Consider the following 55,969-nt stretch of genomic DNA (forward strand, 5'->3'; position numbering starts at 1 on the left):
GGCCATCAATGTCTTCGACGCCCCCAATGTTACGAATGCGCGCCTCGAAGCGGAACCGTTCCGCGCCGCCAAACAGGTTGCGGTGGATCCAGTTTGCACTGAGGTCCATGCCATTGCGCGAAGAAAGCTCGGCGCCAAAAGTCAGGCGACGCTTGGGCAAATCCTCGAATGTGGCGTCAAAATCAAGCGATCCATCAGGGTTGGGTGTGTCATGTTCAGTCAAAGAAACAGAGTTAAACGCATTGGTACGACGCAAGCGTGTCCCAACCTTTTGAACCTGCGCAGGTGAATACACTTCACCCGTTGGAAAACCCGCAATCTTGTCGATCGAAGTTGGGGTGACGTCACTTTCACCTTGAATGTGCATTTTTCCAAAGGTGAGTTTCGGGCCGGGTGCAACGGCTATTGCTGCATTCAGGCGCGCATTTGCGTGCTGCGCTCTGATATTTTGTGACCCGATATCTGCCTTTGGGTGCCCGGCATCGTGCCACGCATCAACAGCTGCGCTCGCGGCATCCCGGATCGCCCCGGTTTTGGCCGTTTGGCCAACCGCATAGGTATCAGGAATGACTGTTTCCGGGGTTACAGGAGATATGTCTGCCTGACCAAAGCGAAAAATGGGTCCGGTTTTGACCGTGATGTCGATAGCGTTGACCGAAGAAGGCGTATTTAGGGGGTCAATATTGGCGGCTTCTTTTCCATCAAGCCGAATGTTGACTACAGGGCTGAAATACCCTTCGTCGTATAAGATTTGTACAAGGGTGCGATAATCCGAAAGCGCTGCAGAAAGCAATTCCAGAGGGGTTTCCAAACTGCGCGATTTTGCTGCAAACGCCGACGACCCGTTCTCAAGCCGTTGGCGCAATTCATCCGGTGCCCCTGGGGCTTTTAGACTGGTCTCTAGCGCCATGGCGTAGCCCGGCGCCAAGATCAGGCACGCTGCGACAATACTGTTGCGCGTTGCTTTCCAACGGCTGCTCGATGCCATCGCTTGGACTCCAGACTGTTACACTCGTACGGACGAATTTCTCGCTGAAGAACCCGCCATTCGAACGGATGCTAACACACTACATGCTGAGTTTGGAAAGGGTAATTGGCGTCGCAACCCCAACTTATTGTGGTTTGTGATGCCTGTTGGACACCATAGAAGTTGTTCGAACTGGAATGTTCTATTCGTCAGTGCTGAGCGGCGCGATACCAACGCACAATGGCTCGTCGATCTTCCGGTTCCATGAACGTAACATTGGCGGGTGGCATGGCATGGGTTAAGCCAGCCTGAACATAGATCGCACCAGCATTGCGCGCGATATCTGCTTCGGTTTCAAGCAGCACACCTTTGGGGGCCCAGAGCACCCCTTCCCAGACCGGCTCGCGGGCGTGGCACATGGAACAGCGCCCCATCACGATCTCATGCGCATCTTCAAACCCATCAGCCGCGGCGAACTTTTGTTCAAATGCTGTCAGGGGCTGTGCTTCGGCTTCTTCAACCGGAGCAAACATTGGCGCGGTGGACAGCCACATGATCAAAATGAACAGCGTCGCAGTAATGGCCCAAGTCCAGTTTGGCTGACCTTTGCGGGCGTGCATGGTGTTAAAGTAGTGGCGAATGCTAACCCCCATCAAGAAAACCAGCGCCGCAATGATCCAATTGTATTCGGTGGCAAAGGCCAATGGGTAGTGGTTCGACAGCATCAAGAAGATCACTGGCAGTGTAAGGTAGTTGTTGTGCGTCGAACGAAGCTTGGCAATCTTGCCATACTTCGGATCAGGAGTTCGACCCGCTTGCAGATCAGCCACGACCACACGCTGGTTTGGCATGATGATAAAGAACACATTGGCGGTCATGATCGTTGCGGTAAACGCGCCCAGATGCAGCATCATCGCGCGGCCCGTGAAGATCTGGTTGTATCCCCAACCCATGACGACCAGCAATACGAACAGTAATCCCATCAATAGGGTCGGCCGCGATGCCAATTCAGATTTGCACAGCGCGTTATACACCAGCCAGCCAATGGTCAGGGAGGCTGCTGAAATAAGGATCCCTTGCCAGACCGCCAGATCCGCCTTCTGAGCGTCGATCAGATATAATTCAGCCCCGGCCCAATACACGACCATCAACAAAGCGGCACCGCTGAGCCAGGTCGTATAGCTTTCCCATTTGAACCACGTCAGGTGGTCCGGCATCTCAGCCGGAGCGACGAGATACTTGCGAATGTGATAGAAGCCACCACCGTGAACCTGCCATTCTTCGCCATGGGCCCCGGTGGGGAGGTCCGGAGCCTGACGCAATCCAAGGTCCAGCGCAATGAAATAGAACGAGGAACCGATCCATGCCATTGCCGTGATAACGTGAAGCCAACGTACAGCAAATCCGATCCATTCCCAGATCACGGCCATATCATACATGAGGGGTACTCCGGTCTTTTGTCCCAGACTAGGCAAAGAGTGGTTTATTCGGTATTCCCAGATATTATCAAGCTGTATCAAAAAAACTGAGAAAATGTCTTACCTCGACAATATCCGAACCTTTGTCCGCGTTTATGAACTGGGCAGCATGTCTGCCGCGGGACGTGACCTGCGGGTTTCTCCGGCCGTCACCTCTGCGCGCATCTCTCAGCTCGAGGATCATCTGAACGTCCGCCTGTTTCAACGCACCACGCGAAACCTGTCTCCGACGGAGCAGGGGAAAGCGTTTTATTCTGGGGCTGTGACAGTTTTGGATTCTGTTGATCAGGCCGAAGCAAATGTGATGAATCTGACGGACACACCGCGCGGATCACTCTTTGTTGCCGCCCCCTTGGGAATGGGCCGTCGCCTTTTGGCGCCAAATGTACCGGATTTTCTGGCCGAATATTCAGAAGTCGGTATTCGGCTGCGATTGAGCGATCGCACCGTAGACCTTACGACCGAAGGGCTGGATCTGGCATTTTTTTTAGGACAACCAGAAGACAGCAACCTTCGGATCAGGAAGATAACTGATTGTCGCCGCGTGCTTTGCGCTGCCCCGGATTATGTCCGACGGTGTGGGACGCCCGCAACTGGGGATGAACTGGTGGCGGGCGGGCACGAATGTTTGAATTTGCGTTTTCCCGGCGCGACTGAGTTTCAATGGATGTTGCAGACCCAGAATGGCCCCAAACGATTTGCAGTTTCAGGACGGTATGAATGTGATGATGGGGACATTCTGACCGACTGGGCCTTGTCCGGGGAGGGGATCGCAATGAAGCCTGTGTTCGAGGTTGCGGATCATCTCCTAGCTGGGCGCCTCGTCCCTGTTGCGCAGGAAACACCACCCGTGCCGATACAGATGGCTGTTTTGTACACACATCGCCGCCATCAGGACCCCAAGTCCCGTTTGTTTATGGACTTTATGACGGACCGGATTGGCCGTGCGGTGAAAGAGGCCGAGGCAAGCTTGCCCTAAGCGAGGAACTCCCGCCCCTGCTTGTCTCTTGCAGAGGCAGCGCAGCGTTGGGCCGGGCGCCGGACTGCGGTCCGGCGCGGGTATGTATGGCCACTGAAGGTTTTTCGCTCGATAGGCTTAACTGCCGCGGTAGGTGGAATATCCGAATGGGGAAAGCAATAAAGGCACATGATAATGCTTGGCTTCGCTTAACCCGAACCTGATCGGTATTTGATCTAAAAACCGCGGAGCATCACTGGGCGCTGCGTGTGCGTCCAGATAGGCCCCAGCGTGAAACACCAGTTCATAAACGCCAGTCTCGAAACGGTCTTTAGCTAAGATGTGTACGTCTGTCCGCCCATCTGAATTGGTGGTGAGGGTGTTTAAGTGCACACGCGAGTCCCCTGAGATTTTGTACAGGTCTATGCGCAAACCTTGTGCAGGGCTTCCTAGCGCGGTGTCCAATACGTGCGTGGTCAGATATCCAGACATCAGCCATCCTCCTTTTGCCTATCTGAGGTTTCTCAGGTTTTTTGCGCATTGCAAACACTCTCTGCCCGACAGACTTTCGCATATTTCTTGAAGATCCCTAGCTGTTTACGCTGCCCGCGCGCCGTTAGGCGTGCTTGGCCCAATGGGCGGGTGTGCATCTTTGATGCACGCGCAACGGGCGGGAGCATCTTCATTGCTTTGGTTTTCAGTAAAGCCAAAAGGATGTGTCAAAATTGATTTGAAAATTAGATGGGAAAAAATGCGATACTTCTATTCTAAACTAAACCCCAGCCCGGAACGTTAAGATGGAAAACGCACGATACCCTCGCAATTTGATTGGATACGGAGCCAATCCGCCCCAAGCCAATTGGCCGGGGAACGCCAAGATCGCGATTCAAATCGTATTGAACTACGAAGAAGGTGGGGAGAACAACGTTCTGCACGGAGATCAAGCGTCTGAGGCGTTCTTGTCTGAGATCGTGGGGGCAGCGCAATGGCCCGGGCAACGACATTGGAATATGGAGTCCATTTACGAATATGGCGCGCGTGCCGGGTTTTGGCGATTGCACCGCCTGTTAAGGGACGTGCCGATTACCGTATACGGGGTTGCCTCAGCGCTTGCACGATCACCGGATCAAGTGGGGGCCATGAAGTCTGCCGGTTGGGAAATCGCGAGTCACGGCCTCAAATGGATAGAATACAAAGATGCCACACCCGAAGCTGAGCGCGCAGATATGCGAGAGGCTATTCGGCTCCATACCGAAGTCGTCGGGGAAAGCCCTAAGGGCTGGTACACAGGGCGGTGTTCTGAAAACACGGTCCGGCTTGCCGCCGAAGAGGGGTGCTTTGAGTATGTGGCCGACACCTATGCGGATGACCTGCCGTATTGGGTTCAAGAGGGAAATCGGGACCAGTTGATCGTCCCATATACGCTTGACTGCAACGACATGCGGTTTGCGACACCGCAGGGGTTCAATTCCGGGGATCAGTTTTTCACCTATCTCAAAGATAGCTTCGACGCACTTTATGCCGAAGGCGAAGATGGGTCCCCCAAGATGCTGTCGATCGGCCTGCATTGTCGTTTGATCGGCCGTCCGGGCCGTGTCATGGCGCTGAAACGGTTCTTGGACTACGCGCAGGCGCAAGAGGGCGTCTGGTTTGCCACCCGCCTGCAAATCGCGCAGCACTGGGCCGCAACGCACCCGCCCATGTCACACCCTCGCCCGTCCGTCATGAAACGGGATGAATTCATTGCGACCTATGGTGGGATTTTTGAACACTCTGCTTGGATCGCTGAGCGCGCGTTTGATCTGGAACTTGGGCCAGCCCACGACACAGCTGGCGGATTGCACAACGCTTTGGCGCGGATGTTCCGTTCTGCATCAGAGACTGAAAAACTGGGGGTTCTGACTGCACACCCCGATCTGGCAGGCAAGCTGGCGCAAGCCAAACGATTGACCGCTGAAAGTAGCGCGGAGCAAGCCGGGGCAGGTTTGGACGCACTGACCGATGATGAGAAAGAAACATTCACGATGCTAAACCAAGCATACGTGGATAAGTTTAACTTTCCCTTTATCATCGCGGTCCGCGACCACGACAAAGCCTCCATTCTGGCTGCGTTCCGGCGGCGTATCGAAAATGGTCGAAACGCAGAGTTCGCTGAAGCCTGTTCTCAGGTCGAACGGATTGCCGAGTTCCGTTTGCGCGATCTGTTACCCTCATGACCCGCCAAATCTGCATAGAAGCAATCTCGGCTGAGCGTTTTGCACCCTTTGGGGACTTGATTGATATCACCGGGGAGGTCGATAAAATCATCAACCAAGGTCAGTGCGGTCGGTTTCATGATCGGGCAACATTGGATTTCGCCGACGGCCGTGCGGGGCTGAGCCTCTTCAATGCCAACCCGCGTGCATTGCCTTATCAGTTAGATTTGGTGGAACGTCACCCCGAGGGAAGTCAGGCGTTCATTCCTATGACACACCAACCGTTCCTTGTGATTGTAGCACCTGACGAAGCTGGCAAGCCGGGACGTCCGCGCGCGTTCATGACTCAGGCCGGGCAGGCGGTGAACTATTATCGCGGAACGTGGCACGGAGTGCTGACGCCATTGCACGGACCCGGATTGTTCGCCGTTGTTGACCGGATCGGGGCCGGAGAAAATTTGCAAGAACACTGGTTCGACGATCCATATGTGGTTGTCGATGACTAAGTGAATCCGCCGATAAAGAAGCGGAAAGACCCCCATGTGATCCATTAGGGAGGACCGAGAGATCATGGCCGATACTTCTATAGGAACGCCGCAAGAATTGCGCGATCCAAATTTTACCCCCGCCTTACACAAGGCGATTCCCCTTGGCATTCAGCATGTTTTGGCGATGTTCGTGTCAAACGTGACACCCGCGATCATTGTTGCCGGCGCTGCAGGCTTTGGATTTGGATCCAACTCCCCTGATTTTCCGGAACTGCTGTATCTTATACAGATGTCGATGCTGTTTGCGGGCATTGCCACGTTGCTGCAAACGATAACGATTGGTCCCGTAGGGGCGGCACTGCCGATTGTGCAGGGCACAAGTTTCGCCTTTTTGCCTATCATGATTCCGCTGGTTGCTGGCAAAGGCGTTGATGCGCTGGCTGCCTTGTTTGGCGGTGTTATCATTGGCGGGGTGTTTCACGCGCTTTTGGGAACTGTGATTGGCCGTGTTCGATTTGCCTTGCCGCCCCTGGTGACGGGGTTGGTTGTTACGATGATTGGTCTGGCTTTGGTCAAAGTCGGGATTCAGTACGCTGCAGGTGGCGTTCCAGCGATTGGGAAGCCCGAATACGGGTCCCTGTTGAATTGGTCCGCAGCGCTGGTGGTGATCTTTTCTACGCTTGGATTGAAGTTCTTTACCCGCGGCATGCTGTCGGTTTCCGCCGTGTTGTTGGGTCTGATCGTGGGCTACGTTTATGCCCTGATGATGGGAATGATCACCGTTGAGGCCATCGGGACAAGCTGGGACCGCGCTGCAACCTTTGCGCTGCCGGTGCCGTTTAAATACGGTTTTGAGTTTTCAACCGCCGCTGTCATCGGCTTTTGTCTGATGGCCTTTGTGTCTGCAGTTGAAACTGTAGGCGACGTGTCTGGTATCACCAAAGGTGGGGCAGGGCGCGAAGCGACAGACACTGAAATTGCCGGGGCAACATATGCCGATGGTTTTGGCTCTGCAATTGCGGGCCTGTTTGGCGGCTTTCCAAATACCTCGTTCAGTCAGAATGTTGGCCTGATCGCCATGACCGGTGTCATGAGCCGTCATGTGGTGACATTTGGCGCCATCTTCCTAATCATTTGTGGCCTGATCCCCAAAGTCGGTGCGATTATCCGGACGGTCCCGATCGAAGTGCTGGGCGGTGGTGTGATTGTGATGTTTGGGATGGTTGTTGCAGCGGGTATTTCGATGTTGTCCGATGTCGTGTGGAATCGCCGTAACATGGTCATCTTTGCAATCGCCTTGTCCATTGGACTGGGTCTGCAGTTGGAACCGGGTGCAGTGCAGTACCTGCCGGACACGCTGCGGATTTTGATGACCTCGGGATTGCTACCGGCGGCTCTGATCGCGATCGTGTTGAACCTGATTTTGCCAGAAGAGTTGGCGGATGAGGCAACCGAAGAAGTGTCTGGCGGTATGTCTGGTCACGGATCAGGAAGCCTGTCGGGCGACTGACCCAAAAAGGCGTGGGGCTCCCGCCCGGCGTCTACGCCTGTCGGCGCATGGATAAATCCATGCGCCGCTTCATCGTGTTACGGTTAGATTTGTTTCGGGGTCAGATGGTTTCAGCCATCAGTTTGGCCACGTCTAGCATGCGTGCGGAAAATCCCCATTCGTTGTCGTACCATCCGAAAACGCGGACCTGATTTTCGCCCACCATTCGGGTTTCAGGGCCTGCAATGACCAGCGATTCCGGCCGTGCGCGCAAATCTGAAGACACCAGTGGCATGTCCGTCCAGCCAAGCACAGCTGAGGTTTGCACAGCTTTTTGCAGGGCAGATAGGAATTCTGCTTCACCCATTCCGGTTTCGAGTTGCACAACCAAATCCACAGCCGAAACACTGGCCGTAGGAACCCGCACGGCAGCGCCACTGATGCGCCCGGCGAGGTGGGGCAGAACCGTATCGATCAGATGCGTTGCACTGGAAGTGGTTGGAACCATTGACAGCGCCCCGGCCCGGGAGCGGGCCAGATCACCGCGGGGGGCGTCTACCATCGGTTGGCTGTTGGTGTAGCAGTGAATGGTTGTCATGTGACCTGAAGCAATGCCACCGATCTGATCCACAACTTTGACCAGTGGCGCAAGCCCATTGGTGGTGCAGGATGCGTTGGAGACAATCCGGGCATTGCCCAATTGCGCCTCATTCACGCCCAACACAATGGTCTCTTCGGCTGCCGGGGAAGGGCCCGAAATCAGAACCTTCTTCGCGCCGGCACTCAGACCCCGTCCGGCAACATCTGACGTCCGAGCGATGCCAGTACAGTCGAGGACCACATCAATGCCAGTCAGATCCAATCGGGTTAAATCAGGCGTATGAGTCATTGGGATGGAATGGCCATCCACAATGAGCGCCTCGTCTCCGGCCAGAACCGCGCCCGGATACGGTCCAAAGGTGCTATCGTATTTGAATAGGTACGCACAGGTTTCCAGCGAGGCGATGTCGTTGATCTGTACCAGTTCGACATTGGATTCAGACGGCAGGGCCAACACCTGCCGCAGAATCGTGCGGCCAATACGGCCGAATCCGTTGATTGCGAGTCTCATGTCAAAGCTATGGCAGGAGCCGGAGCCGACCTCAATCCTCGTTCCGCCTCAGATCACTTGCAGGCAACCTGCGTATAGAACTGACCCGAGATGTTTTGATACATACTGGACCTGATCACATTACATCCCGTCGCTTGCTGGACCGCTGCAATCGCTTGCGTGGTCCGCATTCTGGCAGGGGGGCCAAAAGGGTTCAGGTTGTTTGTGTCGCGCGTGGCCCGATAGATCACAGGGGCCTCTGACACTTGGGTCACAGCCCATGTTCTGCTCAGAACGTTTACGGATTTACTGGGCTGTTCGTTGATAGTCGGCACCATCTCACACGCGCTGAGTGCAAGCGTCGCCGCCAGCCCCATCAAAACACTACGCAGCTTCATTTGCGGTTCTCCCAGATACGTCACATTTGGGGAAGTTGACCAAATTGCGGGCCGGGTGTGAAGCCCCAGCCTGTGTTTTTGACAATTTGCCCCGGATTAACGTTGCAAAAGGGTCAGCGGCATGTGGCGATTGACGTCTTTGTACAACAAATACCGGAACGGACCGGGGCCACCAGCATAACAGGCCTGTGGGCAAAACGCGCGCAGCCACATGAAATCACCGGCTTCAACCTCAACCCAGTCTTGGTTCAAACGATAGACGGCTTTGCCCTCAAGTACATAGAGGCCGTGCTCCATGACATGGGTTTCGGCAAAGGGGATAACGCCGCCGGGTTGGAACGTGACGATGTTCACATGCATATCGTGGCGCAGATCATCAGGTTCAACAAAGCGAGTGGTGGCCCATCGCCCTTCGGTTCCGGGCATTGGATTGGGGGCAACGTCTTGTTCGTTAGTCACAAAAGGCTCGGGTCGATCTAAACCATCAACAGCTTCATACGCCTTGCGTACCCAGTGGAAACGGGCAATCGGCCCTGCATGGTTGTGAACGGTCCATTTGGACCCGGCAGGCAGATAGGCATAGCCACCCGGTTCCATCACATGGGTTTCACCTTCTATCGTCAGAGAAATTGCGCCTTCGACGACAAACAGAACGCCTTGGGCCTTTGGATCTGTCTCGGGGCGATCACTGCCGCCGCCGGGCTGCAGCTCCATGATGTATTGCGAGAACGTTTCGGCAAAGCCGCTGAGCGGACGTGCCAAGACCCAGACGCGGGTCTTTGTCCAGAAGGGCAGGTTCGAAGTCACGATATCACGCATCGTGCCTTTTGGGATCACGGCATAGGCGTCGGTGAACATGGCGCGGTCGGTCAGCAGCTGTTCCTGTCCGGGGTGGCCACCTGTCGGAGCATAATATTTGGGATGTGTCATGGTCGACCTCGCTTTCGTGTTGCGCCCACTATGAGAGCAAAGAACAGGCGGCTCCTAGCCGGGAACCACGGATAGCTTTATTCGGGAAAATTTGAAGATTTTACCGTTGTCGCCGCGTCTGCTTTGGACAAGCCCGGGTGGGCCGTGTAACCATAGTGAAAAGGTGCCCGCTGAATTGGCTTGCAGGGGCTCAACCATTCGAGGGTCTTATGAAGTATTTGATTTCGGCAATTTTTCTAGCAACCGTAGGAATCGTCAATGGGCAGCAGGCAGACGCGAAATCGCTGTCTCAGATGATTGCGGACACCGGTCTCAGCCCCGAAGACTTTAGCCTGATGAATGCAGCAACAGATGCCCTGCTTGCTAAGGGGACACCTCAGACCGGGCAGCAGCAATCCTGGTCCAACGCCGACACGAAATCAAAGGGCGTTGTCCGGGTGCAGGGTCTTCGGAATAACTGCGTTTACTTACAGCACCAAACTTATCCCAAGGGGCGTGCCAAACCGTTTGAGATGCGCAACCGTCTGTGCAAAGACAAAAGCGGAAACTGGGTCGCGGTTCCCTGATTTACAGCTTATATTTTGAGTTTGTTCAATTATGGTTCAGCCTAAAACAGTCCAACAAAAGAAGAGGGAAGACGAAGACATGAAGTATACCGAAGAACATGAGTGGCTGTTGCCCGAAGGGGATCTGATCGTGGTTGGCATCACTGCTCATGCGGCGGAACAACTCGGGGATGTTGTTTTCCTTGAATTGCCCGAAGTTGGCACCGAAGTGGTCAAAGACGATGAAATCGTCGTGATTGAATCGGTCAAAGCTGCCTCGGATATTTTGGCCCCGCTGGATGGTGAAATTGTCGAGGTGAACGAAGCTTTGACTGACAACCCCGGTAAGGTGAATGACGACCCAACAGGTGATGCTTGGTTCTTCAAGATGAAGCCAGCGGACCTGTCGCCCATGGACGAATACATGGACGAAGCCGCATACAACAGTTTCATCGGATAAATTCGGATTATGGTCTTGGCTCAGCGCCTCGGGATATCCTGAGGCGCTGACGTGAAGCTTTAGTACCCGCGCGCACGATCAACTTCGTGCAACAGTGTTTCGCCGGTGCTGAGACGGCGAAAATTCTCTGCGACATCCTTTAGGGCCTCGCCCAAATGCCACCCGGACACATGGGGGGTTATGGTTACTTTGGGGTGCGCCCAAAGCGGGTTATCGGCGGGCAAAGGTTCCTGGCTCACAACGTCGAGGATCGCATGCTCCAGTGGGCCATTGTCCAATGCCACCATCAGCGCGGCTTCATCAATGAGATCCCCTCGACCTGCGTTCAGCAAGTGGCTGCCAGGCTTCATTTTCGATAGCAATGCGCGATCAAAAAGCCCGCGCGTGTCTTCGGTGGATGGCAGGATGGCGCACACAAAATCACATTCCCCCAACATGGCTGGCAGGGCGTCATACCCATGCAGGCAGTCAACGCCTTCGATGGTTTTGGGGGATCGGCTCCATCCTTTGACCTTGAAGCCGATGTCGCGCAACATTCCGGCTGAGCGACTGCCAATATGGCCAAGCCCAAGCACGCCCACCACCGTATCAGGGGTATATCGGGGTTCTATGGGTTCCCACGCGGCATTGGATTGCGATGCGGCGTGTTCGGACAGGTGGCGTTGTGCCCTTAAAACGTAGGCCAGAAACCATTCGGCAATTTCACGCGCAGGCGCATCGGGTTTTAACCGGGTGACCCGAACATGATCGGCAAGGGCGGGATGATTGACGATGGTTTCCACCCCAGCCCCCAGTTTTTGAACCAGTTGCAGGTTCGGCAGCTGCGCTGTGCGATCCGAGTTCAGACTGACAACCGCTGCCATTGTGATGTCTTCAGGGTTGCCCATATCCGTGCTGATGCGCACATCGGCGTCGGGCATACTGGCCAACACCTGCGCCGCCAGATCGCTTTCTTCCATCCATCCCGTTATCCCGATATCGATCAGCAGCGCCATGTTTCTTTCCTTTGTAGACAAACCATTCGATTACGTGCCGTCACACGTCTAGACTCTCATCCGGCAGCTAAGTCATCCTCTTTGTCAAAGGTAAAGCGTTGTTTTACCGGATCGAAGAGGATGGAATTTATGAACATGATGTTTGGAATGCGGGAAGAGAACCGCAAGTTGCTGGATCGGGTCGCGACGATGATCCGCGAAGACATCATGCCGATGGAAGAAGAATACCAAGCCGAGATCGCAAAAGAAGATCGCTGGCAGTATACCGCCCGTCAAACTGAGATCCTCGAAGGGCTAAAGGCCAAAGCCAAAGCCGCTGGATTGTGGAACTTTTGGCTGACTGACAGTGACAAAGGCTTTGGCCTCAGCACTGTTGAATATGCATATTTCGCCGAAGAAATGGGTAAAACCCCGCTGGGCGCCGAGGTGTTCAACTGCGCCGCGCCTGACACCGGCAACATGGAAGTGTTCGAGCGCTACGGCACCGAAGTGATGAAGCAAGAGTGGCTGGCCCCCTTGCTTGAGGGTAAGATCCGCTCGGCCTATCTGATGACGGAACCTGATGTGGCCAGCTCAGACGCGACAAACGTGCGTATGTCCTGTGTGCGGGACGGCGATGACTATGTTCTGAACGGTGAAAAGTGGTGGTCGTCAGGCGCCGGTGATCCACGGTGCAAGGTTTACATCGTCATGGTGAAGACCGCTGGCGAAGAGATGCCCAAGCACCAGCGACAGTCGATGATCGTGGTGCCGGCAGATGCCGAAGGGATCGAAATCCTGCGTCCGATGCAGGTCTATGGCCATGACGATGCGCCCCACGGTCACATGCACATTCGGTTCACCAACGTGCGCGTGCCCGCTGACAGCATCCTGCTGGGCGAAGGGCGCGGGTTCGAAATTTCACAAGGACGGCTTGGCCCCGGACGTATCCACCACTGTATGCGCGCCATCGGTCAGGCGGAATCCGCATTGGAACAGATGTGCAAACGCTCGTTGCAACGCGAAGCGTTTGGCAAGAAGCTGGCCAATCTGGGCGCCAACTTTGACATCATTGCGGAATGCCGGATGGATATCGAAATGGCCCGACTGCTGTGCCTCAAGGCGGCTTGGTATATGGATCAGGGCGACCCACGCGCCGCGGCACCTTGGATCAGTCAGATCAAAGTGGTTGCGCCGCGTGTCGCGCTCAAGGTGATTGACGAGGCGGTTCAGATGTTTGGCGGGGCTGGCGTGAGCCAAGATACACCGCTGGCGATTGCTTGGACACATGTGCGGACCCTGCGTTTGGCAGACGGACCAGATGCGGTTCACCGTCGTCAGGTGGCGCGTGTTGAACTAAAGAAGTACACCCAAGAAAAAATCTGAAGGTGACAAGATGAAAGACACTCTCTTTGGTGGCGCGACCTATTTCACGCAAACTCCTGAGGGGGTGTTCTTGGGCAATGACCCCGCACGGGGACCTTGGTCCCCGGATCATTGTCATGCCGGCCCTGTGACCGGATTGGTGGCCCGGGCCGCTGAAACCGCTGTTGGTCCCGACAAAATGCTGACCCGTCTCACGCTGGATGTGTTGCGTCCGCTGCCCGTCGCCGGGTTGGTTATTGAAACGGAATTGACCAGAAACACGCGCACCTTGGCGACCACGCGGGTTGAGGTGCACGGGCTGGATGGAACGTTGTGCATGACGGCCACGTCGATGCATTTGACCCGGAAAACCATGGCGGACGTGCCAACCGCACAGGTCCAGCCGTTGAATTTTGAGGATGCGATCCCTGCTGACCCGCTCTTGGTCGGGGCTCTGCACGACAAGCCATCGTTTGGCCAATATACGGAAACCGCTTTTCCTCCGGGTGTGACACGCGAACCAGGGCCCAAGACGGTTTGGATGCGCACGCCTGCGTTGTTAAAAGGCGAAGATCCATCGCCGATCCAATCCATGTGCGCGCTAGCGGATTGTGGCAACGGGATTTCGTGGAACGCCCCGCCGGTTAAACTGGGTTTTATGAACACAGACCTGACGCTGCAGATCCATCGCGAGCCGGTGTCAAACTGGCTCGCGTCCGAAGCGATTTCGCATTGGCATGACAACGGTGTAGGGATGTCGCATTCCATCCTGCACGACACCCAAGGGCCTGTAGGCGTTGCGCTACAAACCTTGGTTCTTCATCCGATCAAAGCCTGATCAGGCAAACGGATCTTGTGAATACACAACACCTGCAAGGTACAACCCTTGTGGGGGGCAAACCGGGCCGCAGGCTGCGCGCTCTTTCGCCTCAAGTGCCTCGCGCACATCTTCGGGTGTCCACGACCCTGCACCGACGCGTTCCAGCGTGCCAACAAAGCTGCGGACTTGATTGTGCAAGAACGAACGTGCGCGCACGTGGAAATGCACCTCGGTCCCTGCAAACCCATCAACCTGTTCAACGCGTAATTCATCTAATGTTTTGATGGGGCTGAGTGCCTGACAGATGGTTGACCGAAACGTGGTGAAATCGTGCTTACCTAGCAACATGTCGGCCGCGCGCTGCATCTCTTGCACATTCAGTGGGTTACTCACCTGCCAAACCTGCCCCTTGTCATGCGTCGCAGGGGCGCGGCGGGTTAGGATGCGGAACAAATATTGGCGCTCCAACGCAGAAAAGCGTGCGTGCCAATCGTCATCAACCCGAGAACAGGCGACAATCGCAATTGGGTTTGGCTTCAAGTGGTAATTCAGCGCCTCGGACAATCGAAAGGGGTCCCAATCCCGCGTCATGTCACAATGTGCAACCTGTCCCAGCCCATGCACCCCGGCATCGGTACGCCCGGCTGCTGCGACGGTATGGGGGCCTGGTTCCAGCTTGGCCAGGGCCGATTCAATCGTGCCTTGAACTGAAACGTGTTCCTTTTGCCTTTGCCATCCGACAAAGGGTGCTCCGTGGTATTCGACTTTTAACGCAAAACGTGGCATGGGCGCGCTGGTAACGTGATGATGGATACAAGTCTAGGCATGGCGTGTTGGTCTTCCTATCTTGAAGCAAAGCAATAGGGGCAGCGGTTTGGTATTTTCTTCTCTCGCCGACAATTTGATACGCGGCGTTGAATCTGTAGGCGACTCAATTTCCGAGGCGTTTTTTGAACCGGTGCTCCGAGTGGGTGTCACAGGGCTGGCGCGATCAGGCAAGACAGTGTTCATTAGCTCTTTGGTTGCGAACTTGCTGGACCGGGGACGGATGCCGGGGCTAGTGGCGGCTCAAGAGGGGCGGATCGAAGCCGCTTATTTGCAACCCCAACCGGATGATACGGTTCCGCGTTTTGATTACGAGGCACATCTTGGTGCACTGACTGGCCCCACGCCACATTGGCCCGAAAGCACACGTGCCACATCAGAGCTGCGCTTGTCGCTGCGTGTGCGCCCCTCGGGGTTGCTGAGCGGTCTGCAAGGTCCGCGTACGGTGCATTTGGATATTGTGGATTATCCCGGCGAATGGCTGTTGGATCTGGCCTTACTGGACAAAAGTTATGAGGACTGGTCGCGCGAAACATTGGATCGGCTGCAAAGCCGCGCTTGTGCAAGTGATTTTCTGGCACTGGCCGCCAAAACGGAGCCCGCAGCAGCCCATGCAGAGCCAGAGGCCCAAAGCCTTGCGCGCGCTTTTGCCGACTATCTATCTGACGCGCAGATCGAAGGGTTTTATGACTGCACTCCGGGGCGGTTTTTGCTGCCGGGTGATTTGGCGGGCTCGCCTGTTTTGACTTTTGCCCCTCTTGCTGTCCAAGGTGTCGGCCCCCGGCGCAGCCTGCATCGGGAAATGCAGCGGCGGTACGAGGCATATAAATCACAGGTCGTGAAGCCGTTCTTTCGGGATCATTTCGCCAAGATCGACCGGCAGGTGGTATTGGTTGACGCTTTGGGTGCCATCCACAAAGGGCCCCAAGCAGTCGAGGACATGCGCCGGGCTATGGCGGATATTCTAGGGGCATTTCGCCCGGGGCGGAATGCGTGGCTGACCCGATTACTGTTGGGCAAGCGAATTGACCGGATCCTGTTTGCGGCGACCAAAGCGGATCACCTGCATCACACGCAACACGCGCGCCTGACAGCGATTATCGAGGCCCTGACCCGTGAAGCCCGTGACCGGGCACAGTTTGCAGGTGCCGATACCTCGGCCTTGTCGCTGGCGGCCTTGCGCGCCACAACCGAAGAAATTCGCAGCCACAATGGGCGTGACTTGCCCTGCGTTCGCGGGATTTTGCAGGAAACCGGAAAACCCGCCGCGTTTTATCCAGGTGAATTGCCACAAGATCCCGGCCATCTGTTGGGCCCGGCCAGAGACGGTGCAGATACATGGTTGGATGCAGATTTTCAGGCGATGTCATTTGCGCCATCGCCCCTGACATTGGTGCCCGGCGACGGCCCTCCGCATATCCGGCTAGATCGGGCGGCGCAGTTTTTGATTGGTGATCGGCTATGACACCTGTTCTGCGGCCAGCGCGTTCGACCGAAACGGGGAGTTTAGGGGCGATTTTGTACGATTCAGTGAATACGGCAGAGGGTACGGCAGGTCTGTATTCGCTGGCAGAAACCATCGCCTTTTGCGGAGTGATGATCGACCGGAGTTGGGTCACAGTCGCAGAGCAGGACGGAAGGGCCGTCGGCTTCATGGCGTTGGACGGGGATGAGATCTGTAGCCTCTATGTAGCGGCTGATGCACAGGGGCAGGGGATTGGGCAGCAGTTGTTGGCTTTTGCTCGACAGCAGGTATCCCGTCTGACAGTGCGCGCCGTTCAGGCCAATATAGGGGCACAGCGGTTTTATCTGCGCCACGGCTTTACCGAACAAGTTCGTGGAAACGGCCGCGATAACGAAGAAAACCTGCCGAACATTACCTATGTTTGGCAACGCGAGGGGCGTGCAGCATGACCAAAGGTCCGGTTTTGATTGATCTTGACGACGAAACGCAAGAGGGCCCCCAAGTTGCTGATGCACCACCGGTGCCGGAACTTGTGGCGCCAACCGGGCAGGCCATGCAGATGGCCGCGCGTGTTGCCGCGCGCAAGCCATCCCCCCTGTCGAAATGGTTCTGGGGGTTGGCGATGGCGGTGCTCGGGGCGATGGTCTCGGTCGCGGCGTGGGATTTCGCCAATTCGTTGATCCTGAGGATGCCGATCTTGGGTTGGGCCATGACCGGGTTGCTGGGCGCGTTTGTTGTGGTTCTGTTGCTGATTGCGATCCGCGAAATTGCTGCGATTGGTCGACTGAGCCGTATTGATGGCGTGCGGCAGGCCGCTGACACTGCCTTGGCCGATCAAAGTTTGGATCAGGCCCGCGCGGTGATGAAGCGTCTTGATGCGTTGTATTCCGGGCGAGAGGATACGCGCTGGGGGCGCGAGCGGCTGGCCGAACGTACATCGGATCAATTTGATGCGGTTGCGTTGATGGACCTTGCCGAGGCAGAGCTGTTGGCCCCGCTTGATGCAGCCGCCTTGCGCGAGGTCGAAGTCGCCGCCCGGCAAGTTGCAACAGTAACGGCCCTTGTGCCATTGGCCTTGGCGGATGTGGCCACGGCGCTGACGGCGTCGCTGCGCATGATCCGGCGCATTGCTGAAATATATGGGGGGCGGGCCGGGTTCTTGGGGAGCTGGCGCCTGACCCGTGCTGTTTTCACCCATTTGGTGGCCACGGGTGCCGTGGCGGTTGGGGATGATCTGCTCGAACCGATCCTTGGCGGATCTATCCTGAGCCGTTTGTCCCGTCGTTTCGGCGAGGGGTTGGTGAATGGCGCGCTGTCCGCGCGGGTTGGGATTGCCGCGATGGAAGTGTGCAGGCCCTTGCCATTTTCCCAGCGTCACCAACCCTCGGTACGCAAGGTGATTAAAAACGCCCTTGGCGGGTTGTTCTCGAAGGGGTCAGAATAATACGGGAGGTGCGTCTTTGGGCTGGCGCATCGACACGATTCCTGTGCGGAACCCTTCGCCAATCCGCTGCGCCAGAACGGCCCATTTGCGGCCGATATCATGGGGCAACTCTTCGGATAGCACTTGGTAAAACAGGTCGAGCCAATCGGGGAAATGTTCGGCCTTGATGTCGGGGCGAGACACATGAACCCGCATCGGGTTGCCGTTATAGCTACCCTCGCGCAGGATTGCATTGCGCCAGAACCCGGCGATCTTTTCCTCATGTTCGGGCCAGTCCGTGACATGGTTTGCAAATACCGGACCCAGCACCGCGTGGGTTCGAATGCGGCCATAGAACACCGCGACGACGCGGTTTATCTCTTCTGCCGATATGTCGAATTTGCGCAACGGGTTGGGCAGGGGCTGATCGGTCATGTCATGTCTCACCAGTTTATCATGCTCAGAGATAGAGAGCGCATCGCAGCTGGGAAACCCCCTTTGACCTGACGCAAAGCTGATATGCATTAAAGCTGACAAGATGATCTGACCCCTAGCCAGCCAATCGGAGCCAGCCATGCAGGACCACAGCCACGAGCCAGAGGATATCGCGCAGCGGATCGGAACGGCGAAGGGGCATGGCGTTCTGCGGGATGTGGTGTATGGGGCGATTGATGGGTCTGTGACAACGTTTGCGATTGTGGCTGGTGTTGCTGGGGCAGGTTTGTCGCCGTTTATTATTGTTGCTCTCGGGCTGGCGAATGTGTTGGCTGACGGCTTTTCCATGGCCGCAGGCAATTATTCAGGGACCAAGGCCGAGTTGGACAATATCCAACGCCTGCGCGCAATTGAGGAGCGTCACATTGCGCGATACCCCGATGGCGAACGCCAAGAAGTGCGCGAGATCCTGAGCCAAAAGGGCCTGAGTGGTCAGGTGCTGGAGGACGCGACACAGGAAATCACGTCAGATCGCAACAATTGGATCCAGCTTATGTTGGATGGGGAATACGGCCTTGGGGGTGTTGACCCGCACCCCTTGCGGGCTGCGATGGCGACGTTTTTCGCCTTTCTCGTCGCGGGTATGATCCCGTTGGTGCCCTTTTTGTTGGGGCTTGAGGATGCCTTTACATACTCGGCCTGGATGACCTTGGGGGTATTTTTTGCGATTGGCGCGTTGAAATCACACTGGTCCCTGGCGCCTTGGTGGCGGTCGGGGGCGGAAACACTGGCCATTGGGGGTGTCGCTGCGGGCATAGCCTATGGTGTTGGGACGCTATTCAATCAGTGAAGCACTGGGATCAGGGAAACCAACCTGCGGCAACCGGGCCCTCTGGACGGGGTCGCAAACCCGGCCTATAAGCCGACCCAAGATGTTTGGTATGTCGATCATTATTCGAATTATAAACCCGGCGCTCTGATAGACGAGACGCCGGGCAAAGGTGTTTGAGAACTCGCGCCGACCCAAACCGTTCCCCTGATACGCTGATCCAAAGGACGCCACACATGTGCGCCGACACTCCTGAAACGCCCGACTACAAATCCACGCTGAACCTGCCCAAGACCGATTTCCCAATGCGCGCTGGCTTGCCCAAGCGCGAGCCCGAATGGCTGGCCCGTTGGGAAAAGATCGGTGTCTATGACCGTTTGCGCGAAAAAGAGGGGCGGACGCCCTTTACCCTGCATGATGGCCCTCCTTATGCGAACGGTCACCTGCACATCGGCCACGCGCTGAACAAGACCATCAAAGACATGATCGTGCGCTCCCATCAGATGATGGGTCATGACGCGCGCTATGTGCCGGGTTGGGATTGCCACGGCCTGCCGATCGAGTGGAAGATCGAGGAACAGTATCGCAAAAAGGGCAAGAACAAGGACGACGTTGATGTCGTCGATTTCCGTCAGGAATGCCGCAAGTTCGCCGAAGGCTGGGTGGATATCCAGCGTGAGGAATTCAAGCGTTTGGGCATCACTGGCAATTGGGCTGATCCCTATTTGACCATGGCGTATCACGCCGAGGCAGTGATTGCGGGTGAATTCCAGAAATTCCTGATGAATGGCACGCTGTACCAGGGCTCTAAGCCTGTGATGTGGTCGCCGGTGGAAAAAACCGCGCTGGCCGAAGCCGAGATCGAGTATCACGATCACAAATCGCACACGATCTGGGTTCCGTTTGCGTTCCAGAATGCTGAGGGTGATCTGGCCGAGGCGCGTGTTGTGATCTGGACCACGACCCCGTGGACGATCCCGTCGAACAAGGCGGTCGCCTATAACAACAAGGTGGCTTATGGCCTGTATCGTGTAGACGCGACCGAGGAAGAAAGCTGGACCAACCCAGGTGAGCTATACCTTTTTGCAGATGCGTTGGCGGCGGATGCGTTGGGTAAATCACGTGTCACGGAATACACCAAGGTCCGTGACGTGCAGGCGGCTGAATTTCATGGCCTGATCTGTAAGCACCCGTTCAATGGGGCAGATGGGGCCGAAGGTTATTGGGACTATGAGGTTCCGATGATCGATGGCGATCACGTGACGGATGATGCGGGTACAGGATTTGTACACACCGCACCCAGCCACGGTGCCGATGACTATGAAGCCTTTGTCGCGCGCAACTGGATCGACCGGATGACCCACAACGTGGGCGAAGAATCCGAGTTCCTGCCGCATGTGCCGTTCTTTGCTGGTCTGCAAGTTTTTGACCGCAAGGGCAAAGAGGGCAAAGCCAACAACGCTGTGATCGCCAAGCTGGTTGAAGCCGGTGGCATCATCGCGCGCGGTCGTGTGACCCACAGTTATCCGCATTCGTGGCGCTCCAAGGCGCCTATCGTGTTCCGCAACACGCCACAGTGGTTTGCATCAGTGGACCGCGCGGTGGGCGACGGTCAGGATACCTATGGCAAAACCATCCGGGATCGGGCGTTGACCTCGATCGACGAGCTGGTGAAATGGACCCCGGCGAACGGTCGCAACCGTCTGCATTCGATGATCGAAGCACGACCTGACTGGGTTCTGTCCCGCCAGCGCGCCTGGGGTGTGCCACTGACCTGTTTCATCAAAAAGGGTGCCTTGCCCACTGACCCTGATTTCCTGCTGCGCGATGATGCGATCAATGCCCGTATCGTTGAGGCGTTCGAGGCCGAAGGCGCGGATGCATGGTATGTCGACGGGGCCAAGGAACGGTTCATCGGCGACGCCGCCAACCCGGATGACTATGAACAGGTGTTCGATGTTCTGGATGTCTGGTTCGACTCTGGGTCAACACACGCTTTTGTTCTGCGCGACCGCGAAGACGGCACCGAGGACGGCATCGCTGACGTCTATATGGAAGGCACCGATCAACACCGGGGCTGGTTCCACTCGTCGTTGTTGCAGGCCTGTGGCACCAAAGGTCGTGCGCCCTATCGCAATGTTGTGACGCATGGGTTTACGCTGGATGCCAAGGGCATGAAGATGTCCAAATCGCTGGGCAATACCATCGTGCCGGAAACGGTCGTCAAACAGTATGGCGCGGACATTCTGCGCCTGTGGGTGGCACAAACCGATTACACCAACGATCAGCGGATCGGGCCTGAGATCCTGAAAGGGACCGCGGACAGTTACCGTCGTTTGCGCAACACCATGCGTTTCATCTTGGGGTCATTGGCAGACTTTGACGAAGCGGACCGCGTTGAAAACATCGAGGACATGCTGCCATTGGAGCGCTGGGTGCTAAGCCGCTTGGCTGAATTGGACGAAGTCGTGCGCGAAGGCTACGCCAAGTTCGATTTCCAAGGCGTGTTCTCAGCCGTGTTTAACTTTGCCACGGTGGATCTGTCATCGTTCTACTTCGATATCCGCAAGGATGTGCTGTATTGCGACGGCGACAGTGACCGTCGTCGCGCGGCGCGGACCGTTCTGGACATTCTGTTCCACCGTCTGACCACATGGTTGGCACCTGTTCTGGTGTTCACCATGGAAGAAGTTTGGCTGGAGCGGTTCCCGGGTGATGAGAGCTCGGTCCATATGATCGACTTCCCGGAAACGCCTGCCAGCTGGCGAAACCTGCAGAACGAAGAAAACGTTGCCAAAGTGCGCCGTGTTCGTCGTGTCGTAACTTCGGCGTTGGAATTGCAGCGTCGGGAAAAGGTCATCGGGTCCAGCCTTGAGGCAGCCCCGGTTGTGCATGTTGAAGACGAAGAAACCCGTCGTTTGATGGCCTTGGTTGATATGGACGACGTCTGCATCACCTCGGGCCTGACTATCAGCGCTGACCCTGCGCCTGCCGAAGCGTTCCGCCTGCCGGAAACGGACGGCGTTGGCGTGGTTTTCGAAATGGCAGAAGGCGAAAAATGCCAGCGTTGCTGGAAAATCTTGCCTGATGTTGGAAAGCACGCTCACGCAGGAACCTGTGGCCGTTGCAGCGACGCACTGGGCTAAGTCTCGGTACATGAAACAGTATGGGCCTCTTCCAGAAATGGGAGAGGCTTTTTTTGTTGATGGCCCGAAACAAGCTGAAAATGTGCGATGGGCCTTGTCGGATGCGATTAGATCTGAGAGCGTTTGAAAATGGCTATGATAACAGTTGATACTCAGTTTGGGCGGCTTGGCATTCTGGAAGAGGATGGCGCCATAACCAAACTCGTTTGGGATGGCGTGGATGATGATCCCGATTCGGAATTGTTGCAGGAAGCGGCGGCGCAGCTAAGGGCTTATGACGCCGGGAAGCTGGAGAATTTTGATTTGCCTCTAAGGGTGGAGGGGTCAGACATGCAAAAAGCCGTGTGTGCTGCCATGTCGGCAATTCCGTTTGGCTACACACGGACATACGGGGAGTTGGCCAAGGAATTGGGATATTCGGCGCAATCCGTGGGGCAGGGATGCGGTGGTAACCCTATCCCGGTGATTATTCCCTGCCATCGTGTGATGGGGGCCAAAGGGCTGACGGGGTTTTCCGGCAAGGGTGGCGTTGAAACCAAAGTTGCATTGCTGCGTCATGAAGGGGCGGCCGGCCTTCTGATCTGAGCCAGATCAAGGCACCGTCGCTGGAAGTGAGACAGAGTATAAAATAGGATTTTCAAGGAGAACCAAATGTCTGACCGTGCAGCGTTAAAGAAATCTGTTCATGATTGTCTGATGTCGTTGGAAGAATCCGAACTGGCGACCGCGATCGCGCATTACGAGGCATTTCTCCAGAACTCTCAGCTGGATGCACGCGAAGTGCACGACAAGGATGATATCGTGGCATCTCGTGAGAATGCGGATCTCGCTGCTGCGTTTGACACTCCGGTTCAAACCCACCACGCCAAGATTGACGCGATTGAAAACACTGACTTTTCGCTGATGGATGTTGTGGGGCCGGGGGCCGTCGTGAAGTTCGGCGATCGGCGGTTTATCGTTTGTATTTCAACAACTCGATTTGACGTCGGGGGAGTCACCTATATGGGGATTTCGACCCAAAGTCCGATTTACCGCGCGATGGCGGGGCTGAAAGCGGGCGAAAGCTTTAGCTTCAACGGTCGTGACCTTGAAATTCAGGATGTGCTTTAGGCCGCGCGTTCTGGGATCACCTGTTGGGCGATCCCGGCAAACAACAAGTAAACGCTGGTCACGATAAGACCCCAATGGGCCCAGCTTTCCGGGTGGAAATCCACCCAGGCAGCCCATCCTGCGAAAAATGTCCACGCCAGCGCAATAGGCAGCGACACGTTGCGCCACCGTTCGGTGCGCACGGGGTGGATGAATTTCAGAGGTAAGAACATTGAAACGGCGACGACGGTCACCAACACAAAGCTGACCCAGAAATTTGGCTCCAAAGCGAAGATCACGAGGACAACCATATTCCAGCACCCGGGGAAGCCGGAAAAGGAATTGTCCTTTGTCTTCATGCGCGTATCGGCAAAATACATCGCGCTGGCGAAGGTGATGACGATAATGGCGAACCAGCCTGTCCAGCCATCCATCAAGCCCGATTTGAACAGCGCAAAGGCGGGGATAAACACATAGGTCAGATAGTCGATAATCAGATCCAGCAGGACACCGTCAAATTCCGGGGCGTTGGTTTTGACATTGTACCTACGGGCCAGGGGGCCATCGATTCCATCAACGAAAAACGCAACCACAAGCCAGAGGAACATAAGGCTCCATTTGGCATCAACGGCGGCCAGCATTGCCAACATGGCAAAGACGGCTCCGGTAGCGGTGAGCAGGTGAACGGAGAGGGCGCGGATATGAGGTGTCATGGGCATGTATTGACCGAAAATGAAGCGAAGCGCAAACTGTTGATGGGGTGAATTACGTCCAGCGGCGGTGAAACACCGCGGCCAGTTTTTGAGATTTAGGCCTTGGGGTGGCTACGATTGTAAACGGCCATCAGGTGGGCGGTGTCGACGGCTGTATACGCTTGGGTTGTCGAAAGAGAAGAGTGCCCCAACAATTCCTGAATTGCGCGTAGATCGCCACCTGCGGTGAGCAGGTGCGTTGCAAAGCTGTGACGCATCGCATGCGGGGTGGCGGTTGCGGGCAGGCCAAGTTGCATGCGCGCCTTTGCCATGGCGGTTTGGATAGCACGTGGGTTCAACGCGCCCCCACGGACACCCCGGAAAAGGGGGGCATCGGGGGATTGGGTGTGCGGGCATAGCTTCAAATAAGTGTCTACTGCGTCGCGGGCGGCTGGAATGACCGGGACAATGCGTTCTTTGCCACCCTTGCCGCGTATCCGAAGCGTCGCGCCAAGCGGGGTGTCCGAGCCAGTAAGAGAGAGTGCCTCGGATATCCGCAAGCCGCAGCCATACAAAAGGGTAACCACCGCGACGTCGCGCGCGGCAACCCAGTTTGTGAGGGATTGCAGTTCAACGGTTTCGATCATGTCCCGCGCTGCATCCTCGGCTAAGGGGCGCGGGAGTTTTTTCTGAAACTTGGGGGATCGCGTGGACAAAACGGCGGTGGGTTCGAACCCTTCCCGTTCCGCCAGCCAGCGATAGAAGCCTTTGACAGCTGAGAGTTTGCGCGCAAGGGAGCGGGCGCCGACCCCGCCATTTCGCGACTGGGCCATCCAAGCCCGCATGTCGGATACGGTGATTTTGGCCAGTGCCATCAGTCCTTGCGATTGCCCATGGTGCAGGGTCATGAAGGACAGGAATTCGCTCACGTCGCCCTGATAGGCCGTCAATGTGTTTTCTGCGCGCCCGGCCAGCGATTTTTCACGCTCTAACCAACCTTGAAGTGCATCACGGCAGGCTGGAGAGATCAATGTCATGACAGCCAGTGGCGCATGGAGCGTTCAAAGACGCTGGCAAAAAAGGCCAAAAGATCGGTGCCCTGCTGGGGCGTGAATTGATGGGGATCTTCGGCCCCCATGGCCAGCATGCCGGGCAAGCGTCCGTTGCCAAAATCGAGTTTCAGGCAGGCCTCGGAGCGGATCCAATCCGCGCGGTTGCCGTACACTTGGCCCGAGGCCTGTTGCAATTGGCGCAGCGTGACTTGTCGTGAGGGGGTGCCGCGCCCGTAAGTCAGGTAGCTGTCGATAAAGCCGGGCTCTGCCACACTGAGGACATCGCCGAGGCGCTGAACGCTGGGGTCGTTGTCGTTTTGAACAGACTCCAGAACCAAGGTGATGGCGTCTACGCGCAAGATTTCCGCAACCTCGCCACCCAGATCCTGCAGGAAGTGTTCGAATTCCATCGGATCAAGCATGCGCAGGATCGCGCGGTGCACCTGATTGGTGCCGGCCAGGTTTTCATAGGCGGCTGCAATCACCGAACGATGAGTGTCTTCGAGCCGGTCAAGTCGCGCCTCGAGCCGTTCCATCGCGATTCCGCGCAGATCCACGATGTTCCCGCCCATCGCGCGCTCGTTGGCTGCGACCAGCGCATGCATCAGGTCCTGATCGTCCAAAATGGCGTCAGGCTTGGCAATAATGGTGTCACGCAGTGACGGGTCGAGTTTCGGGCTGCTGCTCATTCCGGCCTCGTTATCTATTGGGCGTGTTTATAACATGACTTTGTGGTTTTGCCCGTTGAAAATCAGGGCAGTCGGTAAAAATTGTCCTAATTTTACTAAGATCCGCCGATAAAAGGGGGGCTCCCGCCTGTGCGGACCTGATCAGAGATCAGGTTCCTCCTGTTGGGCGTAGCCCCGAACCCGGTGGGTTCGGGGCTGTATCGCGATATTTCCATGGGCATCCAAACGGCCCTTGGTCATATTATTAGAGGATTTTGATGTCTGCGGCTTTGATGTCGGCCAGGAATGTTTCCAGCCCTTTGTCGGTCAAGGGATGGTTCACCATCGCTTTGATCACGCCGGGAGGGGCGGTGATGACATCGGCACCAATCCGCGCAGAATCCAAGATGTGGTTCACCGACCGGATCGAGGCGGCGAGGATCTGAGTCTCAAAGCCGTAGTTGTCGTAGACGTTGCGGATGTCTTCGATCAACTCCATGCCGTCGAGGTTGATATCATCCAAGCGGCCGATGAAGGGAGAAATGAATGTCGCGCCGGCTTTGGCGGCCAGCAGCGCCTGATTGGCGGAGAAGCACAGGGTCACGTTGACCATGTGGCCGTCATCGGTGAGGGTTTTACAGGCTTTCAAGCCATCCCAGGTCAATGGGACCTTGACCGCGATGTTTTCAGCGATCTCAACCAGTTTGCGGCCTTCGGCGATCATTGTGTCAGCGTCTACGGCTGTCACTTCGGCGGATACGGGGCCGTCGACCAGCGCACAGATCTCTTTCGTGACATCAATGATGTCGCGGCCCGATTTTTTGATGATCGAGGGGTTGGTGGTTACACCGTCGACCATGCCCAGATCATTCAGCTCGGCAATGGCGTCGATGTCAGCGGTATCAACGAAGAATTTCATGGGGCAGTCCTTTGATGGGTTGGCCTCTGTCTCGCTTGCCTTTACCTCATGAGGTGTTCCTCTGAAACCCCTCTGCGTGAAAGGTGATCTGTGCACGGACCTGATTTCTTTGAACACGGTGACCTGGTCGGCGTTCTCACGGCCCAACCCCTGGATCGAATGCTGGATTATAAAGCGCCCGAAGGCGGGTGTTTTCGCGGAGCTTTTGTTGAGGTGCCCTTGGGGCCACGCAAAGTGTTGGGCGTGGTTTGGGGGCCGGGCCAAGGGGACTATGACTATTCCAAGGTGCGCGGTGTGATCCGCGTGCTGGATGTGGCCCCGATGCGTGATGAGATGCGCATGTTCTTGAGGCGTGCGGCGGATTACACTTTGACACCGATGTCTGCGATGTTGCGATTGGCAACACGAGCGCCGGGGTTGGGCGATCCGCAATCTATGCGCAAAATTTATCGTTTGGGCACGGGGGAGCCTGAGCGGAAAACTGATGCACGCACCCGTGTTCTGTCGGTGTTGCGTGACTATGGAGGATTAGCTTTCACGCTTAAGGAACTGGCGGAAGCGGCGGACGTAACATCGTCTGTTGTCAAAGGTTTGGTAAAGCAGGGAGTCGTGCGTGAAGAGGACAGCCCCCGAGATTTACCCTTTCCAAAACTGGACCCGGAACTGCCCAGCAAGGTGTTGACCGAAGACCAAGAGCGGGCCACGACGACGATGCGCGCGGCGCTCCAGTCCGGAAAATATGGCACGGCTTTGTTAAAGGGCGTGACCGGGTCGGGTAAAACCGAGGTCTATCTTGAAGCGGTTGCAGAGGCGCTGCGACTTGGACGGCAAGCGTTGGTCCTGTTGCCAGAAATCGCGTTGACGGCTGAATTTTTGAATCGGGTCGAGGTGCGCTTTGGCGCCCGTCCTGCCGAATGGCATTCGGGTGCGACCATGACGGAACGGCGCCGCATTTGGCGGATGGTGGGGCAAGGGGAGGCCCCGTTGGTGGTCGGGGCGCGGTCCGCCCTTTTCTTGCCGTTTCGTGATTTGGGTCTGATCATCGTCGATGAAGAACACGACACCTCTTACAAGCAAGAAGATGGTGTTTTGTACAATGCGCGCGATATGGCTGTTTTGCGGGCTGCAATGTGCAGCGCGCGTGTGATTCTTGCCAGTGCCACACCATCTCTGGAAAGCTGGGCAAACGCGGATGCGGGTAAGTATGACCGGATCGAGTTGAAATCGCGCTTTGGCGTTTCGGTTTTGCCTGAGATGAAGGCAATCGACATGCGCGCAGAACAAATGCCGTCGGGGACTTGGATTTCGCCATCTTTGCGCCGGGCAGTTGAGGAACGGCGCGCCAAAGGGGAACAGTCGTTGCTGTTCATCAACCGGCGTGGGTATGCCCCGATCACCCTGTGCCGGGCTTGTGGGCAGCAGATTGCCTGCGACCACTGTGACGCCCGGATGGTCGAACATCGGTTTCTAAAACGCTTGATGTGCCACCAATGTGGCGAGACAAAACCGATGCCCGAGGAGTGCCCTTCTTGTGGAGTCGAAGGCAAGTTGGCAGCTGTTGGTCCGGGCATCGAGCGATTGGCCGAAGAGGCCGAGGCGGCATTTCCTGATGCGACGATCGTGACGCTCAGTTCGGATATGTTCGGATCGGCGCGCGCGCTGAAAGCGAAGATCGAAGAGATCGCTGAGGGCGATGCGGATATCGTGATCGGCACGCAACTTGTAGCGAAGGGGCACAATTTTCCGAACTTGACGCTGGTTGGGGTGATCGATGCGGATCTGGGTCTACAGGGATCTGATCTGCGCGCGGCGGAACGTACGTTTCAATTGATGCGTCAGGTGGCAGGGCGTGCGGGACGGGCGGAGAAGCCCGGTCAGGCTTTGTTGCAGACGTTCCAGCCAGAGCATCCCGTTATCCGGGCGATCCTGTCCGGGGACGAGGACGGGTTCTGGGAGGCCGAGGCGCGGGAACGGCGTGGGGCAGGTGTGCCGCCCTACGGGCGTATGGCGGGGATCATTTTGTCAGGGCCAGATGTTGCTGCAGTGTTTGATCTTGGCAATGTTCTTGCGCGCAATGACGGCCCGTTGCGCGCGATCGGGGCGCAGGTGTACGGCCCGGCCCCGGCGCCAATTGCGCGTGTTCGGGGGCGACACCGGGTGCGAATGCTGATCAAAGCGGAAAAAGGAGCGCCGTTGCAGGAGGCCATATCGCGTTGGATTGCCCCGCTGCGTTTGAAGGGCGATCTGCGGTTGAGTGTCGATATCGACCCGCAGAGCTTTTACTAGGCTATGCGGGGCGGGGGATCAGGTGGCAAGAGCGCCTGCTCTTTGATCGACAAGATAATCCGTTACCATCGCGCCGACCCACATAAAGAACAGCGCAGCCCAAGCGGTGCCGACAAAAATCGACCCCCCTGTCACGCCAGCACCGATGGCGCACCCGCCGGCCAACATGCCGCCAAAGCCCATCAAAGCGGCCCCGATCATGGCTTTGCGCATTGTAATGGTATCGTCAAAGGCCTGTAATTTCAGCTCTTTGGCCCAAGCAGCGGCGACCAGTGCCCCTATGAATACGCCGGGAACCAAGCCGACATCGAATTCCAGAATGGCGTTGCGATCAAGAAAGAACATCAGTGTGTGCGCGGAGGGGCCGGTGAACGTCGCGCTTTCAATCTGAACAGGATCAAAGGCCACTTGGCTGAGCGAGTAAGTCAGAACCCAGCCCATCGCGACGGCAAATCCGACACCCGAGGCGAAAATCAAGCGGTATGCACCGATTTCGTTTCGACGCGATAAGATCAGGGCCAAAATTGCGATCAGAACCCCAATGATGAGGCCGCTGTAGCTGGGCAAGCCAATGGTGGCCAGCAGATCCATATTCCGGCCACCATCGGTGATCCACAGGCTGGCGATACGATCCCGAAAGGGGGAGAGGATGCCAGACAGGCTCATCTGTGCGACGACGGCAAAAATCAAACCCGACACCACGGACCGTAGGTTGCCGGTCGCGGCAAGCACCAAGAGACGGCCAGAACAGCCGCGTGCCAACACCATGCCTGTGCCAAAGATCAGCCCACCAACAACAGCGCCGGACCAACTGCCGGGGACGGCCATCATGCGCGCATCTGCTGATTCCATGAGGCCGAGGAGTTGCGCGGCTTGGACCCAGACGACGGCCGTTGAAAAGGTTAGAAGCCAGACCGATACCTTGTCTTCCATCCGTCCCCGGGCGAATTCGACTGTGGCGGCGCGCAGACAGAACCGCGAACGCTGAGCGGCGATCCCAAAGGTGAGGCCCGTGAGCAGGCCAAACAAGGCCGCTGTTGGGGCTTCTCCAATGCGTTCTACCAGACTGACCAGATCCATAATGCGCCTCCGTTGCATTCATGGATTGCGATATATTGTTAAGTGAACTTCTCTGCATTGATGCAGATCAGATGTGCGTTCGCGCCTTTCCTCTCGCCAAGTCTGCGGAATGGGCGTAGAGCAGATCTCATGTTGAAACCGATTTCGTTGGCTGACGCACAGCACCTGCCGTTCTGGCGCCGCCCCATCACCTTGTTGTTTGTCATGGCGTTGACCATGCCCATTGCGTTCAATGCCTGGAGCGCATTGTTGAACAATTTTGTTATCGAGGTGGCCAATTTTGATGGGGCTGACATTGGCCTTTTGCACACGGTTCGCGAAATTCCGGGCTTTTTGGCCGTTGGTGTGATCGCGGTCATTCTTTTTGTGCGTGAGCAAGTCTTGGGGATGATTTCGTTGGCTCTGCTTGGCGTTGCGACCGCTGTCACAGCATGGTTCCCGAGTTTGGGAGGACTGCTATTCATTACTTTGCTCAGCTCGATCGGGTTTCACTATTACGAAACAGTGAACCAATCACTGCAATTGCAATGGCTTCCCAAGGATCAGGCGCCGCAGAAGTTGGGCTGGCTGGTTGCTGCGGGATCCGCGTCGACCTTGGTGGTTTATGGGTTGATCGTGCTGACATGGGAACGGTTCGATTTAGCCTATAACACGGTGTTTATGGCTGCTGGCGGATTGACGGCGCTGCTCGCGATCTTTTGTTTGGTTGCTTATCCGCAGTTTGAATCTCCAACACCGCAAACCAAAAAGCTGGTGCTGCGTCGGCGATATTGGTTGTATTATGCCTTGCAGTTCATGTCTGGCGCGCGCCGTCAGATCTTTATGGTCTTTGCCGGTTTTATGATGGTTGAGAAATTCGGCTTTGAAGTGCACGAATTGACGGGCCTCTACATGATCAACCTTTTGATCAATATGATCGTGGCCCCAATGTTGGGTAAAGCGGTGTCCGCGTTTGGGGAACGACGAACATTGATGTTTGAATACATTGGGCTGGCAGTTGTCTTTGCGGCCTATGGTGGGGTCTACTGGTTTGGTTGGGGCGTCATTTTGGCGGCAACTTTGTACGTTGTTGATCACGTGCTGTTTGCTTTGGCTTTGGCGCTCAAGACTTACTTCCAGAAAATCGCAGACCCAGCCGATATTGCACCCACGGCGGCGGTGGCCTTTACCATTAATCACATCGCGGCCGTGTTTCTACCGGCGCTGTTGGGGTTATTGTGGGTCATTTCACCTGCGGCCGTCTTTGGGCTGGCTGCAATGATGGCCTTGGTTTCGTTTGGCCTCTCGTTGCTGGTTCCACGACACCCCGAACGGGGCAACGAGACCGTTTTTTCCAAATACACGGCGGCACCTGCCGAATGAGGGCGCATGGCTGAACAAGGGCGCTTTCTTACCGGGTCTACGATGGGCCATGTGGTGCGGATGACACTGGCGGGAACGCTGGGGATCACCTTTGTTTTTCTTGTCGACGCCGCCAACCTGTTTTGGATCGCCCAACTGGATCAACCGCGCTTGATGGCGGCGATCGGGTTTGCCTTTGCCATTCAGTACTTCTCGGTCTCAGCCGGTATCGGTTTAATGATAGCCTCGACCGCGTTGGTGTCCCGTCGCATTGGTGAAGGGGACAGAGAGCTGGCGCGGCGCAACGCGACAAGTGCGGCGATGATTGCGTTTGTGTTTCAAAGCATCGTGGCTGCGATGATCTTCATTTACCGTCACGAGATTGTCGCGCTGTCCGGGGCAACCGGGGAAACGGCGGCTCTTGCGGCGCGGTATCTGGCGATGTCGGTGCCGACGCTTGGGATCATGGCAATTTCGATGATTGCCAATGGCACTCTGCGGGCCGTGGGTGATGGGAAGCGGTCAATGTTGGTGACGCTGACGTCTGGCGGCGTGGCAATGGTGATTGACCCAATCATGATCGTGACGTTCGGCTGGGGCTTGGATGGCGCGGCGATAGGGCTCAACATTTCACGCGTTGTTATGCTGTTCATGGCGCTGCGCTTTGCCATTGGGACCCACAATCTGCTGGCTTTGCCGAGTGTCTCTGGATTTCTGGAAACTGCCAAACCTTACTTCCAGATCGCATTGCCCGCGATTTTGGCACAGATGGCCACGCCTGTTGGGAATTACATGCTGACCGCAGTCATGGCGCCATTTGGGGACGAGGCCATGGCTGGTTGGGCGGTGGTTGGTCGTTTGACTGTCGTTGCCTTTGGCGGGATTTTTTCGCTGTCTGGTGCGATTGGTGGGATTTTCGGTCAAAATTACGGGGCCCGATCTTATGACAGGCTGCGATGTACCTATCGGGATGCGCTGATTTTCGGCTTTGTATACACGGCAGTCACTTGGGGTGTTCTGATCCTGTGCAAACCGCTGATCCTGAGCGGGTTTGCTTTGGCCCCCATGGGGATCGAAGTGGTCACGGCATTCTTGTATGTCGGAGCAGGGGGATTTGTTTTTGCAGCCGCTCTGTTTGTTGCGACCACCGCGTTCAATGCCTTGGCACGACCAACCTGGGCCACGCTGACGTCATGGGTCAGAGACGGAGTTATGACCCTGCCATTTGCTTTGGTTCTGTCGGGCTGGTTTGACGCGCCGGGGGTGATTTATGCCCAAGCCATCGTAACGGTTCTGGTTGGGGGCGTCGCTGCGTGGCTTGGATGGCGATATGTGTGCTCTTTGGGTCGTGAACAGTTGCCAAAGCTTGACCTTGCCCCGCCACGGCCCTACGCGCATGCAGACAGATTTAGGAGACGCTGATGCCTACCTTTACCGCGCTGACCACTCTTATGGGCAAAGCGCCCGCAACTGCCTTGGGCGACGCTATGGAGCGTTTGAACCCTGAACCTACAGGTGTGGGCGTTTTCGAGGTCGAGGATGGTTCGGGCCTGTGGGAGGTTGGTGGCTATTTCACCGAAGCCCCGGACGAAGCTGGGTTAGCGTTGCTGGCCGCAAGTTTCGAAGCCAAGCCGTTTGTCGTGTCCGAGTTGCCGGAAACGGATTGGGTCGCCCATGTCCGTCGCGAGCTTGCGCCGGTCGAGGCGGGGCGGTTCTTTGTCTATGGCAGCCATGATGCAGATAAGGTGCCAGCGGATAGCATCCCGCTGTTGATCGAAGCTGCGATGGCGTTTGGGACCGGGCATCACGGCACCACGTTGGGGTGTCTCAAGGCCTTGGACCGTTTGATCGGCGAAGGGTTCGAGGGCACCAAGGTCGCTGATATCGGGTGTGGGACGGCTGTTTTGGCAATGGCTGCCGCGCGGGTGTGGACCGGAGACATTCTGGCCAGTGATATCGATCAGGTTGCGGTGGATGTAGCGGAGGCCAATTTGAAGGCCAACGGCATGGAAGGGACTGTGAAGTGTCTGGAATCCGCGGGCTTCGATCACCCGGATCTGCAGGCGCACATGCCGTATGATCTGATCTTTGCCAACATCCTCAAAGGTCCTTTGATCGCGCTTTCACCCGATGTTTCAGCCCATTTGCGTCCGGGCGGATATGCGATTCTCTCGGGTATCTTGAATGAACAAGCCGATGATGTGATCGCTGTTTATCTCGAGAATGGAACCAATCTTGTGAACAAGGAACAGATTGGTGAATGGACTACGCTGCTATTGCAGAAGAATGGCGCAATTTAGGCGAATTTTAGACGTAGGGCTTGGTTTTGCCGCAATTGAACCGTAAATTTCTTTCATCGCTGGTGGGGGCCAGTGCAGAGAGGCTGCTATGGTTGAAGAACAACTTCAGTTTGATCGGCGGATTCAACGTCTAAGTCGCAAGCATCAGTCGATGTCTCGTGGCTATTCAACGCGCATGCGGGCCGATGGCCTGATTGTAACCACGCCCCAACGCAATGGGCTGAAGGTTCCTTTGCGCGCTATCCTTTTTGTTTTTGTCGCGTTGTTTGCATTCAAAGGGTTCCTATTGGCCAGTATTGGCCCTGAAAGCTATGCTGATCGGGTACAAAGATTGTCAGAGGGAACCGTCGTAGAACAAGCTGGTGCTTGGGTTATGCAAATCGAGCCCGTGAGCGCGTTTATCGCATCCCAGATTGGGCCAATCCTTCGGTGATTGGCATGTGCCAGTGAGAATAAGAAAGATGCCCAAGAGATTGAGCACCTGAGTTTTGCAACAGATTTGACTGCCATAAAGAAAAGCACCGTGTGAGGGGATCACACGGTGCTTTCTTAGGTCTGGTTCGGTGCGTTACGTCGGCGGATTAGAAACCGCGCGATGTGACAGCAACGCCGTCGATGTCAGAGCGTGACAGACCGATGTCTTCCAGCTCGCGATCGGTGAGGTCGGACAGCGCGTTACGTGTTGCGCGGGCGTCATTCCATACGACAACGGCGTTTGTCGCCGCGGTGAATAATGCGCCGATACGGCCGATGAGGCCGAACGAGCCATAGGTGGTGCGGGTGGTGTCCAAAGCAGCCATATCCTGAGTCCTTTTTGGTTTGTGTGAACAGTGGCGTTTCAATTTCTGAAAGGGCATTTATGGCTGTCGTATTTACCGCACAAGGTGCAAAAAACGCATGACACCTATGCAATGAGCGCGCGGGTCAAAAACACTGAAATACCCTTGAAACAAAGGTGATCTGAGCCTCTGAGATGGGTCGTTTTCTGCTTTGCAGCATGTCGTTTTTGATGCATTTGTCGTGATCGGATTGGGGTGGGTCGTTTTCGACCGTGATGTCAAAGTCCTTGGAAGATGTTCGCGTTTCGTGCTACTTCGTCGAAAAAGCAACAAAATGAGCAGGGCTAGGGCAGAGATATGCGAATTCTGGGCATTGATCCGGGTCTGCGGACCATGGGATGGGGCGTCATCGAATCAAATGGCAGCCGATTGAGCCACATCGCAAACGGTCATTGCACGTCCGGAACGGGTGAGCTGGCCGAGCGGTTGTTGTCGTTGCACGAGCAACTGACGGATGTTGTCGCGCGGTATCAGCCCACCGAAGCTGCCATCGAGCAGACCTTTGTGAACAAAGACGGTGCGGGGACGCTGAAGCTGGGGCAGGCGCGCGGAGTGGCGTTGTTGACGCTGGCGCAGGCCGGGATTCCGATTGGGGAGTATGCCCCAAACAAGGTCAAGAAAACAGTTGTTGGGGCTGGGCACGCCGCGAAAGAGCAGGTTCTCTATATGGTGAAGCTGCAGTTGCCCGGGTGTAACCCTGTTGGCGCCGATGCGGCGGATGCGCTGGCCATTGCCATGTGTCATGCGCACTATGGCGGCAAGAGGACGCTTGAATTGCGAGAGGTAAAAGTATGATTGGCAAGCTGACGGGGCGATTGGATTACCGCACAGCGGATCATATCCTCATTGATGTGCGTGGGGTCGGGTACATCGTCTATTGCTCGGACCGAACATTGGCTGGCTTGCCCGGAAATGGTGAGGCGGTGTCACTTTATACGGATATGGTCGTTCGTGAAGATCTGATGCAGCTCTATGGCTTTCCCTCGCTGGTCGAAAAAGAATGGCACCGGTTGCTGTGTTCGGTGCAGGGGATTGGGGCCAAGGTGTCATTGGCAATCTTGGGCACATTGGGTCCTGATGGTGTGAGCCGGGCCATTGCCTTGGGTGATTGGGCGTCGGTCAAAGCCGCCAAAGGGGTTGGCCCAAAAACCGCGCAACGTGTGGTTCTGGATCTCAAGGACAAAGCGCCGGGTGTGATGGCAATGGGGGGCACTGTTGCGGATGCGATGGATGGGCCTGCGCTAGATGCGGTCGAAGTGATTGAACCGGCACCAACATCCAAGCGAAAAACGACGCCAAAGCAACCAAGTGGCGCTGCCGCTGCGACTGCGGGAACGCTGTCGGCCTTGGCGAATCTTGGGTACAGTCCATCGGATGCTGCGGCGGCCGTTGCCGAAGCCGGCGCGACTTGGCCCGATGCTGATGAGGCAGAATTGATCCGTCAGGCACTAAAGCTGCTGGCTCCGAAAGGCTAACGACCCAATGATAGATGCCGATCCGACGATCCGCCCTGAGCCGCTGCCCGAAGACAATGACCGCGCTCTGCGACCGCAGGGCTTAAGCGAATTCATTGGACAGGCCGAGGCGCGCGCAAACCTGCGCGTTTTTATTCAATCCGCAAAACAACGCGGCGAGGCGATGGATCATACTTTGTTCCACGGCCCTCCGGGATTGGGGAAAACAACGCTTGCGCAGATTATGGCGCGCGAGTTGGGGGTGAATTTTCGCATGACCTCGGGACCGGTTCTGGCCAAGGCGGGGGATTTGGCGGCAATTCTGACCAATCTGGAAAACCGGGATGTGCTGTTCATTGATGAAATCCACCGGCTGAACCCGGCCGTTGAAGAGGTTCTTTACCCCGCGATGGAGGATTTTGAACTGGACCTTGTGATTGGGGAGGGACCAGCGGCCCGGACGGTTCGGATTGAGCTGCAGCCCTTTACGCTTGTGGGGGCGACGACCCGGATGGGGTTGCTGACCACGCCGTTGCGCGACCGGTTTGGTATTCCAACGCGTCTGCAGTTTTACACGGTTGATGAATTGCACGAGATCGTCACGCGCAATGCCCGCAAGCTGGGCGCGCCAGCGGACGATGCCGGGGCACGCGAAATTGCCCGTCGCGCCCGGGGAACACCACGTATTGCCGGGCGTCTATTGCGGCGTGTTGTGGATTTTGCGGTGGTCGAAGGGGACGGGCGGATCACCAAGGAACTTGCTGACAGCTCTCTAACGCGGCTTGGGGTTGACCACTTGGGGCTGGACGGCGCTGACCGGCGGTATTTGCAATTGATCGCCGAGAACTATTCAGGCGGTCCGGTGGGGATTGAAACCTTGTCTGCGGCCTTGTCCGAAAGCCGGGATGCACTGGAAGAGGTGATTGAGCCTTATTTGCTGCAACAGGGGTTGATCCAGCGCACACCGCGGGGGCGGATGTTGGCGCAAAAAGCATGGGCGCACTTGGGATTGCCAATGCCAAAGGGGCAAAGCAATCTCTTTGGTTGATGTCGTGCGCGAGAGTTTTTATTCCGGGGTCCAAGTTGAGTTGAACCAAAGACAAGGGGCAGGGCGTGACACCACAAGAGATCGAGACGCTGTTTACACGTGATACGGGCAACTATGTTTTCGCACGTTGGGGCCGTCCGATCGCTCCGACGGTGTTTGGGGTCGAGGATGAGACGCTTTCGGTTGTAAAAGGCGCATTCGAGGCGGTGACGGCTTTGGCCGGTCATGAGATGGCTGAAACAGATCCTGAGCTTGGCACCAACTGCATGATCTTTTTCTTCCGGGAGTGGTCTGAACTGCTGGCTGTGCCGGACCTGGATAAAATGGTTGCTGACCTACCAGAGCTCGTGGCGCGTTTGGCAGAGCAGGGTGCCAATCAGTACCGCGTATTCCGGTTCGAAGAAGACGGCGCAATCCAAGCAGCGTTTGTATTTTTACGGATGGATGAACAGATGCTGGCACAGCCCGCTGATTCACTGGCGCTGAGCCAAGTGGTGCAGACGGTTCTGGTCTGGTCCGAAGGGGCGTTCCGCACCCAGTCACCATTGGCCATCGCGGGTGAGGCCACGATCCTGCGGCCAGAAATCGCAAATGTCATTCAGGCAGCTTATGATCCGGTGCTGCCTGCTGTCAGCCGGGACAAATCGCATGCATTGCGTTTGTTTGCGCGCGTTGCGGCCCGCGCATGAGCCATCACTATCAACTGCGTGTGCAATATGAAGATACCGACATGGCCGGTATCGTCTATCACGCGAACTATCTGCGGTTCATTGAACGGGCACGCAGCGACTGGGTTCGCAATCTGGGAAATGATCAGAACGCGATGCGAGATGCCGGGTTTGTTTGGGTGGTCCGGAAGATCGAAGCCGATTATCTGGCCACGGCCAAGTTCGAAGATATCCTAGATGTTGAAACGGACCTTGTTTCTGTTTCGGGCGTTCGTTTGACTATGTTACAGACTGTAAAGCGTGCAGGGACCGAGATTTTTCGCGCCTCAGTCATGGTGGTTTGTATGAACCAAGCAGGCAAACCCGTCCGTTTGCCGGCAGAGATTCGCGCATTGATGCAATAATACGGGGTTTCGGGGTGGTTCTGTTGGCATTTTGCCCCCATCTGCTTTAGCGTTTGACGCAACAAGGCCGCACAAAGTGGCCAACAGGCAGAAAAAAGAGCAGGTTTATGTTAGCAGCGACCCTGACGCAGGCGGCAGAGATTGATTTCTCTATGTGGGGCCTTTTTGCGCGCGCCACCCTTACCGTGAAATTGGTGATGTTGATGCTGACGGGGGCTTCGTTTTGGTCCTGGGCGATCATTATCCAGAAATTGATCACCTATCGATCTGCCCGACGTGAGGCTGCGGTTTTTGATCAATCCTTTTGGTCGGGTGAACCTTTGGATCAGCTTTTTGAGCAGATCGGTGCTCAGCCAAAGGGGAGTTCGCAAAAGGTTTTTGCCGCTGGAATGACCGAATGGCGTCGCTCGCATCGAACCGATGGCGGACTTATCGCTGGGGCGCAGGCCCGGATTGACCGGTCTATGGATGTGGCGATCAACAAAGAGGTTGAGGCGCTGCAAAAAGGGTTGCCGGTTCTGGCGACAGTTGGATCAACCGCGCCATTTGTTGGTCTGTTCGGGACCGTTTGGGGCATTATGACCGCGTTCATTGAAATTGCAGAACAGCAAAATACGAACTTGGCCGTTGTTGCACCGGGGATCGCCGAAGCCTTGATGGCCACGGGATTGGGTCTGTTGGCGGCTATCCCGGCCGTTATTTTCTACAATAAGCTTAGTGCAGACAGTGATCGGATCGTTTCTGGATATGAATCCTTTGCAGACGAATTCGCCACTATCCTATCGCGTCAGTTGGACAGCTAAGTCATGGGGGCGGGCGTTCAACAATCTGCTGACAGTGGCCGGCGCCGAGGTCGGCGGCGGCGGCGCGGACAACCAATGTCCGAAATCAACGTGACACCGTTCGTCGATGTTATGTTGGTTTTGTTGATTATCTTTATGGTGGCTGCCCCGCTGTTGACTGTTGGGGTGCCGGTGGATTTGCCTAAAACGGCAGCTGGAGCGTTGTCGTCTGACAATGAGGAGCCGCTGACTGTGACGCTCACGGCAGAGGGCGGGGTGCAGATCCAAACCACAGAGGTTGCGCGCGACGCGCTGGTTCCCAAGCTGCGAGCGATTGCAACCGAACGGACTAGTGACAAGGTCTTTTTGCGTGCGGACGGATCGATTCCTTATGCACAGGTGATGCAGGTGATGGGCGCGCTGAATGCGGGCGGGTTTTCCAACGTGGGGCTGGTGACAGACACTGGCGGACCAACGCTGGATCAGAGCAAAGAGTGAGGCAGCGGTTTGCAAACCGGCACCAAGATCTCTGCAATTGCGCATGTAACGCTGGTTAGTTGGGCGTTTATCGGCGGCGTGTTTGATTCTGAACCTTTGCCTTTTGAGGTTCAGGAAGTCTCGGTTATTTCGGCTGAGGATTTTGCAGCGCTGAGCACGCCAATAGTGGCTCCTGAAGTGGTGGATCAACCGTCAGACTTACAAGCGCCAGAGGTGCCTGCCGAAGAAGCGGCTTTGCCAACCCCAAGTGAACCCGAGCCAGAACAGCAACGCCCCGATCCAGTAACACCACCTGAACCTGATCCAATTCCGGAACCCGTGATCGAAACACCAGTGCCGGAACCGGATGTACCGGTGTCGACACCATCGTTGGCTGTGCCTGAACCAGATGTGCAGATTTTGCCCATATCACCGGCGATCCGGCCTAAGCCGCGTCCGGTAGAGCGTGTGGCACCGCAGCCTGTTGCTGCTCCCCCACCAGATGTGGCCCCAGACGAGGTTGAAAAACCAGCTGTCGTCGCGGGCGAGACGGGTGAGATAAAGCAAGAGGAACAAGAAGCGACGGCCCCGGAAGAGGCGACAGATCAAATTGTACCGGATGCGGAAGAAACCGCGAACGTTGCCCCAACACGGTCTGTCCGTCCGCAAGCCCGTCGTCCTGCGCGCCCAAAACCTGAGGAACCGACACAGCAGGCCTCAACGCCGTCGTCAGGTGCGGCACAACAGGATGCGGTTAACAGCGCCCTTGCCGAGGCGTTGGCGGGTGAACCAGAACCATCTGGCCCGCCGTTGACCAGCGGGGAAAAGGATGACCTGCGAATCGCGGTTTCGAGTTGCTGGAATGTGGGGTCCCTTTCCACCGAGGCTTTGGGAACTACTGTTGTCGTTGGCGTGTCCATGTCGCGTGAAGGCAAACCCGATATCGGCTCAATTCAGTTGCTGGACAGTTCCGGCGGTTCTACGGCGGCGGCGAACCAGGCTTTTGGCGCAGCGCGACGGGCGATTATTCGCTGTGGGGCAAAAGGATTTAATTTGCCGGCCGAAAAATACGGCCAGTGGCGTAACATCGAAATGACATTCAATCCCGAGAGGATGCGGATAAAATGATGAGACTAGTGCTTGGCCTTGTTGTGGGCGTGATGATGATTGGACAGGTTGCACAGGCTCAGAATCAGCCACTGCGACTTGAGATTACCGAAGGTGTGATCGAACCGTTGCCTTTTGCAGTTCCGAATTTCGTGCCAGCCAATGCTGCGGCGGCGGAGTTGTCGTCAGACTTAGCGCGCGTGGTCGCGGCTGATCTGATTGGCACCGGTCTTTTCCGTGAAATCCCATCCAGCGCATATATTAGCCAGATCACCGACTTTGGGGCCCCGGTTCAGTTTGCGGATTGGAAGGCGATCAACGCACAGGCCTTGGTTACCGGATCAATCAGTGTTTCTGGCAATCGCGTCACGGTTGGTTTTCGGGTCTGGGATGTCTTTTCAGACAAGGAAATGAAGCCTGGGTTGCAGTTTTCTGGCACGAAAGAAGGTTGGCGTCGCATGGCGCACAAGGTTGCAGATGCGGTCTATAGTCGGATCACGGGCGAAGGCGGGTATTTTGACAGTCGCGTTGTGTTTGTCTCGGAATCTGGCCCCAAAAACCAAAGGCGCAAACGTTTGGCGATCATGGATTATGACGGGGCCAATGTTCAGTACCTGACCGACAGTTCGGCAATCGTTCTTGCGCCGCGGTTCTCGCCAACTGGTGATCGCGTGCTCTACACCAGTTACGAGAGCGGGTTCCCGCGCATTTATGTGTTGGACGTAGGTAAGGTTCAGCGTCGGGTTTTGGAAAGCCAAGAAGGCACGATGAGCTTCGCGCCCCGCTTTTCACCTGATGGGCAGAAAGTGGTCTATTCGCTATCTCAGGGGGGGAATACCGATCTCTACCTGATGACAATCAGCAATGGGCAGAGCAAGCGCTTGACGTCAACGCCTTCGATTGAAACCGCGCCCAGCTTTTCGCCTGATGGCAGCCAGATTGTATTTGAAAGTGACCGATCAGGCAGTCCGCAAATTTACGTGATGGCAACCAGTGGCGGCGAAGCAAAACGCATCAGCTTTGGGAATGGGCGTTATGGGACGCCCGTTTGGTCCCCACGTGGGGACATGATTGCCTTCACCAAGCAAAACAAGGGCCGCTTTCATATTGGTGTGATGCGGGCGAATGGCAGTGAAGAACGGCTTTTGACCGCCTCTTTTCTGGACGAAGGTCCAACGTGGTCGCCAAATGGGCGTGTGATCATGTTCATGCGGGAAACGCAGGGCGCGTCTGGGCGGTCTTCGCTCTATTCAGTCGATATTTCTGGGCGCAATTTGCGTCCGGTGCAAACACCGGACGGAGGCAGCGACCCAGCATGGTCACCGTTGCAAAAGTGACTTTGCAATATCATACCCTAGCGCACGTTCACATGCGCAGGGGGCTGTGATAAAACGAGACAAGACCAATAATCAAAGCGCGAGGCATTCGAAATGAATTTAGTGAGCAAGCTCATAGCGGGTTGCGCCTTGATGGCGTTGGCTGCTTGCAACAATCCAACAGACGGCACGGATGGTGGCCCGATTGATCCTAACGCCGGAACGACATCTCCGGGGTTGATTGGGGATCAAACGTCACCGTCTTATTTTCAGCAGGCGATTGGGGATCGGGTTCTCTTCACTGTCGATCAGTCCACAATCAACAGTGAAGCACAGTCAATTTTGCAAGCGCAGGCCAATTGGTTGCTCGCCAATACGGATTACAACGCGACCATCGAAGGTCACGCCGACGAACAAGGCACGCGGGAATACAACTTAGCATTGGGTGCGCGACGGGCGAATGCAGCACGCGAGTTTTTGATCTCCAAGGGTATTGCCGGGAGTCGTCTCAAAACCGTGAGCTATGGCAAAGAACGCCCGATTGAAATTTGCAGCGAAGAAAGCTGTTATGCGAAAAACCGGCGCGCGGTCACTGTGCTGCTGGGCGGCTTGGCGGGGTAAGGCAATGCACATGATGGCACGGGTAATGGCTGCGACAACGGCGGTCGTGGTTCTGATGGCTGGGAGCGTTTCCGCCCAATCCCAGCAAACGCTTGGCGATATCCGACAAGAACTGACCGTGCTGCATGTTGAAATTCAGCGTCTCAAGCGGGAACTTTCGACAACCGGCGCCCCGTCGCAAAATTTGTCGGGAAGCTCGGTGCTGGACCGTGTTGCGACGATTGAGGCTGAACTGCAGCGTTTGACACGGCAAACCGAACAGCTCGACTATCGGGTTAATCGTATCGTCAAAGATGGGACCAATCGGATTGGTGATTTGGAATTCCGTCTTGTCGAGCTTGAGGGCGGGGATGTGAGCCAGTTGGGCGAAACGTCAACTCTTGGGGGTGATAGTGCCGCTGCAAACCCGGAACCGGTTACTCCGGCTCAACCCGAAGCGGAAAGCGAACTGGCCGTCGGCGAAAAGGCGGAGTTTGAAGTCGCCACACGCGCCCTGAGTGACAAAGAGTTTGACCAAGCGGCGAAGTTGTTTGGCCAGTTTAACGCCAGTTATCCCGGCAGCCCGCTGGCTTCGGCAGCGCATTTGAATCGCGGTAAGGCGTTGGATGGGTTGGGTGATACCCGTGAAGCCGCCCGCGCATATCTTGCCAGCTTTACGGGAAATTCCACTGGACCGGTTGCGCCACAGGCTCTGTTTGAACTTGGTGCCGCATTGGGGCGTTTGGGTCAATTCAGTCAGGCCTGTGTCACGCTGAGCGAGGTTTCGGTCCGCTTTCCTGTGTCTGATGCCGTGAAAGACGCCCAAGCGGAAATGACCAAGCTCGGCTGTTCCTAATCTCGTGACAAATCACCTTGTCTCGCACGTCCGGTCACAATTTGAACCTGACCCTCCAACGCGAATTGGCGTCGCAGTTTCTGGGGGAGGGGATTCAGTAGCCCTACTACACTTGCTATGTCACGCTTTTGAGCGCGATGAGGTCTCGATCCATGCTGTAACGGTGGATCACGGGCTGCGACCAGAAGCCGTGCAAGAAGCCCAAGAGGTTGCTAGGCTTGCGGCCCGGTTGGGGGTGTCACACGACATATTGCGATGGGAGCGCTGGGATGGGCAGGGCAACCTGCAAGATCAGGCCAGGCGTGCGCGCTATGATTTGATGCAGCAGTGGGCCATGGACAAGGGCCTCAAGACCATTGCCCTTGGACACACTGCGGACGACCAAGCAGAAACTGTGTTAATGCGTCTGGCCCGTGGCGCGGGTGTCAGCGGTCTTAGTGCGATGTCTACCACGCGCTCTTTGGGGGATGTGGTGCTGGTCCGCCCCATGCTTGCGATTTCCCGTGCGGATTTACGGCATTACCTTGAGACACTGAAGGAGAGTTGGACCGAGGACCCATCGAATCAAGACCTGCGGTTTGATCGTATCAAGGTGCGCCAAGCGTTGGAGGTTTTGGAACCTTTGGGGGTGACGCAGGCTTCGTTGTCGATGGTTGCGCGCAATATGGAGCAGGCTCGGGAGGCCCTGAATTGGCATGTCCACGATATAGCCAAACGGGTTGTGCAGTTTGACGGAGGCGACATCGTAATTCCTCGCGCCGATTTTCTTGCACTGCCATATGAAACGCGGCGTCGATTGTTGGTCGGGGCGGTGAATTGGATCACTGCGTCAGAGTATGGCCCGCGTCGGGCTGCCGTTGAACATGTGCTGACTGCGCTGGGCCAAGGGTCCACGGGGTCGCTCGGCGGCTGTCATGTTCTGAAGCAAGGCGACAATCTTAGGATTTGCCGGGAGTACAATGCAGTGCGGGATCTCAAGACCAAATTGCCAGAGATTTGGGATCACCGGTGGCAGATAATAGGCCCGACGCGTGTCGAAGGCGAAGTGCGTGCCCTGGGCGAGGCCGGATTGCAGGAATGTGATGACTGGCGCGCCACTGGTCGTCCAAGAGCGGCGTTGCTGGCAACGCCTGCTGTTTGGGCAGGAGCTCGCCTCATTGCTGCGCCTTTGGCCAGAGAAGAGGAAAAATGGCAGGCAAAATTGGAAATTGGGCAAGAAGGTTTCCTCGGATCGCTTTTATCGCATTGAACCTGCCTCAAAGCTCTCTATTTTAGTTGTCTAGTCGGCCATTTCCCAAAAGGCCGAAAGATTAGGAGAGTTTCCTTGGGCAACGCACGCAATATCGCCTTCTGGGTCGTACTGTTTTTGCTGATTCTTGCTCTGTTCAACTTGTTCAGTGGCTCCGGTGGAGCCCTGCAGAGCCAAGAGCGGACGTATTCCGATTTTGTCAGCTCGGTTGAAGCAGGCGATGTCAGCCAAGTCACATTGGATGGCGAGCAGATTCGGTTCCAGGCCAACGGTCAGGATTATGTGACCATTAAACCCGGCGATGCCGAAGTGACCGCCTTGTTGATCGACAAGAATATTCCGGTCCGCGCTGAAAAGCAGCAGCAGTCAGGTTTTCAGTCCTTCTTGATCACATTGCTGCCGTTTGTGCTGCTGATTGGTGTCTGGGTTTATTTCATGAACCGGATGCAGGGTGGTGGCAAAGGCGGAGCGATGGGCTTTGGCAAATCCAAAGCCAAGATGCTGACGGAAAAGCATGGCCGCGTGACCTTTGATGATGTCGCGGGCATCGACGAAGCCAAAGAAGAGTTGGAAGAGATCGTAGAGTTCTTGCGCAACCCTCAGAAGTATAGCCGCCTTGGTGGTAAAATTCCGAAGGGTGCTTTGCTGGTGGGCCCTCCGGGTACCGGTAAGACACTTCTGGCACGGGCGATTGCCGGTGAAGCAGGTGTGCCGTTCTTTACCATTTCCGGTTCTGATTTCGTTGAAATGTTTGTCGGTGTTGGTGCATCGCGTGTTCGTGACATGTTCGAACAGGCGAAAAAGAACGCTCCTTGTATTGTCTTTATCGATGAAATCGACGCCGTCGGTCGCCATCGTGGCGCCGGTTACGGCGGGGGTAACGATGAACGCGAACAGACCCTGAACCAGCTTTTGGTTGAAATGGACGGCTTTGAAGCGAACGAAGGCGTGATTATTCTGGCCGCGACCAACCGGAAAGACGTGTTGGATCCGGCGCTGCTGCGTCCGGGCCGGTTTGACCGTCAGGTGACCGTTGGCAACCCAGACATCAAAGGGCGTGAAAAAATCTTGGGCGTCCATGCGCGCAAGACACCATTGGGTCCTGATGTTGATCTGCGGATCATCGCACGTGGTACACCGGGGTTCTCTGGGGCGGATCTGGCAAATCTGGTTAATGAGGCCGCACTGATGGCCGCGCGCGTTGGCCGTCGGTTCGTCACGATGGAAGATTTCGAAAACGCCAAAGACAAGGTCATGATGGGGGCGGAACGACGCTCTATGGTTCTGACACAGGATCAGAAAGAGAAGACCGCATATCATGAAGCGGGCCATGCGGTGGTTGGTATGGAACTGCCCGAGTGTGACCCCGTCTATAAGGCAACAATCATTCCGCGCGGTGGTGCATTGGGCATGGTTGTGTCGCTGCCTGAAATCGATCGCTTGAACTGGCACCGGTCTGAATGTGAGCAAAAGCTGGCCATGACCATGGCGGGTAAAGCGGCTGAGATCATAAAATACGGTGCGGATCACGTATCCAACGGCCCAGCTGGTGATATTCAGCAGGCCAGCGGATTGGCGCGTGCAATGGTGCTGCGCTGGGGTATGTCAGACAAAGTCGGTAACATAGACTATGCCGAAGCTCATGAGGGTTACAGCGGCAGTACAGGCGGGTTCTCTGTTTCGGCCAACACCAAAGAGTTGATCGAAGAAGAGGTGAAGCGGTTTGTCCAGAATGGCTATGATAAGGCCTTTCAAATCCTGACCGACAAACATGAAGAGTGGGAACGTCTGGCGCAAGGTTTGCTGGAGTACGAAACTCTGACTGGTGAAGAAATCGGTCGTGTGATGAAGGGAGAGGCCCCGAATGCAGGCGACGACGATGATGAGAATTCGGATGAAGGGAACGCACCAAGCGTAACGGCCATTCCGAAAACCAAACCCAAATCCCCGCCGACGGATGGGGAAATGGCGCCAGAACCCAACACTTGAAATTAAAATGTGAAACCCGGGGATTTGAAATCTCCGGGTTTTTTCTATCTGAGAACTCTGTTTCATTGTAAAAGCCAGATGAGCTCGCCATTGGAATGCGATGCTCATTCTTGGGTTATGGAAAACCAAAACGGGGGGTGTGGGGATGCCGGTTCTCAAAGAGACAGATTTCGCGGGCGAGGTTGTCTGGCTTGGGCATGCCCCGGCTGGGGGTTCTATGCAGTCTCAGCCAGTTGATCGATTGAGCCTTGGTTTTTCTGGGGTGGCCGGAGAACGGCACGAAGGAACGCAGCGGGCTTCGTGTGTGCGAGTGCGCAATCTGTATCCCGAAGGCACTGAAATCCGAAATGTTCGCCAGCTTAGTATTCTTTGCGACGAAGAACTGCAGGGAACTGCAACTGAGATGGGGTTGCAACGTTTGGATCCCGGGCTTGTCGGGGCGTCGATTGTTTTGCGTGGCATTCCGGATTTTACGCATATTCCGCCGGGGTCTCGTTTGCAGGGGCCGTCAGGATTGACCGTCACAATCGACATGGAAAACCGGCCATGCGTGATGCCCGGACGCGAGATCGAAGGGGAAAATCCGGGCTTTGGCGCGTCCTATAAACCGGCGGCCAAGAATCGAAGAGGGGTCACCGCCTGGATCGAATGTCCCGGAGGACTTGCTGTTGGAGAGCGGATGAGATTGTTTGTTCCTGATCAGCGCGCTTGGAGCCCGTAAGGTAAACTTTGAATCGGTGTACGCCGTTTCATGGCTTGAAAATGTCGGAATTCAAACGCTGTTGGCCTGTATGCAACGGTATGGATCGAACAGCGCAGGCGTTGACTCGCCTGCAGGCTGGGACATTTATCAGGGATCGCACCCATGAGCTATAAATCCGATATCGAAATCGCCCGTGAGGCGAACAAGAAACCAATTCAGGAAATCGGCGCCAAAATCGGCATCGAGTCTGCTGATTTGCTGCCCTATGGCCACGACAAGGCCAAGGTGAGCCAAGAGTTCATCAATTCGGTTCAGGGCCGCGAAGACGGCAAACTGATTCTGGTGACAGCCATCAACCCGACACCTGCGGGCGAAGGCAAAACCACTACGACCGTTGGTCTGGGCGATGGCCTGAACCGTATCGGCAAAAACGCGATGATCTGTATTCGCGAAGCGTCGCTTGGCCCGAATTTCGGTATGAAGGGTGGCGCGGCCGGGGGCGGTTACGCTCAGGTTGTTCCAATGGAAGAGATGAACCTGCACTTTACAGGTGACTTCCACGCGATCACATCCGCGCATTCGCTGCTGTCTGCGATGATCGACAACCACATCTATTGGGGCAATGCCTGTGAAATCGATGTGCGTCGTGTGGCATGGCGTCGTGTGGTCGACATGAACGACCGCGCTCTGCGTCAGATCACAGCGTCTTTGGGTGGCGTTTCCAACGGTTTCCCACGTGAAACCGGCTTTGACATCACCGTGGCTTCCGAAGTTATGGCGATCCTATGCCTGTCCAACGATCTGAAAGATCTGGAAAAGCGTCTGGGTGACATCATCGTGGCTTATCGCCGCGACAAGACCCCAGTTTACTGTCGCGACATCAAAGCCGAAGGCGCGATGACTGTTCTGCTTAAGGACGCGATGCAGCCAAACCTGGTGCAGACTCTGGAAAACAACCCAGCGTTTGTCCACGGCGGTCCATTCGCCAACATCGCACACGGTTGTAACTCGGTTATCGCAACCAAAACTGCGCTGAAGGTGGCTGACTATGTCGTGACCGAAGCAGGTTTTGGTGCCGATCTGGGTGCTGAGAAGTTCATGAACATCAAATGCCGCAAGGCAGGCATCGCACCGTCCGCGGTTGTGTTGGTTGCGACTGTGCGTGCGATGAAGATGAACGGCGGCGTTGCCAAGGCTGATCTGGGTGCGGAAAACGTTGATGCTGTGAACAACGGATGTGCCAATTTGGGTCGTCACATCGAGAACATCAAATCGTTTGGTGTGCCGGTTGTTGTGGCCATCAACCACTTTGTCACCGACACCGACGCTGAAGTGCAGGCGGTTAAGGACTATGCAGAGACACATGGTGTCGAAGCGGTTCTGTCGCGTCACTGGGAACTGGGTTCGGAAGGTTCTGCGCCTTTGGCCGAGAAAGTTGTCGAAATCGTTGAAAACGGTTCCGCAAACTTCGCACCGATCTATCCTGATGACATGCCGTTGTTCGAAAAGATCGAAACCATTGCTAAGCGTATCTATCGTGCCGACGAAGTTCTCGCCGACAACAAGATCCGCAATCAGTTGAAGGAATGGGAAGCCGCCGGTTACGGTAACCTTCCTGTTTGCATGGCGAAAACGCAGTATTCGTTCTCGACTGATCCGACCCTGCGCGGCGCGCCGGTTGGTCATTCGGTTCCAGTACGCGAAGTCCGCTTGTCCGCTGGTGCCGGTTTCATCGTAGCAGTCTGCGGCGAAATCATGACCATGCCGGGTCTGCCGCGCAAACCAGCTGCCGAAACGATCGGCCTGAATGACGCAGGCGAAATCGAAGGCTTGTTCTAAGCGACAAAATGAGATTTCTGCGGCCCGGAACCTTCCGGGCCGCAGGAGATTTAGAATGCCCTCTTTGATACCTCCCCAATCGTGTGGCTCGATGCAGGACTTGCGGGTCGAAATCGACAAGTTGGATCAGCATTTGATCGAACTGTTGGTGACCCGGTCTGGATACATCGATCGCGCCGCCGAACTGAAGCCAGGGGAGGCATTGCCGGCTCGTATCCCGGCCCGTGTAGAAGAGGTGGTTCAGAACGTCCGCGCCAAGGCCCAAGCGACGGGGATGGACCCTGATCTGGCAGAGCGGCTCTGGCGCATCCTGATAGATTGGTCGATTGCCCGCGAAGAGCGGGTTCTCGGCACCGAATGAAAGGGTGGCCCATGCGGGCAGCACTGATCGATGGTAAGGCCATTGGCGCAAACATGCGGGCCGAAGTGGCCCGAGATGCCGCACAGCTGGCAGAGCAGGGATGGCAACCCCGTCTGGTTTCGCTCAGCGTCGGCGACACGGCCGCTGCGGAGCTCTATGTCCGCAACCAGCAACGCAGCGCGGAAAGTGCAGGCGTTGAGTTTGAGGCCCGAAATTACCCTTCTGAAACCTCGCTTGAGCAGCTGACGGGTATCTTGCAGGGCTTGAACGCAGATCCGCGGGTCAATGGGATCATTATCCAGCGTCCTCTGCCGGACCATATTCCAGTCAAGGTGCTGCAAAAGCTCGTGCACCCGCTCAAGGATGTCGAAGGTATGCACCCGGCCTCCATCGGCAATATTGTCTATAACGATCTAGGGCTGGGGCCCTGTACGGCTGTGGCAGCTGTTGAGATCCTCAAAACCCTGCCGTTGACGATGGAGGGGCTGAACGTGACTGTGATTGGGCACTCTGAAATCGTTGGCAAACCAATTGCGTTTTTGGCTATGGGTCTGGGCGCGACAGTTACCGTGTGTCACCATATGACGCGCTCGGTCGCGATGCACTCGCGCGCCGCGGATGCGGTGTTTGTGGCGGTGGGTAAACCGGGTCTGGTAACCGGAGATATGTTGAAACCGGGTGCGGCGTTGATTGATATTGGTATTAACCGGATCGAAACGCCAGACGGGCCGAAAACCGTGGGTGACGCTGATTTTGACAGTTGCGCCGAAGTGGCGGGCTGGATCACACCTGTGCCGGGCGGTGTTGGGCCGGTCACGGTGGCGACGTTGATGAAGAACGCCGTTTTGGCGACACGGATGCAGATGGAACATTACCGGGATTCTTATGCCCGGACCGATTTCTGAGAAAGGAAACTGACAATGGTAGCGCAGGTTATCGACGGAAAGGCCTTTGCGGCCAATGTGCGCGGGCAGGTTGGCGCGCATGTTGCGAAACTGAAAGAAGAGCAGGGCATCACGCCAGGCCTCGCAGTGGTGTTGGTGGGCGAAGATCCGGCCAGCCAGGTTTATGTCCGCTCCAAGGGGAAAATGACCGTCGAGGTCGGCATGAACTCGTATGAGCACAAACTGGACGTGGACACCGCCGAAGACGTGCTGTTGGCGTTGATCGATAAGCTAAACAACGACCCCGCTGTGCATGGCATTCTGGTACAGCTTCCGTTGCCCAAGCATCTGAATGAGGATCTGGTGATCAATTCGATCGACCCTGCCAAGGATGTCGATGGGTTCCACATTTCTAACGTGGGCCTGCTCGGCACGGGTCAAAAGTCCATGGTTCCGTGCACACCGCTGGGATGTTTGATGATGCTGCGGGATCATCATGGTTCGCTGTCCGGGTTGAACGCCGTTGTGGTAGGGCGCTCAAACATCGTGGGCAAACCTATGGCACAGCTGCTTTTGGGGGATAGCTGCACCGTGACCATCGCGCATTCTCGCACCAAGGACCTGCCTGATGTTGTTCGGGCCGCTGATATTGTCGTTGCTGCGGTTGGTCGCCCTGAAATGGTGCCGGGCGATTGGATCAAAGAGGGCGCAACTGTCATTGACGTAGGCATCAACCGGATTGATGCCCCCGAAAAGGGTGAAGGCAAAACCCGTCTGGTCGGAGACGTCCATTACGAAAGCGCCGCTGCAGTCGCTGGAGCGATCACACCCGTTCCCGGCGGTGTCGGGCCGATGACTATTGCCTGCCTGCTGGCAAACACGCTGACAGCATGCTGTCGCGCGAACGGATTGGCTGAACCAGAAGGGCTGACCGCCTAATTCTAAGAAACTGGAACGCCGCACCATGTTGTGCGGCGTTATATGTTATTTTTGTGATAGAACGCGCCTGAAATTCCTGTGCTTGTTTATCAGATTCGCAAATGGAGCCTTTTAGTTGGGAAAGGGGAAGTTTGCTAAAATTTTCCACCTACTGACTCGCGCTGCGTGGTCTAACAGGTGCCCTAACGATTGAAGTTTAAAGGTCTGGACCTTTAAGGGTTGGTTGATTTTAAAGGGTAAATCAAAAAGAAAATCGATTTCAATCAATCTAGGGTATTGTTAGCTTTTTTAAGGCTCCGGATAAATTGTCAAGTTTACGTTGAATTAAAGCCCTGATATTTGACTTGCTCAGGAAAGAGGCGCCAACAGGTGTCCAAATTACTTAAAACTAGTGCCTTTTGTTCATGTCTCTATCGATGAAAACCCTGTTATCCTCGTCTATCCTGCGAATATTGGTTCCGGGTCTCGCATTTGTTGTTTTGTTGGCCAATCAGGCTGCTCCCTTTGCAGAAGAAGAAGCGTCATTCGGTCTCAGGCTTGTGTTCTGGCTATTGGTCATTGGGGGGGCTGGAAGCTTAACACGATTAGCGCAAGCCCTGATACAGAGGCATTGCAATAGCTTGGATCAGTTGGCGCAGGATGCGTTGGTTGTCGCGCTTATCACTTGTTTTTTGATCCCGTTTTTGTGGGTGATTGGGTGGCTCTTCCTTTTTTCTGTGGATGAAGGCGGACCGGGATTGCTCCAAATTGCGCAATGGGCCGGTCTATTTGCAACGGGTTTGCTAGTCTTGCGTCGCTGCTTTCCGGCCGAAAAGGCCCCGTCACCCACAACAAAGCTTCAGCAGAGACCACGGCTTGTTCGCAGGCTACCTCAGAATTTGGATGCTCAAATCTTACGTCTAACGGTGCGGGATCACTGTGTGGATGTGGTCACCAGCGCCGGAACGCACACAATTCGATCCCGCTTTGTAGACGCAATACAAGAGATGGAGCCGATAGAAGGCCATTGTACCCATCGATCACATTGGGTGACGCAGGCTGCAATCGAAAGTATCGAACGTCATGCGGGGAAAATTCAGATCCGGTTGATTAACGGCGATCTGGTCCCGGTTAGTAGAAAATACAAACCCGATTTGGAAAAGGCAGGGCTGCTCTAACGTGGCATCGGGATCGGCAGAGCTTTGGGTCCGGTGAGGATGGCAACGGCATCTTTGAGCATCAAGTATCTCAGAACCGTGCTTTGGCTGCTCAGGCCGCCGGTATAGCGACCGTATGCAGGGAGGATAAGCCGGTCTTGGTCCAACAAAAAGGCAGGGCGCGTGATGCGTTGTCCACGGGTTTTTAGGTGGGCCTTGGGGTGATAGTGCCCCGATATTTCGTTGCGCGCGGTTTGTCGCGCAATGTGGCGAAAGATCAGCCTCTCTATTTGCAGGTCGATCAGGTGGGTGCCGCCAAGTTCCACCGGACCCGGGTCATGATTACCTTCGATCCAGATCCATTTACGCCCGGCTTGCAATGATGTGATCCAAAGGCGCTCTTGTTTTGGAATGGTATGTGCAGCCTGTAGATCATCAAAGCTATCTCCCAGACAAACCACGACGTCTGCTTGCGTGCGCTCCAAATCATCTGCAAGGCGGCCAAGTGTATCTTGCGAGTCGTAGGGAGGTAGGGTTGTCCCGGCGCGTCTGGCGATGCGCTCGGACTTACCGAGATGTAGGTCCGACACACATAATAACTTTTGCTCCGGCCACCAAAGAGCGCCCGTTGCAAGGGCGACCAACGAGGTTTGAGCAAAGGAAAATGAAAACCCATTCATGGTTCGTTCTGTACTGGTGTCAGCCATTGGATGCAATTTGAGACAATCCGGATTCCTCCAGCAATCTAGCGCTTTCTGCTGCCAACAGTTTTTCCTCGGCTGTGCCCTTGATTGGAACCTTCCCCATTTCCAGAAAAAGAGGGGCGGCAAGCGGTGTGACCTGATCTAGCCTTAGCAAATCAATGCGGGTGCCAACCCTCGAGATCATGTCTTCGATCCTGCTGAAATCGACCAAGCCACGCATTGTTTCGGTTCGTGTAATTCTTAGCATGAGGTGGTCAGGATCGTATTTTTGAAGAGTGTCATACAGGATGTCAGACGAAAAGGTCGCCTGACGCCCGCTCTTGCGTGCGGTTGTTGTGTTCCTCTCAATCAATCCTGCAATTGTGGCCGCACTTCTAAACGTGCGCTTCATCACCGCGTTTCCAGCAAGCCAGCCCTCTAGTCCATCACGCAAAGCGGTTAAATCAAGTAGGGGATGTGCGTCTGTCACTTGATCTAGGCCCCAGATCAAGGTGGCATAGTCGGTTGCGACAAACCCAAGGGGGTGGAGGCCTAGTTCTTCCATCCGTTTGCTCAGCAATAACCCCAGTGTTTGTTGTGCGTTTCGCCCGGCAAACCCATAGATGCAGATGTGTTCGCGGTTGTCTTTGGGAAAGCTTTCGATCAACAGGCGGCCGCGTTGGGGCAGTCGAGAGATGTCCCGTTGTAGGTTCAACCAGTCTGCCGTGTGGCCGGGAAGTTGTGGCCAGTCTGGCTGGGCCAGTAGGTTCAGGATACGTTCGCTCAACTGCGTGGATGTCGCGAACTTTGTGCCCATAAAGGTGGCGATTTTTGGTTTTTTGTCGGCGCGACGGGTCACTTCAACCGTCATCTCGCGCAGCCCTTCATACCTGACGATCTGCCCGCCAATCAGAAAGGTGTCGCCCGGCGTCAAAGACGCGGCAAAACTTTCTTCGATTTCTCCCAGCGGTTTCCCACCACGGCTGCGCTTTAGTCGTACTTTCAGGGTGTCGGTGTCTTGAATAGTCCCCAGGTTCATCCGGATTTTTTGTGTGGCGCGCGGGTCGCGCAATTGCCAGCGTCCGTCGGCGCACTGTTGGAGCCGTTGCCATTTATCATAGACCTTAAGGGCGTATCCTCCGGTGGCACAAAAATCGAGACAGGCGTCGAAATCAGACCGGCAAAGTGCCGCGTAGGGGCCGGCCGATGACATTTCCGTATATAGCGCGTCTGCCTCAAACGGACCGGCTGCTGCGGCGACGAGAATGTGTTGGCAAAGCACGTCAAGGGGGCCGTCGCCGCGTGGTTCACCGTCTAGGGTGTGGGCCTTAATTGCCTCTAGTGCGGCGACGCATTCTATCACCTCAAACCTGTTGGCAGGTACCAACAGGGCCTTGGAGGGGACATTGTATTGGTGGTTCGCGCGTCCAATCCGCTGCACCAGACGTTTGACATTTTTGGGGGCTCCGATCTGTATCACCAGATCGACGTCTCCCCAATCGATGCCTAGATCAAGGCTGCCGGTACATACAATGGCGCGCAGGTCGCCGCGCACCATCGCGGCTTCGACCCGTTCTCGTTGCTGGCGATCAAGCGAGCCGTGATGGATGCCGATTGCGAGCGAGTCTTCGTTTGCAAGCCAGAGATTGTGAAAATAGATTTCAGCCTGCGCGCGGGTGTTGTGAAATATGAGTGTCGTTTTGTGTTGGCGGATTTGATCCAATACTGCAGGAATAGAGTATTTTGCGCCACCTCCGGCCCAGGGTGGTAGCTCTTGGGTTTCCAGCATGGAGATGTCTGGATCCGGACCGGGATCGGCATGCAAGATGGAACAGGGGGTCGGGTGACAGGCCAGAAAACGCGCGATGGCTTGGGGATCTTCGACAGTTGCAGATAAGCCAACGCGCCGCAATTCTGGGCAGAGAGACTGTAATCTCGCAAGGGCCAACATCAGTTGATCGCCACGTTTGCTTTCCGAAAGCGCATGAATTTCATCAACGATCACGCGTTGTAGCCCCTGAAACATTCGTGGCGCATCTTCGTAGGAGGTTAGCAGCGCAAGGCTTTCGGGGGTTGTTAGCAGGATGTGCGGCGGATCAACACGTTGGCGTCGCTTTTGGGTTGCCGAAGTGTCGCCGGTGCGATCTTCGATCCGAATGGGAAGGCCGATCTCGTCAACGGGAGTGCGTAAATTGCGTTTAATGTCCGCCGCCAGCGCCTTGAGGGGCGAGACATAAAGTGTGTGCAGCCCTGCATGATTTCCCTCTGCGAGCTCAGCAAGTGTTGGAAGGAATCCAGCCATCGTTTTGCCGCCCCCGGTTGGGGCGATCAATAGCGTTGCAGGGTCGCCAGCGCGCGCCATCATGTCTTGTTGGTGCGGGTGGATTGCCCATCCTTTGGTCTCAAACCACGTTGCGATAGAGGGGGGAAGTGTGTGCATGAACTGACCCTACTCTTGTCTCACAAGCAGGCCAAGAGACGCAAATGAGGTCTAGGTCATCGGCGTTTTCGGGGTTCCAAAGTTCGGATCAGATCTTGAACCGCTTTGGGCAAAGCGGTGTCGGCGTGTGCCGGGGCTGCGTCCAGAGCGCTGGAAACATCTTTGATCAAAATGCCGATGGTATTGTCTTCGCTTAGCCCATCCCGGGAAAATTCGATATCTTCGAAACCTGACGCGAACCAGTTCTGCCCCGAGCTGGTGTGGATCAAGTCTAAAAGTTTGCGCTCGTCCAGGCCAGCACCATCGGCCCAATCCAGCACCAACCGCGTCAACGCTGTGTTAGAGGCGGCCAGAAGGTTGTTCAGAACCTTTGCCTGCATGCCTGCACCATAGGCCCCCATGCGATGAAAATGTGCACCCATTGCATTGAACAGAGGCTGAGCGGCATCCAGATCCGCATCAGCGCCGCCTAGCATAAACGAAAGACG

Annotated in this window: 57 protein-coding genes (2 of these 57 cut by a window edge); 39 read left to right on the forward strand and 18 right to left on the reverse strand. The window is 55.9% G+C overall.

Going from position 1 to position 55,969, the window contains the following annotated elements; genetic code table 11:
• Positions 1–988 carry the 5' portion of an autotransporter assembly complex protein TamA gene (locus ABWV33_RS00420; RefSeq protein WP_121999439.1) on the reverse strand. It extends 818 nt beyond the left edge of the window, so the window shows 988 of its 1,806 coding nt (coding positions 1–988); the start codon lies at positions 986–988; the stop codon falls past the left edge of the window.
• Between the two features lie 188 nt (positions 989–1,176).
• Positions 1,177–2,406 carry a urate hydroxylase PuuD gene (locus tag ABWV33_RS00425; RefSeq protein ID WP_353328550.1) on the reverse strand — a complete coding sequence of 410 codons (1,230 nt, stop codon included), beginning with the start codon at positions 2,404–2,406 and terminating at the stop codon, positions 1,177–1,179.
• Positions 2,407–2,500: 94 nt separating this feature from the next.
• Between ABWV33_RS00425 and ABWV33_RS00430 the strand changes: the two genes are divergently transcribed.
• Entirely contained in the window at positions 2,501–3,424 is a 924-nt protein-coding gene (locus ABWV33_RS00430) for a LysR family transcriptional regulator (RefSeq protein WP_353328552.1), read from the forward strand.
• A 117-nt stretch (positions 3,425–3,541) separates the two neighbouring features.
• Here the strand turns inward: ABWV33_RS00430 and uraH are convergent, their stop codons facing one another.
• Positions 3,542–3,895 (reverse strand): hydroxyisourate hydrolase, encoded by a 354-nt coding sequence (uraH, locus tag ABWV33_RS00435; RefSeq protein WP_113821858.1) that lies wholly within the window; start codon positions 3,893–3,895, stop codon positions 3,542–3,544.
• A gap of 305 nt (positions 3,896–4,200) precedes the next feature.
• Here uraH and puuE point away from each other — a divergent pair, with 305 nt between their 5' ends.
• From puuE to ABWV33_RS00450, 3 genes are all read left to right on the forward strand, one after another.
• Positions 4,201–5,619, forward strand: coding sequence for an allantoinase PuuE (gene puuE, locus ABWV33_RS00440; protein WP_353328554.1), 1,419 nt, complete (start codon positions 4,201–4,203; stop codon positions 5,617–5,619).
• Entirely contained in the window at positions 5,616–6,104 is a 489-nt protein-coding gene (locus tag ABWV33_RS00445; RefSeq protein ID WP_353328556.1) for an ureidoglycolate lyase, read from the forward strand. Before puuE ends, ABWV33_RS00445 begins: the two co-directional genes overlap by 4 nt.
• A gap of 64 nt (positions 6,105–6,168) precedes the next feature.
• Positions 6,169–7,596: a uracil-xanthine permease family protein gene (locus tag ABWV33_RS00450; protein WP_113821855.1), complete on the forward strand. Its 1,428-nt coding sequence runs from the start codon at positions 6,169–6,171 to the stop codon at positions 7,594–7,596.
• Positions 7,597–7,696: 100 nt separating this feature from the next.
• On the opposite strand, the gene ABWV33_RS00455 is transcribed toward ABWV33_RS00450, so the two are convergent.
• The 3 genes from ABWV33_RS00455 to ABWV33_RS00465 form a co-directional block, all read right to left on the reverse strand.
• Positions 7,697–8,686: a type I glyceraldehyde-3-phosphate dehydrogenase gene (locus tag ABWV33_RS00455; RefSeq protein WP_113821854.1), complete on the reverse strand. Its 990-nt coding sequence runs from the start codon at positions 8,684–8,686 to the stop codon at positions 7,697–7,699.
• A 53-nt stretch (positions 8,687–8,739) separates the two neighbouring features.
• The gene (locus tag ABWV33_RS00460) at positions 8,740–9,063 is read right to left on the reverse strand and encodes a hypothetical protein (protein ID WP_251134518.1); all 324 of its coding nucleotides are present in this window, start codon (positions 9,061–9,063) and stop codon (positions 8,740–8,742) included.
• A gap of 96 nt (positions 9,064–9,159) precedes the next feature.
• Complete coding sequence (locus ABWV33_RS00465; RefSeq protein WP_353328558.1) at positions 9,160–9,993, reverse strand: bifunctional allantoicase/(S)-ureidoglycine aminohydrolase; 834 nt, start codon at positions 9,991–9,993, stop codon at positions 9,160–9,162.
• Positions 9,994–10,202: 209 nt separating this feature from the next.
• On the opposite strand from ABWV33_RS00465, the gene ABWV33_RS00470 reads away from it, so the two are divergent.
• Together ABWV33_RS00470 and gcvH are read left to right on the forward strand one after the other, a co-directional pair.
• A complete protein-coding gene (locus ABWV33_RS00470) occupies positions 10,203–10,559 on the forward strand; it encodes a hypothetical protein (RefSeq protein ID WP_121999446.1) in 357 nt (118 codons plus the stop codon).
• Positions 10,560–10,638: 79 nt separating this feature from the next.
• Positions 10,639–10,998 (forward strand): glycine cleavage system protein GcvH, encoded by a 360-nt coding sequence (gcvH, locus tag ABWV33_RS00475; protein ID WP_113821851.1) that lies wholly within the window; start codon positions 10,639–10,641, stop codon positions 10,996–10,998.
• A gap of 59 nt (positions 10,999–11,057) precedes the next feature.
• Here gcvH and ABWV33_RS00480 read toward each other — a convergent pair whose 3' ends face one another.
• Complete coding sequence (locus tag ABWV33_RS00480) at positions 11,058–11,993, reverse strand: 2-hydroxyacid dehydrogenase (protein WP_353328560.1); 936 nt, start codon at positions 11,991–11,993, stop codon at positions 11,058–11,060.
• Between the two features lie 129 nt (positions 11,994–12,122).
• Between ABWV33_RS00480 and ABWV33_RS00485 the strand changes: the two genes are divergently transcribed.
• Positions 12,123–13,358, forward strand: coding sequence for an acyl-CoA dehydrogenase family protein (locus ABWV33_RS00485; protein WP_113821849.1), 1,236 nt, complete (start codon positions 12,123–12,125; stop codon positions 13,356–13,358).
• 10 nt (positions 13,359–13,368) lie between these two features.
• The gene (locus ABWV33_RS00490; protein ID WP_353328562.1) at positions 13,369–14,175 is read left to right on the forward strand and encodes a thioesterase family protein; all 807 of its coding nucleotides are present in this window, start codon (positions 13,369–13,371) and stop codon (positions 14,173–14,175) included.
• Here the strand turns inward: ABWV33_RS00490 and truA are convergent, their stop codons facing one another.
• Positions 14,176–14,943: a tRNA pseudouridine(38-40) synthase TruA gene (gene truA / locus ABWV33_RS00495; RefSeq protein WP_353328564.1), complete on the reverse strand. Its 768-nt coding sequence runs from the start codon at positions 14,941–14,943 to the stop codon at positions 14,176–14,178.
• An 88-nt stretch (positions 14,944–15,031) separates the two neighbouring features.
• Between truA and ABWV33_RS00500 the strand changes: the two genes are divergently transcribed.
• Genes ABWV33_RS00500 through ABWV33_RS00510 form a run of 3 tightly spaced genes read left to right on the forward strand, consistent with a single transcriptional unit; the run spans position 15,032 to position 17,891 of the window.
• Positions 15,032–16,447 (forward strand): YcjX family GTP-binding protein, encoded by a 1,416-nt coding sequence (locus tag ABWV33_RS00500; protein WP_353328566.1) that lies wholly within the window; start codon positions 15,032–15,034, stop codon positions 16,445–16,447.
• Positions 16,444–16,896 (forward strand): GNAT family N-acetyltransferase, encoded by a 453-nt coding sequence (locus ABWV33_RS00505; protein ID WP_353328567.1) that lies wholly within the window; start codon positions 16,444–16,446, stop codon positions 16,894–16,896. Before ABWV33_RS00500 ends, ABWV33_RS00505 begins: the two co-directional genes overlap by 4 nt.
• Complete coding sequence (locus tag ABWV33_RS00510; protein ID WP_353328569.1) at positions 16,893–17,891, forward strand: YcjF family protein; 999 nt, start codon at positions 16,893–16,895, stop codon at positions 17,889–17,891. The genes ABWV33_RS00505 and ABWV33_RS00510 overlap by 4 nt, the downstream gene beginning before the upstream one ends.
• On the opposite strand, the gene ABWV33_RS00515 is transcribed toward ABWV33_RS00510, so the two are convergent.
• A complete protein-coding gene (locus ABWV33_RS00515) occupies positions 17,883–18,305 on the reverse strand; it encodes a group III truncated hemoglobin (RefSeq protein WP_353328571.1) in 423 nt (140 codons plus the stop codon). The two genes, ABWV33_RS00510 and ABWV33_RS00515, sit on opposite strands and share 9 nt — an antisense overlap.
• A gap of 139 nt (positions 18,306–18,444) precedes the next feature.
• Between ABWV33_RS00515 and ABWV33_RS00520 the strand changes: the two genes are divergently transcribed.
• The 4 genes from ABWV33_RS00520 (at position 18,445) to ABWV33_RS00535 (ending at position 23,390) form a co-directional block, all read left to right on the forward strand.
• Positions 18,445–19,155, forward strand: coding sequence for a VIT1/CCC1 transporter family protein (locus tag ABWV33_RS00520; RefSeq protein WP_353328573.1), 711 nt, complete (start codon positions 18,445–18,447; stop codon positions 19,153–19,155).
• 215 nt (positions 19,156–19,370) lie between these two features.
• Entirely contained in the window at positions 19,371–22,280 is a 2,910-nt protein-coding gene (gene ileS / locus ABWV33_RS00525) for an isoleucine--tRNA ligase (protein ID WP_353328575.1), read from the forward strand.
• A gap of 129 nt (positions 22,281–22,409) precedes the next feature.
• A complete protein-coding gene (locus ABWV33_RS00530; protein ID WP_113821841.1) occupies positions 22,410–22,865 on the forward strand; it encodes a methylated-DNA--[protein]-cysteine S-methyltransferase in 456 nt (151 codons plus the stop codon).
• A gap of 66 nt (positions 22,866–22,931) precedes the next feature.
• A complete protein-coding gene (locus ABWV33_RS00535; RefSeq protein ID WP_353328577.1) occupies positions 22,932–23,390 on the forward strand; it encodes a hypothetical protein in 459 nt (152 codons plus the stop codon).
• Here the strand turns inward: ABWV33_RS00535 and ABWV33_RS00540 are convergent.
• From ABWV33_RS00540 to fsa, 4 genes are all read right to left on the reverse strand, one after another.
• On the reverse strand, positions 23,387–24,082 hold the full coding sequence (locus ABWV33_RS00540; protein ID WP_113821895.1) for a CDP-alcohol phosphatidyltransferase family protein: 696 nt from the start codon (positions 24,080–24,082) through the stop codon (positions 23,387–23,389). The genes ABWV33_RS00535 and ABWV33_RS00540 overlap by 4 nt on opposite strands.
• A 95-nt stretch (positions 24,083–24,177) precedes the next feature.
• A complete protein-coding gene (locus ABWV33_RS00545) occupies positions 24,178–25,098 on the reverse strand; it encodes a tyrosine recombinase XerC (protein WP_353328579.1) in 921 nt (306 codons plus the stop codon).
• Positions 25,095–25,802 carry a DUF484 family protein gene (locus tag ABWV33_RS00550; RefSeq protein ID WP_121999459.1) on the reverse strand — a complete coding sequence of 236 codons (708 nt, stop codon included), beginning with the start codon at positions 25,800–25,802 and terminating at the stop codon, positions 25,095–25,097. Before ABWV33_RS00550 ends, ABWV33_RS00545 begins: the two co-directional genes overlap by 4 nt.
• Before the next feature lie 244 nt (positions 25,803–26,046).
• Complete coding sequence (gene fsa / locus ABWV33_RS00555; protein ID WP_113821837.1) at positions 26,047–26,700, reverse strand: fructose-6-phosphate aldolase; 654 nt, start codon at positions 26,698–26,700, stop codon at positions 26,047–26,049.
• A gap of 90 nt (positions 26,701–26,790) precedes the next feature.
• Between fsa and ABWV33_RS00560 the strand changes: the two genes are divergently transcribed.
• Positions 26,791–28,986: a primosomal protein N' gene (locus ABWV33_RS00560; protein WP_353328582.1), complete on the forward strand. Its 2,196-nt coding sequence runs from the start codon at positions 26,791–26,793 to the stop codon at positions 28,984–28,986.
• Between the two features lie 18 nt (positions 28,987–29,004).
• Here ABWV33_RS00560 and ABWV33_RS00565 read toward each other — a convergent pair whose 3' ends face one another.
• Positions 29,005–30,066, reverse strand: a complete 1,062-nt coding sequence (locus tag ABWV33_RS00565; protein WP_353328584.1) for a YeeE/YedE family protein — start codon at positions 30,064–30,066, stop codon at positions 29,005–29,007.
• Positions 30,067–30,195: 129 nt separating this feature from the next.
• Between ABWV33_RS00565 and ABWV33_RS00570 the strand changes: the two genes are divergently transcribed.
• The 4 genes from ABWV33_RS00570 (at position 30,196) to ABWV33_RS00585 (ending at position 34,140) form a co-directional block, all read left to right on the forward strand.
• Entirely contained in the window at positions 30,196–31,428 is a 1,233-nt protein-coding gene (locus ABWV33_RS00570) for an MFS transporter (RefSeq protein ID WP_113821834.1), read from the forward strand.
• Positions 31,429–31,434: 6 nt separating this feature from the next.
• Positions 31,435–32,829, forward strand: coding sequence for an MATE family efflux transporter (locus ABWV33_RS00575; protein WP_353328586.1), 1,395 nt, complete (start codon positions 31,435–31,437; stop codon positions 32,827–32,829).
• Positions 32,829–33,707 carry a 50S ribosomal protein L11 methyltransferase gene (locus ABWV33_RS00580; RefSeq protein WP_121999463.1) on the forward strand — a complete coding sequence of 293 codons (879 nt, stop codon included), beginning with the start codon at positions 32,829–32,831 and terminating at the stop codon, positions 33,705–33,707. Before ABWV33_RS00575 ends, ABWV33_RS00580 begins: the two co-directional genes overlap by 1 nt.
• A gap of 88 nt (positions 33,708–33,795) precedes the next feature.
• On the forward strand, positions 33,796–34,140 hold the full coding sequence (locus ABWV33_RS00585; protein WP_113821832.1) for a hypothetical protein: 345 nt from the start codon (positions 33,796–33,798) through the stop codon (positions 34,138–34,140).
• 148 nt (positions 34,141–34,288) lie between these two features.
• Here the strand turns inward: ABWV33_RS00585 and ABWV33_RS00590 are convergent, their stop codons facing one another.
• Entirely contained in the window at positions 34,289–34,507 is a 219-nt protein-coding gene (locus ABWV33_RS00590) for a DUF1127 domain-containing protein (protein WP_113821831.1), read from the reverse strand.
• Positions 34,508–34,843: 336 nt separating this feature from the next.
• Here ABWV33_RS00590 and ruvC point away from each other — a divergent pair, with 336 nt between their 5' ends.
• The 19 genes from ruvC (at position 34,844) to ABWV33_RS00685 (ending at position 52,379) form a co-directional block, all read left to right on the forward strand.
• Positions 34,844–35,341 carry a crossover junction endodeoxyribonuclease RuvC gene (gene ruvC / locus ABWV33_RS00595; protein WP_353328589.1) on the forward strand — a complete coding sequence of 166 codons (498 nt, stop codon included), beginning with the start codon at positions 34,844–34,846 and terminating at the stop codon, positions 35,339–35,341.
• Positions 35,338–36,021 carry a Holliday junction branch migration protein RuvA gene (ruvA, locus tag ABWV33_RS00600; RefSeq protein WP_113821829.1) on the forward strand — a complete coding sequence of 228 codons (684 nt, stop codon included), beginning with the start codon at positions 35,338–35,340 and terminating at the stop codon, positions 36,019–36,021. Before ruvC ends, ruvA begins: the two co-directional genes overlap by 4 nt.
• A gap of 7 nt (positions 36,022–36,028) precedes the next feature.
• Positions 36,029–37,048, forward strand: coding sequence for a Holliday junction branch migration DNA helicase RuvB (ruvB, locus tag ABWV33_RS00605; RefSeq protein WP_113821828.1), 1,020 nt, complete (start codon positions 36,029–36,031; stop codon positions 37,046–37,048).
• 65 nt (positions 37,049–37,113) lie between these two features.
• Positions 37,114–37,737, forward strand: a complete 624-nt coding sequence (locus ABWV33_RS00610; protein WP_353328591.1) for a hypothetical protein — start codon at positions 37,114–37,116, stop codon at positions 37,735–37,737.
• Entirely contained in the window at positions 37,734–38,120 is a 387-nt protein-coding gene (ybgC, locus tag ABWV33_RS00615; protein ID WP_121999467.1) for a tol-pal system-associated acyl-CoA thioesterase, read from the forward strand. The genes ABWV33_RS00610 and ybgC overlap by 4 nt, the downstream gene beginning before the upstream one ends.
• 107 nt (positions 38,121–38,227) lie before the next feature.
• Positions 38,228–38,923 carry a protein TolQ gene (gene tolQ / locus ABWV33_RS00620; protein ID WP_353328593.1) on the forward strand — a complete coding sequence of 232 codons (696 nt, stop codon included), beginning with the start codon at positions 38,228–38,230 and terminating at the stop codon, positions 38,921–38,923.
• Positions 38,924–38,926: 3 nt separating this feature from the next.
• Positions 38,927–39,400 (forward strand): protein TolR, encoded by a 474-nt coding sequence (gene tolR / locus ABWV33_RS00625; protein ID WP_113821824.1) that lies wholly within the window; start codon positions 38,927–38,929, stop codon positions 39,398–39,400.
• 9 nt (positions 39,401–39,409) lie between these two features.
• Positions 39,410–40,507, forward strand: coding sequence for a cell envelope integrity protein TolA (gene tolA / locus ABWV33_RS00630; RefSeq protein WP_121999468.1), 1,098 nt, complete (start codon positions 39,410–39,412; stop codon positions 40,505–40,507).
• Positions 40,504–41,823 carry a Tol-Pal system beta propeller repeat protein TolB gene (gene tolB / locus ABWV33_RS00635; protein WP_174217222.1) on the forward strand — a complete coding sequence of 440 codons (1,320 nt, stop codon included), beginning with the start codon at positions 40,504–40,506 and terminating at the stop codon, positions 41,821–41,823. The genes tolA and tolB overlap by 4 nt, the downstream gene beginning before the upstream one ends.
• A gap of 93 nt (positions 41,824–41,916) precedes the next feature.
• The gene (gene pal / locus ABWV33_RS00640) at positions 41,917–42,423 is read left to right on the forward strand and encodes a peptidoglycan-associated lipoprotein Pal (protein ID WP_113821822.1); all 507 of its coding nucleotides are present in this window, start codon (positions 41,917–41,919) and stop codon (positions 42,421–42,423) included.
• Positions 42,424–42,436: 13 nt separating this feature from the next.
• Entirely contained in the window at positions 42,437–43,258 is an 822-nt protein-coding gene (ybgF, locus tag ABWV33_RS00645; protein ID WP_353329220.1) for a tol-pal system protein YbgF, read from the forward strand.
• Positions 43,259–43,262: 4 nt separating this feature from the next.
• Positions 43,263–44,507, forward strand: a complete 1,245-nt coding sequence (gene tilS, locus ABWV33_RS00650) for a tRNA lysidine(34) synthetase TilS (protein ID WP_353328596.1) — start codon at positions 43,263–43,265, stop codon at positions 44,505–44,507.
• Between the two features lie 75 nt (positions 44,508–44,582).
• Positions 44,583–46,496, forward strand: coding sequence for an ATP-dependent zinc metalloprotease FtsH (gene ftsH, locus ABWV33_RS00655; RefSeq protein ID WP_113821819.1), 1,914 nt, complete (start codon positions 44,583–44,585; stop codon positions 46,494–46,496).
• Positions 46,497–46,641: 145 nt separating this feature from the next.
• On the forward strand, positions 46,642–47,217 hold the full coding sequence (locus ABWV33_RS00660) for an MOSC domain-containing protein (protein ID WP_353328598.1): 576 nt from the start codon (positions 46,642–46,644) through the stop codon (positions 47,215–47,217).
• A 144-nt stretch (positions 47,218–47,361) separates the two neighbouring features.
• Complete coding sequence (locus ABWV33_RS00665; protein ID WP_121999474.1) at positions 47,362–49,038, forward strand: formate--tetrahydrofolate ligase; 1,677 nt, start codon at positions 47,362–47,364, stop codon at positions 49,036–49,038.
• A gap of 55 nt (positions 49,039–49,093) precedes the next feature.
• A complete protein-coding gene (locus ABWV33_RS00670) occupies positions 49,094–49,399 on the forward strand; it encodes a chorismate mutase (protein WP_113821817.1) in 306 nt (101 codons plus the stop codon).
• An 11-nt stretch (positions 49,400–49,410) separates the two neighbouring features.
• Entirely contained in the window at positions 49,411–50,304 is an 894-nt protein-coding gene (locus tag ABWV33_RS00675; RefSeq protein WP_113821816.1) for a bifunctional 5,10-methylenetetrahydrofolate dehydrogenase/5,10-methenyltetrahydrofolate cyclohydrolase, read from the forward strand.
• 15 nt (positions 50,305–50,319) lie between these two features.
• Positions 50,320–51,222: a bifunctional methylenetetrahydrofolate dehydrogenase/methenyltetrahydrofolate cyclohydrolase FolD gene (gene folD / locus ABWV33_RS00680; protein WP_121999475.1), complete on the forward strand. Its 903-nt coding sequence runs from the start codon at positions 50,320–50,322 to the stop codon at positions 51,220–51,222.
• A gap of 416 nt (positions 51,223–51,638) precedes the next feature.
• On the forward strand, positions 51,639–52,379 hold the full coding sequence (locus tag ABWV33_RS00685) for a LytTR family DNA-binding domain-containing protein (RefSeq protein ID WP_353328601.1): 741 nt from the start codon (positions 51,639–51,641) through the stop codon (positions 52,377–52,379).
• On the opposite strand, the gene pdeM is transcribed toward ABWV33_RS00685, so the two are convergent.
• The 3 genes in view from pdeM to ABWV33_RS00700 are tightly spaced (at most 56 nt apart) and all read right to left on the reverse strand, a layout consistent with a single transcriptional unit that may run on beyond the window.
• Positions 52,376–53,038 (reverse strand): ligase-associated DNA damage response endonuclease PdeM, encoded by a 663-nt coding sequence (gene pdeM / locus ABWV33_RS00690; RefSeq protein ID WP_353329221.1) that lies wholly within the window; start codon positions 53,036–53,038, stop codon positions 52,376–52,378. The genes ABWV33_RS00685 and pdeM overlap by 4 nt on opposite strands.
• Before the next feature lie 19 nt (positions 53,039–53,057).
• Positions 53,058–55,481: a ligase-associated DNA damage response DEXH box helicase gene (locus ABWV33_RS00695; protein ID WP_353328603.1), complete on the reverse strand. Its 2,424-nt coding sequence runs from the start codon at positions 55,479–55,481 to the stop codon at positions 53,058–53,060.
• A 56-nt stretch (positions 55,482–55,537) separates the two neighbouring features.
• Positions 55,538–55,969, reverse strand: partial view of an NAD(P)-dependent oxidoreductase gene (locus ABWV33_RS00700; protein WP_353328604.1) — the 3' portion only. 375 nt of this gene lie beyond the right edge of the window; 432 of the gene's 807 nt are visible here — the last part of the coding sequence; its start codon lies off the right edge, out of view; it ends in the stop codon at positions 55,538–55,540.

The sequence above is a fragment of the Phaeobacter sp. NW0010-22 genome (assembly GCF_040365955.1).
Taxonomy (GTDB): domain Bacteria; phylum Pseudomonadota; class Alphaproteobacteria; order Rhodobacterales; family Rhodobacteraceae; genus OMPR01.

Excerpts from the sequence above, each read along its gene's own strand:
- ABWV33_RS00425 (WP_353328550.1), bottom strand. The coding sequence starts at position 2,406 with ATGTATGATATGGCCGTGATCTGGGAATGGATCGGATTTGCTGTACGT.
- ABWV33_RS00430 (WP_353328552.1), top strand. The coding sequence starts at position 2,501 with ATGTCTTACCTCGACAATATCCGAACCTTTGTCCGCGTTTATGAACTG.
- uraH (WP_113821858.1), bottom strand. The coding sequence starts at position 3,895 with ATGTCTGGATATCTGACCACGCACGTATTGGACACCGCGCTAGGAAGC.
- puuE (WP_353328554.1), top strand. The coding sequence starts at position 4,201 with ATGGAAAACGCACGATACCCTCGCAATTTGATTGGATACGGAGCCAAT.
- ABWV33_RS00445 (WP_353328556.1), top strand. The coding sequence starts at position 5,616 with ATGACCCGCCAAATCTGCATAGAAGCAATCTCGGCTGAGCGTTTTGCA.
- ABWV33_RS00450 (WP_113821855.1), top strand. The coding sequence starts at position 6,169 with ATGGCCGATACTTCTATAGGAACGCCGCAAGAATTGCGCGATCCAAAT.
- ABWV33_RS00455 (WP_113821854.1), bottom strand. The coding sequence starts at position 8,686 with ATGAGACTCGCAATCAACGGATTCGGCCGTATTGGCCGCACGATTCTG.
- ABWV33_RS00460 (WP_251134518.1), bottom strand. The coding sequence starts at position 9,063 with ATGAAGCTGCGTAGTGTTTTGATGGGGCTGGCGGCGACGCTTGCACTC.
- ABWV33_RS00465 (WP_353328558.1), bottom strand. The coding sequence starts at position 9,993 with ATGACACATCCCAAATATTATGCTCCGACAGGTGGCCACCCCGGACAG.
- ABWV33_RS00470 (WP_121999446.1), top strand. The coding sequence starts at position 10,203 with ATGAAGTATTTGATTTCGGCAATTTTTCTAGCAACCGTAGGAATCGTC.
- gcvH (WP_113821851.1), top strand. The coding sequence starts at position 10,639 with ATGAAGTATACCGAAGAACATGAGTGGCTGTTGCCCGAAGGGGATCTG.
- ABWV33_RS00480 (WP_353328560.1), bottom strand. The coding sequence starts at position 11,993 with ATGGCGCTGCTGATCGATATCGGGATAACGGGATGGATGGAAGAAAGC.
- ABWV33_RS00485 (WP_113821849.1), top strand. The coding sequence starts at position 12,123 with ATGAACATGATGTTTGGAATGCGGGAAGAGAACCGCAAGTTGCTGGAT.
- ABWV33_RS00490 (WP_353328562.1), top strand. The coding sequence starts at position 13,369 with ATGAAAGACACTCTCTTTGGTGGCGCGACCTATTTCACGCAAACTCCT.
- truA (WP_353328564.1), bottom strand. The coding sequence starts at position 14,943 with ATGCCACGTTTTGCGTTAAAAGTCGAATACCACGGAGCACCCTTTGTC.
- ABWV33_RS00505 (WP_353328567.1), top strand. The coding sequence starts at position 16,444 with ATGACACCTGTTCTGCGGCCAGCGCGTTCGACCGAAACGGGGAGTTTA.
- ABWV33_RS00510 (WP_353328569.1), top strand. The coding sequence starts at position 16,893 with ATGACCAAAGGTCCGGTTTTGATTGATCTTGACGACGAAACGCAAGAG.
- ABWV33_RS00515 (WP_353328571.1), bottom strand. The coding sequence starts at position 18,305 with ATGACCGATCAGCCCCTGCCCAACCCGTTGCGCAAATTCGACATATCG.
- ABWV33_RS00520 (WP_353328573.1), top strand. The coding sequence starts at position 18,445 with ATGCAGGACCACAGCCACGAGCCAGAGGATATCGCGCAGCGGATCGGA.
- ileS (WP_353328575.1), top strand. The coding sequence starts at position 19,371 with ATGTGCGCCGACACTCCTGAAACGCCCGACTACAAATCCACGCTGAAC.
- ABWV33_RS00530 (WP_113821841.1), top strand. The coding sequence starts at position 22,410 with ATGGCTATGATAACAGTTGATACTCAGTTTGGGCGGCTTGGCATTCTG.
- ABWV33_RS00535 (WP_353328577.1), top strand. The coding sequence starts at position 22,932 with ATGTCTGACCGTGCAGCGTTAAAGAAATCTGTTCATGATTGTCTGATG.
- ABWV33_RS00540 (WP_113821895.1), bottom strand. The coding sequence starts at position 24,082 with ATGACACCTCATATCCGCGCCCTCTCCGTTCACCTGCTCACCGCTACC.
- ABWV33_RS00545 (WP_353328579.1), bottom strand. The coding sequence starts at position 25,098 with ATGACATTGATCTCTCCAGCCTGCCGTGATGCACTTCAAGGTTGGTTA.
- ABWV33_RS00550 (WP_121999459.1), bottom strand. The coding sequence starts at position 25,802 with ATGAGCAGCAGCCCGAAACTCGACCCGTCACTGCGTGACACCATTATT.
- fsa (WP_113821837.1), bottom strand. The coding sequence starts at position 26,700 with ATGAAATTCTTCGTTGATACCGCTGACATCGACGCCATTGCCGAGCTG.
- ABWV33_RS00565 (WP_353328584.1), bottom strand. The coding sequence starts at position 30,066 with ATGGATCTGGTCAGTCTGGTAGAACGCATTGGAGAAGCCCCAACAGCG.
- ABWV33_RS00570 (WP_113821834.1), top strand. The coding sequence starts at position 30,196 with ATGTTGAAACCGATTTCGTTGGCTGACGCACAGCACCTGCCGTTCTGG.
- ABWV33_RS00575 (WP_353328586.1), top strand. The coding sequence starts at position 31,435 with ATGGCTGAACAAGGGCGCTTTCTTACCGGGTCTACGATGGGCCATGTG.
- ABWV33_RS00580 (WP_121999463.1), top strand. The coding sequence starts at position 32,829 with ATGCCTACCTTTACCGCGCTGACCACTCTTATGGGCAAAGCGCCCGCA.
- ABWV33_RS00585 (WP_113821832.1), top strand. The coding sequence starts at position 33,796 with ATGGTTGAAGAACAACTTCAGTTTGATCGGCGGATTCAACGTCTAAGT.
- ABWV33_RS00590 (WP_113821831.1), bottom strand. The coding sequence starts at position 34,507 with ATGGCTGCTTTGGACACCACCCGCACCACCTATGGCTCGTTCGGCCTC.
- ruvC (WP_353328589.1), top strand. The coding sequence starts at position 34,844 with ATGCGAATTCTGGGCATTGATCCGGGTCTGCGGACCATGGGATGGGGC.
- ruvA (WP_113821829.1), top strand. The coding sequence starts at position 35,338 with ATGATTGGCAAGCTGACGGGGCGATTGGATTACCGCACAGCGGATCAT.
- ruvB (WP_113821828.1), top strand. The coding sequence starts at position 36,029 with ATGATAGATGCCGATCCGACGATCCGCCCTGAGCCGCTGCCCGAAGAC.
- ybgC (WP_121999467.1), top strand. The coding sequence starts at position 37,734 with ATGAGCCATCACTATCAACTGCGTGTGCAATATGAAGATACCGACATG.
- tolQ (WP_353328593.1), top strand. The coding sequence starts at position 38,228 with ATGTTAGCAGCGACCCTGACGCAGGCGGCAGAGATTGATTTCTCTATG.
- tolR (WP_113821824.1), top strand. The coding sequence starts at position 38,927 with ATGGGGGCGGGCGTTCAACAATCTGCTGACAGTGGCCGGCGCCGAGGT.
- tolB (WP_174217222.1), top strand. The coding sequence starts at position 40,504 with ATGATGAGACTAGTGCTTGGCCTTGTTGTGGGCGTGATGATGATTGGA.
- pal (WP_113821822.1), top strand. The coding sequence starts at position 41,917 with ATGAATTTAGTGAGCAAGCTCATAGCGGGTTGCGCCTTGATGGCGTTG.
- ybgF (WP_353329220.1), top strand. The coding sequence starts at position 42,437 with ATGGCACGGGTAATGGCTGCGACAACGGCGGTCGTGGTTCTGATGGCT.
- ABWV33_RS00660 (WP_353328598.1), top strand. The coding sequence starts at position 46,642 with ATGCCGGTTCTCAAAGAGACAGATTTCGCGGGCGAGGTTGTCTGGCTT.
- ABWV33_RS00665 (WP_121999474.1), top strand. The coding sequence starts at position 47,362 with ATGAGCTATAAATCCGATATCGAAATCGCCCGTGAGGCGAACAAGAAA.
- ABWV33_RS00670 (WP_113821817.1), top strand. The coding sequence starts at position 49,094 with ATGCCCTCTTTGATACCTCCCCAATCGTGTGGCTCGATGCAGGACTTG.
- ABWV33_RS00675 (WP_113821816.1), top strand. The coding sequence starts at position 49,411 with ATGCGGGCAGCACTGATCGATGGTAAGGCCATTGGCGCAAACATGCGG.
- folD (WP_121999475.1), top strand. The coding sequence starts at position 50,320 with ATGGTAGCGCAGGTTATCGACGGAAAGGCCTTTGCGGCCAATGTGCGC.
- ABWV33_RS00685 (WP_353328601.1), top strand. The coding sequence starts at position 51,639 with ATGAAAACCCTGTTATCCTCGTCTATCCTGCGAATATTGGTTCCGGGT.
- pdeM (WP_353329221.1), bottom strand. The coding sequence starts at position 53,038 with ATGAATGGGTTTTCATTTTCCTTTGCTCAAACCTCGTTGGTCGCCCTT.
- ABWV33_RS00695 (WP_353328603.1), bottom strand. The coding sequence starts at position 55,481 with ATGCACACACTTCCCCCCTCTATCGCAACGTGGTTTGAGACCAAAGGA.